Origin of the sequence: Phenylobacterium sp. (assembly GCF_025934275.1) — a bacterium.
GTDB lineage: Bacteria > Pseudomonadota > Alphaproteobacteria > Caulobacterales > Caulobacteraceae > Phenylobacterium.
In genome coordinates this window covers 1-56,250 of record NZ_JAICYI010000010.1, presented here as the reverse complement: position 1 = coordinate 56,250, position 56,250 = coordinate 1, and the positions used below count along the sequence as shown (strand labels likewise).

At 70.6% G+C, this 56,250-nt stretch carries 53 protein-coding genes, 1 other RNA gene and 1 pseudogene (1 of these 55 only partly in view); 45 read left to right on the top strand and 10 right to left on the bottom strand.

Translation table 11 applies throughout. The annotated features are described in order from the left end of the window. Positions 1–138: the beginning of a LysR family transcriptional regulator gene (locus tag Q0W60_RS04405; RefSeq protein ID WP_297692949.1), read on the bottom strand. 753 nt of this gene lie to the left of the window's left edge; only the first 138 of its 891 coding nucleotides appear in the window; it begins with the start codon at positions 136–138; the stop codon falls past the left edge of the window. A 105-nt stretch (positions 139–243) separates the two neighbouring features. On the opposite strand from Q0W60_RS04405, the gene Q0W60_RS04400 reads away from it, so the two are divergent. The 29 genes from Q0W60_RS04400 (at position 244) to Q0W60_RS04260 (ending at position 32,846) form a co-directional block, all read left to right on the top strand. Beyond that, entirely contained in the window at positions 244–1,539 is a 1,296-nt protein-coding gene (locus Q0W60_RS04400; protein WP_297692948.1) for a UDP-N-acetylglucosamine 1-carboxyvinyltransferase, read from the top strand. A 50-nt stretch (positions 1,540–1,589) separates the two neighbouring features. After that, a complete protein-coding gene (locus Q0W60_RS04395) occupies positions 1,590–2,483 on the top strand; it encodes a DMT family transporter (protein ID WP_297692947.1) in 894 nt (297 codons plus the stop codon). After that, on the top strand, positions 2,480–3,199 hold the full coding sequence (locus Q0W60_RS04390; RefSeq protein WP_297692946.1) for an N-acetylmuramoyl-L-alanine amidase: 720 nt from the start codon (positions 2,480–2,482) through the stop codon (positions 3,197–3,199). The genes Q0W60_RS04395 and Q0W60_RS04390 overlap by 4 nt, the downstream gene beginning before the upstream one ends. A 221-nt stretch (positions 3,200–3,420) precedes the next feature. After that, positions 3,421–3,639, top strand: coding sequence for a hypothetical protein (locus tag Q0W60_RS04385; protein WP_297692945.1), 219 nt, complete (start codon positions 3,421–3,423; stop codon positions 3,637–3,639). Positions 3,640–3,720: 81 nt separating this feature from the next. Next, an RNA gene (gene rnpB, locus Q0W60_RS04380) (RNase P RNA component class A) lies at positions 3,721–4,121 on the top strand. Between the two features lie 294 nt (positions 4,122–4,415). After that, a complete protein-coding gene (locus tag Q0W60_RS04375; protein WP_297692944.1) occupies positions 4,416–4,883 on the top strand; it encodes a division/cell wall cluster transcriptional repressor MraZ in 468 nt (155 codons plus the stop codon). Beyond that, positions 4,880–5,815, top strand: a complete 936-nt coding sequence (gene rsmH, locus Q0W60_RS04370) for a 16S rRNA (cytosine(1402)-N(4))-methyltransferase RsmH (RefSeq protein ID WP_297692943.1) — start codon at positions 4,880–4,882, stop codon at positions 5,813–5,815. The genes Q0W60_RS04375 and rsmH overlap by 4 nt, the downstream gene beginning before the upstream one ends. Next, positions 5,812–6,162 (top strand): cell division protein, encoded by a 351-nt coding sequence (locus Q0W60_RS04365; RefSeq protein ID WP_297692942.1) that lies wholly within the window; start codon positions 5,812–5,814, stop codon positions 6,160–6,162. Before rsmH ends, Q0W60_RS04365 begins: the two co-directional genes overlap by 4 nt. Then, the gene (locus Q0W60_RS04360) at positions 6,159–7,910 is read left to right on the top strand and encodes a penicillin-binding protein 2 (protein WP_297692941.1); all 1,752 of its coding nucleotides are present in this window, start codon (positions 6,159–6,161) and stop codon (positions 7,908–7,910) included. The genes Q0W60_RS04365 and Q0W60_RS04360 overlap by 4 nt, the downstream gene beginning before the upstream one ends. Next, positions 7,907–9,373: a UDP-N-acetylmuramoyl-L-alanyl-D-glutamate--2,6-diaminopimelate ligase gene (locus Q0W60_RS04355; RefSeq protein ID WP_297692940.1), complete on the top strand. Its 1,467-nt coding sequence runs from the start codon at positions 7,907–7,909 to the stop codon at positions 9,371–9,373. Before Q0W60_RS04360 ends, Q0W60_RS04355 begins: the two co-directional genes overlap by 4 nt. Further along, entirely contained in the window at positions 9,366–10,757 is a 1,392-nt protein-coding gene (murF, locus tag Q0W60_RS04350; RefSeq protein WP_297692938.1) for a UDP-N-acetylmuramoyl-tripeptide--D-alanyl-D-alanine ligase, read from the top strand. The genes Q0W60_RS04355 and murF overlap by 8 nt, the downstream gene beginning before the upstream one ends. Beyond that, the gene (mraY, locus tag Q0W60_RS04345; protein ID WP_297692936.1) at positions 10,757–11,872 is read left to right on the top strand and encodes a phospho-N-acetylmuramoyl-pentapeptide-transferase; all 1,116 of its coding nucleotides are present in this window, start codon (positions 10,757–10,759) and stop codon (positions 11,870–11,872) included. The genes murF and mraY overlap by 1 nt, the downstream gene beginning before the upstream one ends. Before the next feature lie 17 nt (positions 11,873–11,889). Continuing rightward, complete coding sequence (murD, locus tag Q0W60_RS04340) at positions 11,890–13,299, top strand: UDP-N-acetylmuramoyl-L-alanine--D-glutamate ligase (RefSeq protein ID WP_297692934.1); 1,410 nt, start codon at positions 11,890–11,892, stop codon at positions 13,297–13,299. Continuing rightward, the gene (gene ftsW, locus Q0W60_RS04335; RefSeq protein WP_297692932.1) at positions 13,296–14,471 is read left to right on the top strand and encodes a putative lipid II flippase FtsW; all 1,176 of its coding nucleotides are present in this window, start codon (positions 13,296–13,298) and stop codon (positions 14,469–14,471) included. The genes murD and ftsW overlap by 4 nt, the downstream gene beginning before the upstream one ends. A 13-nt stretch (positions 14,472–14,484) precedes the next feature. Continuing rightward, positions 14,485–15,603, top strand: coding sequence for an undecaprenyldiphospho-muramoylpentapeptide beta-N-acetylglucosaminyltransferase (murG, locus tag Q0W60_RS04330; protein ID WP_297692930.1), 1,119 nt, complete (start codon positions 14,485–14,487; stop codon positions 15,601–15,603). A gap of 41 nt (positions 15,604–15,644) precedes the next feature. Then, complete coding sequence (locus Q0W60_RS04325) at positions 15,645–16,937, top strand: metallophosphoesterase (protein ID WP_297692928.1); 1,293 nt, start codon at positions 15,645–15,647, stop codon at positions 16,935–16,937. Positions 16,938–16,967: 30 nt separating this feature from the next. After that, the gene (gene murC / locus Q0W60_RS04320) at positions 16,968–18,395 is read left to right on the top strand and encodes a UDP-N-acetylmuramate--L-alanine ligase (RefSeq protein WP_297692956.1); all 1,428 of its coding nucleotides are present in this window, start codon (positions 16,968–16,970) and stop codon (positions 18,393–18,395) included. 10 nt (positions 18,396–18,405) lie between these two features. Then, positions 18,406–19,311 carry a UDP-N-acetylmuramate dehydrogenase gene (murB, locus tag Q0W60_RS04315; protein WP_297692926.1) on the top strand — a complete coding sequence of 302 codons (906 nt, stop codon included), beginning with the start codon at positions 18,406–18,408 and terminating at the stop codon, positions 19,309–19,311. Then, positions 19,308–19,859, top strand: a complete 552-nt coding sequence (locus Q0W60_RS04310; protein ID WP_297692924.1) for a histidine phosphatase family protein — start codon at positions 19,308–19,310, stop codon at positions 19,857–19,859. Before murB ends, Q0W60_RS04310 begins: the two co-directional genes overlap by 4 nt. Positions 19,860–19,943: 84 nt before the next feature. After that, positions 19,944–20,891 (top strand): D-alanine--D-alanine ligase, encoded by a 948-nt coding sequence (locus Q0W60_RS04305; protein WP_297692922.1) that lies wholly within the window; start codon positions 19,944–19,946, stop codon positions 20,889–20,891. A 133-nt stretch (positions 20,892–21,024) separates the two neighbouring features. Beyond that, positions 21,025–21,759 carry a cell division protein FtsQ/DivIB gene (locus tag Q0W60_RS04300; protein ID WP_366075068.1) on the top strand — a complete coding sequence of 245 codons (735 nt, stop codon included), beginning with the start codon at positions 21,025–21,027 and terminating at the stop codon, positions 21,757–21,759. A gap of 28 nt (positions 21,760–21,787) precedes the next feature. Further along, the gene (gene ftsA, locus Q0W60_RS04295; RefSeq protein ID WP_297692955.1) at positions 21,788–23,125 is read left to right on the top strand and encodes a cell division protein FtsA; all 1,338 of its coding nucleotides are present in this window, start codon (positions 21,788–21,790) and stop codon (positions 23,123–23,125) included. Between the two features lie 547 nt (positions 23,126–23,672). Beyond that, on the top strand, positions 23,673–25,151 hold the full coding sequence (gene ftsZ / locus Q0W60_RS04290; protein WP_297692917.1) for a cell division protein FtsZ: 1,479 nt from the start codon (positions 23,673–23,675) through the stop codon (positions 25,149–25,151). Between the two features lie 241 nt (positions 25,152–25,392). Further along, positions 25,393–26,286, top strand: a complete 894-nt coding sequence (gene lpxC, locus Q0W60_RS04285; protein ID WP_297692916.1) for a UDP-3-O-acyl-N-acetylglucosamine deacetylase — start codon at positions 25,393–25,395, stop codon at positions 26,284–26,286. A gap of 229 nt (positions 26,287–26,515) precedes the next feature. Further along, positions 26,516–27,523: an outer membrane protein assembly factor BamD gene (locus Q0W60_RS04280; RefSeq protein WP_297692913.1), complete on the top strand. Its 1,008-nt coding sequence runs from the start codon at positions 26,516–26,518 to the stop codon at positions 27,521–27,523. A 107-nt stretch (positions 27,524–27,630) separates the two neighbouring features. After that, positions 27,631–29,328, top strand: coding sequence for a DNA repair protein RecN (gene recN, locus Q0W60_RS04275; protein ID WP_297692911.1), 1,698 nt, complete (start codon positions 27,631–27,633; stop codon positions 29,326–29,328). Between the two features lie 73 nt (positions 29,329–29,401). Then, complete coding sequence (ligA, locus tag Q0W60_RS04270) at positions 29,402–31,492, top strand: NAD-dependent DNA ligase LigA (protein ID WP_297692909.1); 2,091 nt, start codon at positions 29,402–29,404, stop codon at positions 31,490–31,492. Between the two features lie 50 nt (positions 31,493–31,542). Beyond that, positions 31,543–31,845, top strand: coding sequence for a hypothetical protein (locus Q0W60_RS04265; protein ID WP_297692907.1), 303 nt, complete (start codon positions 31,543–31,545; stop codon positions 31,843–31,845). Between the two features lie 26 nt (positions 31,846–31,871). Continuing rightward, positions 31,872–32,846 carry a Gfo/Idh/MocA family oxidoreductase gene (locus Q0W60_RS04260; RefSeq protein WP_297692905.1) on the top strand — a complete coding sequence of 325 codons (975 nt, stop codon included), beginning with the start codon at positions 31,872–31,874 and terminating at the stop codon, positions 32,844–32,846. On the opposite strand, the gene Q0W60_RS04255 is transcribed toward Q0W60_RS04260, so the two are convergent. The 4 genes from Q0W60_RS04255 to Q0W60_RS04240 form a co-directional block, all read right to left on the bottom strand. Beyond that, positions 32,843–34,657, bottom strand: coding sequence for an aminopeptidase P family protein (locus Q0W60_RS04255; RefSeq protein ID WP_297692903.1), 1,815 nt, complete (start codon positions 34,655–34,657; stop codon positions 32,843–32,845). The genes Q0W60_RS04260 and Q0W60_RS04255 overlap by 4 nt on opposite strands. A 66-nt stretch (positions 34,658–34,723) precedes the next feature. Next, positions 34,724–35,149, bottom strand: a complete 426-nt coding sequence (locus tag Q0W60_RS04250; RefSeq protein ID WP_297692901.1) for a hypothetical protein — start codon at positions 35,147–35,149, stop codon at positions 34,724–34,726. A gap of 74 nt (positions 35,150–35,223) precedes the next feature. Beyond that, positions 35,224–36,090 (bottom strand): 50S ribosomal protein L11 methyltransferase, encoded by an 867-nt coding sequence (locus Q0W60_RS04245; protein ID WP_297692900.1) that lies wholly within the window; start codon positions 36,088–36,090, stop codon positions 35,224–35,226. Between the two features lie 39 nt (positions 36,091–36,129). Next, a complete protein-coding gene (locus tag Q0W60_RS04240) occupies positions 36,130–36,618 on the bottom strand; it encodes a hypothetical protein (RefSeq protein WP_297692898.1) in 489 nt (162 codons plus the stop codon). A 53-nt stretch (positions 36,619–36,671) separates the two neighbouring features. On the opposite strand from Q0W60_RS04240, the gene Q0W60_RS04235 reads away from it, so the two are divergent. Then, on the top strand, positions 36,672–37,097 hold the full coding sequence (locus Q0W60_RS04235) for a hypothetical protein (protein WP_297692896.1): 426 nt from the start codon (positions 36,672–36,674) through the stop codon (positions 37,095–37,097). Positions 37,098–37,156: 59 nt separating this feature from the next. Here the strand turns inward: Q0W60_RS04235 and Q0W60_RS04230 are convergent, their stop codons facing one another. Continuing rightward, entirely contained in the window at positions 37,157–39,490 is a 2,334-nt protein-coding gene (locus Q0W60_RS04230) for a UvrD-helicase domain-containing protein (protein WP_297692894.1), read from the bottom strand. Between the two features lie 104 nt (positions 39,491–39,594). Here Q0W60_RS04230 and Q0W60_RS04225 point away from each other — a divergent pair, with 104 nt between their 5' ends. Then, positions 39,595–39,822, top strand: coding sequence for a hypothetical protein (locus Q0W60_RS04225; RefSeq protein WP_297692892.1), 228 nt, complete (start codon positions 39,595–39,597; stop codon positions 39,820–39,822). A gap of 6 nt (positions 39,823–39,828) precedes the next feature. Here Q0W60_RS04225 and Q0W60_RS04220 read toward each other — a convergent pair whose 3' ends face one another. Together Q0W60_RS04220 and Q0W60_RS04215 are read right to left on the bottom strand one after the other, a co-directional pair. Beyond that, complete coding sequence (locus Q0W60_RS04220; RefSeq protein ID WP_297692890.1) at positions 39,829–40,041, bottom strand: ribbon-helix-helix domain-containing protein; 213 nt, start codon at positions 40,039–40,041, stop codon at positions 39,829–39,831. Positions 40,042–40,080: 39 nt separating this feature from the next. Next, a complete protein-coding gene (locus Q0W60_RS04215; RefSeq protein WP_297692888.1) occupies positions 40,081–40,257 on the bottom strand; it encodes a DUF4169 family protein in 177 nt (58 codons plus the stop codon). 61 nt (positions 40,258–40,318) lie between these two features. Here Q0W60_RS04215 and Q0W60_RS04210 point away from each other — a divergent pair, with 61 nt between their 5' ends. Together Q0W60_RS04210 and Q0W60_RS04205 are read left to right on the top strand one after the other, a co-directional pair. After that, positions 40,319–40,555, top strand: coding sequence for a DUF2171 domain-containing protein (locus Q0W60_RS04210; protein WP_297692886.1), 237 nt, complete (start codon positions 40,319–40,321; stop codon positions 40,553–40,555). Positions 40,556–40,645: 90 nt separating this feature from the next. Continuing rightward, entirely contained in the window at positions 40,646–42,019 is a 1,374-nt protein-coding gene (locus Q0W60_RS04205) for a M28 family peptidase (RefSeq protein WP_297692885.1), read from the top strand. A 4-nt stretch (positions 42,020–42,023) separates the two neighbouring features. Here the strand turns inward: Q0W60_RS04205 and Q0W60_RS04200 are convergent, their stop codons facing one another. Further along, positions 42,024–43,223: a pyridoxal phosphate-dependent aminotransferase gene (locus Q0W60_RS04200; RefSeq protein ID WP_297692882.1), complete on the bottom strand. Its 1,200-nt coding sequence runs from the start codon at positions 43,221–43,223 to the stop codon at positions 42,024–42,026. A 78-nt stretch (positions 43,224–43,301) separates the two neighbouring features. Here Q0W60_RS04200 and Q0W60_RS04195 point away from each other — a divergent pair, with 78 nt between their 5' ends. From Q0W60_RS04195 to Q0W60_RS04185, 3 genes are all read left to right on the top strand, one after another. Beyond that, a complete protein-coding gene (locus Q0W60_RS04195) occupies positions 43,302–44,084 on the top strand; it encodes a TVP38/TMEM64 family protein (protein ID WP_297692880.1) in 783 nt (260 codons plus the stop codon). Then, a complete protein-coding gene (locus tag Q0W60_RS04190; RefSeq protein ID WP_297692878.1) occupies positions 44,081–44,698 on the top strand; it encodes a glutathione S-transferase family protein in 618 nt (205 codons plus the stop codon). Before Q0W60_RS04195 ends, Q0W60_RS04190 begins: the two co-directional genes overlap by 4 nt. Positions 44,699–44,903: 205 nt before the next feature. After that, a complete protein-coding gene (locus Q0W60_RS04185) occupies positions 44,904–46,484 on the top strand; it encodes a 2-isopropylmalate synthase (protein WP_297692876.1) in 1,581 nt (526 codons plus the stop codon). A gap of 24 nt (positions 46,485–46,508) precedes the next feature. Here the strand turns inward: Q0W60_RS04185 and Q0W60_RS04180 are convergent, their stop codons facing one another. Continuing rightward, a complete protein-coding gene (locus Q0W60_RS04180) occupies positions 46,509–46,655 on the bottom strand; it encodes a hypothetical protein (protein ID WP_297692874.1) in 147 nt (48 codons plus the stop codon). Between the two features lie 191 nt (positions 46,656–46,846). On the opposite strand from Q0W60_RS04180, the gene modA reads away from it, so the two are divergent. The 9 genes and pseudogenes from modA (at position 46,847) to rodA (ending at position 56,116) form a co-directional block, all read left to right on the top strand. Continuing rightward, the gene (modA, locus tag Q0W60_RS04175) at positions 46,847–47,614 is read left to right on the top strand and encodes a molybdate ABC transporter substrate-binding protein (protein WP_297692872.1); all 768 of its coding nucleotides are present in this window, start codon (positions 46,847–46,849) and stop codon (positions 47,612–47,614) included. Next, positions 47,614–48,279, top strand: a complete 666-nt coding sequence (gene modB, locus Q0W60_RS04170) for a molybdate ABC transporter permease subunit (RefSeq protein ID WP_297692870.1) — start codon at positions 47,614–47,616, stop codon at positions 48,277–48,279. The genes modA and modB overlap by 1 nt, the downstream gene beginning before the upstream one ends. Before the next feature lie 14 nt (positions 48,280–48,293). Beyond that, positions 48,294–49,049, top strand: coding sequence for an ATP-binding cassette domain-containing protein (locus Q0W60_RS04165; protein WP_297692868.1), 756 nt, complete (start codon positions 48,294–48,296; stop codon positions 49,047–49,049). Between the two features lies 1 nt (position 49,050). Beyond that, entirely contained in the window at positions 49,051–49,845 is a 795-nt protein-coding gene (locus Q0W60_RS04160) for a TOBE domain-containing protein (RefSeq protein ID WP_297692866.1), read from the top strand. Positions 49,846–50,104: 259 nt separating this feature from the next. Further along, positions 50,105–51,148: a rod shape-determining protein gene (locus tag Q0W60_RS04155; RefSeq protein ID WP_012522835.1), complete on the top strand. Its 1,044-nt coding sequence runs from the start codon at positions 50,105–50,107 to the stop codon at positions 51,146–51,148. A 69-nt stretch (positions 51,149–51,217) separates the two neighbouring features. Continuing rightward, a pseudogene (gene mreC / locus Q0W60_RS04150) lies at positions 51,218–52,237 on the top strand (rod shape-determining protein MreC); the annotation flags it as partial. A gap of 215 nt (positions 52,238–52,452) precedes the next feature. Continuing rightward, entirely contained in the window at positions 52,453–52,962 is a 510-nt protein-coding gene (locus Q0W60_RS04145; protein WP_297692863.1) for a hypothetical protein, read from the top strand. Positions 52,963–52,973: 11 nt separating this feature from the next. After that, positions 52,974–54,965 carry a penicillin-binding protein 2 gene (gene mrdA / locus Q0W60_RS04140; RefSeq protein WP_297692861.1) on the top strand — a complete coding sequence of 664 codons (1,992 nt, stop codon included), beginning with the start codon at positions 52,974–52,976 and terminating at the stop codon, positions 54,963–54,965. Further along, on the top strand, positions 54,962–56,116 hold the full coding sequence (rodA, locus tag Q0W60_RS04135; RefSeq protein WP_297692859.1) for a rod shape-determining protein RodA: 1,155 nt from the start codon (positions 54,962–54,964) through the stop codon (positions 56,114–56,116). Before mrdA ends, rodA begins: the two co-directional genes overlap by 4 nt. Positions 56,117–56,250: the final 134 nt, after the last annotated feature.

Here is a 56,250-nt window from a genome sequence, read left to right as displayed (position 1 = left end):
CTGCTCGAGCGCCTTGACCTGGTGGCTGACGGCGGCCTGGGTGACATAGAGCTCGACGGCCGCGGCGGTGAACGACAGCCGCCGCGCGGCGGCCTCGAAGGCGCGGAGCGCGTTCAGCGGAAGTTGTGCGCGGAGCAACCCGATTGACCTAGATTTACTAATGCCTCCGCCCAGCTATCATCGTTTGCGCGGTCTGGCCATGGCCGGTCAGCTAGGGCCCGCCGCGCGAAGGAGGGCGGGGGCATGGCGACACTGGTGGTGAACGGTGGGCGGCCCCTCTCCGGTCGCATCTCCCCTTCGCCGAACAAAAATGCAGTCCTGCCGGTGCTCTGCGCCAGCCTGCTTACCGACCAGACGGTGACCCTGCGGCGAGTGCCCGACGTGACCGACGTGCGCAAGCTGCTGGCCTTCTTCGAGGCGCTCGGAAGCGAGGTCGAGGCCGACCTCAATTCAGGTCTGGTCCGCCTGCGGCACGGCCCCGGATTGCGGCCGCAGCGCGCTCGACTGCCCGAGGGCATGCGCTCGGTGGTGATGCTGATCCCGGCGCTCATCCGCCGCTTCGGCCGCGCGGTGCTGGAGGACGAAGCCAAAGGCTGCACGCTCGGCGTCCGCGAGATCGACCCGCACCTGGATGTCTTCCAGGCGTTCGGTGCCGAGGTCGCTTGCGAGGGCGGCGCGATCGTGGTCGCCGCGCCCAAGGCCCTTCGGCCGGTCCGCCACTGGCTCGACTACGCCTCGGTCACCACCACCGAGAACTTCCTGATGTGCGCGGCCATGGCCGGCGGGACCTCGCGCCTCGTCAACGCCGCCTGCGAGCCGCACGTGCAGGAGTTCTGCCGGTTCCTGGCGCGGATGGGCGTGGCGGTCGGGGGCTGCGGGACGTCGACGCTCGAGGTGGAGGGCCGGCCCCAACTCGCGGGCGCCGACTACACTTTCGAGGACGACTTTCACGAAGTCGCCACCTTCCTGGCCCTGGGCGCGATCACCGGCGGGCAGGTGGAGGTGAAGAACTCCGACCCCGAGCAGTTCGCGCTCATCGACCGCACCTTCGGCAAGTTCGGCGTGGAGATCACCCATCTCGGCGGCGCCTCGCGCAACCTGCCTGCGGGCCGCCTCGCCATCCGGGCGCCGTTCACCGGACACCTGCTGCAGAAGGTGGAGGCGGCGCCTTGGCCCTACATCCCGGCCGACCTGCTGCCGATCTTCGTGGCGCTCGGCTCGCAGGCCGACGGCTCGGTCATGTTCTGGAACAAGGTCTACGAGGGCGCGCTGGGCTGGACCTCGGAGCTCGCCAAGTTCGGCGCGCACGCGGTCACCTGTGACCCGCACCGGATCATCACCTTCGGCGGCGGTCGATTGAGCCCCGCCACCGTGGAGAGCCCCTACATCATCCGGGTGGCCATCGCGCTGCTGATGATCGCCGCCTCGATCGAAGGCCAATCGGCGATCCTCAACGCCGATCCGATACGCCGCGCCCATCCACGCTTTGTCGAGAACTTGCGGAGCCTCGGCGCCGACGTCGCGTGGGATGACGAGTGAGGCGGCCTCGCCGTTGCGCGCGCCCGGCGTGACACCCTAAGGCCTCTCCGATGTCCTTCCGCGACTTCGCGCTCCTGGCGCTCGTCTGCCTGATCTGGGCCTCGAACAACATCGTCTCGAAGTTCGTGGTGAGCACGCTGGGCGTGCCGCCGCTGTTCTATGCGAGCGCGCGGTTCCTGGTCGTGGCGGTGGCCGTCTCGCCGTGGCTGTGGCCGCCGCCCCGGCCGCTGTGGCGGCTCATCGTCATCGCGCTCCTCATGGGCGGCGGGAACTTCGCCTTCGTGTTCATGGGCCTGAAGACCGCCACGCCCTCGGCCTCGGCGGTGGTGGGACAGCTCGGCGTGCCGATCACCACGCTCCTCTCAGTGGCGATGCTGGGCGAGCGGATCCGCTGGCGGCGGGGGCTCGGCATCGCGCTCACCTTCGCCGGAGCCATGCTGGTGATGTGGAATCCGCACGGCTTCGCCGTCTCGATCGGCCTGATCTACGTGCTGATCGCCGCGGCGCTGGGATCGCTGGGCGCGGTGATGATGAAGCAGATGCCCGGCGTCCGGCCGCTGCAGTTCCAGGCGTGGGTGGGCTTCGCCTCGCTGTGGCCCCTGATGGCGCTCTCGGGGCTCTTCGAACCGGGCCAGTTGGCGGCGGGGCTGCACGCCGGTTGGCCGTTCGTGGCCGCGGCGCTGTTCTCCGGGCTGGTCGCCTCGGTGATCGGCCACACGCTCTATTACGCGCTGATCCAGCGGTACGAGGCGAACCTGATCTCGCCGTTGACCCTGATGACGCCGCTCGCCACCATCGCGCTTGGCGTCATGATCACCCACGACCCGTTCGATCTGCGGATGGCCACAGGCTCCGCCGTAGCCCTGCTCGGCGTGCTGGTCATCGCGCTGCGCCGCAACCAGGTGGCGCCGCTGCTGCTGGCGCTCAGGACCCGCGGTCAATGAACCTCATCGAGGCGCCGTCGCCCAACTTCGATTTCCGCGTCGCGCCGCCGAAGATGATCGTGCTGCACTACACTGGCATGCAGACCGGCGAGGCGGCGCTCGCCCGGCTTCGGGATCCGGACGCCAAGGTCTCGGCGCACTACATGGTCGAGGAAGACGGCCGGGTGTTCCGACTGGTCCCCGAGGAGCGGCGAGCCTGGCATGCGGGGAAGTCCTTCTGGCGCGGCACGCGCGACGTGAACTCGGCCTCGATCGGCGTCGAGATCGTAAATCCGGGCCACGAGTTCGGGTATCGGGCGTTCCCGGACGCCCAGGTCGCCGCGGTGATCGAACTGCTGGCCGACATCCGCTCGCGCTGGCGGATCGAGGACGTCGACATCGTGGGCCACGCCGACGTGGCGCCCGAGCGCAAGGAGGATCCGGGCGAGCTGTTCCCCTGGAAGCGGCTGGCGGAGTCGGGTCACGGTCTCTGGGTCGAGGCTCCGCCCGCGCCCGGCGAGCCGTTGAAGCCAGGCGATGACGGGACCGGCGTCTTCGCCCTGCAGGCGGGCTTCACCCGGCTCGGCTACGACAGCCCGCCCTCCGGCCAGTTCGACGAGGCGACAGCCGCCATCGTGCGCGCCTTCCAGCGACATTGGCGCCAGTCGCGCGTGGACGGGATCGCCGACGGCGAGTCCCGTGCGCAACTGATCGCGCTGCTGCGGCGGATCGGTTGATGCATCCCGCACCAGCGTTCCGGGAGACGGACGAGGCCAAGCTGCTGCAGGCGCTGTCCGCCATCGCTACGCAGGTCTCGCCGCCGCGGCCGATGGCCGGGTGAGGATCGCCCACGCACCGCTCGTCGTCCGTCGGCTCGCCGCCGGTCTCGCCCCGGACTTCCGCCACCGGCGCCTCGGCCGAGACCCGCTGGGAGCACAACCATCCGCGGCAGGACCAGGTGCTCGACCGCAACCAGCAGCAGCGCGCGGTGATCCGCCACGAGGCGGCGACCGGCCGCATCTCGCACCGCCGGGCCGAGCGGCTGCTCGCCAAGGAGCGGCGCCTGGCGATGACCGAGCACCGGATGGCCCGCCGCAATGGCGGCTATCTCACCGCCGCCCAGCAGCGCCGGCTGAACCACCAGGAGACCCGCCTCGGCCACAAGATCCGCGGGTGAGCGCGCGCGCCGGATCGCAGTCGGCGGTCCGGCGGCCTCCGCATTGACCTCGCGCCCGGGCCGTCCCACCTTCTGCGCGGACCAGACGGCCGGGCGATCGCGCTTCTCTCTCGGGAGGGGTGAGGAAAGTCCGGGCTCCACGACGACATGGCGGCGGGTAACGCCCGCCGGGGGCGACCCCAGGGATAGCGCCACAGAAAGCAAACCGCCTGGCCTCGCGGCCGGGTAAGGGTGAAAGGGTGGGGTAAGAGCCCACCGCGTCCTCGGCAACGAGGGTGGCATGGCAAGCCCCGCCAGGAGCAAGACCGAATAGGGGTCCCGCGCCGGCTGAAGAGAAGTCTTTGGCCGGCAGGGCTGTCGCCGGCCCGAGGGATCCGGGTAGGTCGCGTGAACCGGCCCGCGAGGGTCGGTCCAGAGGAATGATCGCCGCGCCGGGGTCACCCCCGGCGGCACAGAACCCGGCTTACAGGCCGTCTGGTCCATTGCGCCCGATCGCCACGCGCAGGGCTGCGTCCGCAGGCCGCCGCGCAGCCTCACGCCGGGTCAGGAACCCCGGTTCAGTGTATGTTCTGTGGATAACTGCATTCCGTTAACCTTACTTCGCCGAAGAGCTTTGTTTTTCGACACAATAGTCATCTGGAGTCATTGTATCCCAGTTAATCCCATGTTACCCCAGTCACCATTCGCTAACCAAACCGGGCGCGTGGGGGGCCTGTCGGCCCGGCGAGGGGAGCGGGGCGACCGGATGAGCCGGTCGGGTTGTGGGGCTGGGCGAGATGTTCCTCTCGACCTTCGAGAAGCAGCTGGACGCCAAGCGGCGCATCGTCGTGCCGCAGGAGTTCCGCGCGCTTGCCGCCGGGCCCTTTGACGGCGTCTTCTGCTTCCCCTCGATCGAGGCCGACTGCGTCGAAGGCGGCGGCCAGGCCTTCTTCGACCGCTACCTCAGCGTCATCGAGGAGCTGGAGTTCGGCGACCCCTTGCGGACGGCGCTGGAGACCTCCGTGCTCGGCGGGATGGCCAAGCTCTCCTTCGACACCGCCGGCCGCATCACCCTGCCCGAGACCCTCTGCGAGAGCTTCGGCTTGACGGATTGGGTCGTGGTCGTGGGCCTGGGCGACCGGTTCCAGATCTGGTCGAAGGACGCCTTCCGCGCCCATCGCGCCGCCCAGCGCGAGCTGGCCCGCGACGGCCTGGCCTCCCTGCGCGCCCAGCAACGCGCCCACCGCGTCGGAGGGGCCAGTTGAGCGCAGCCGCGCATAAGCCGGTGATGCTGGACGAGGTGGTCGGCGCGCTGGAGCCAGCGCCGGGCAAGACGGTCATCGACGGCACGTTCGGCGCGGGCGGCTATTCGCGCGCCTTCCTGGCGGCCGGCGCCACGGTCATGGCGTTCGATCGCGATCCGAGCGCAAGGCGCTTCGCCGCGGAACTGCCCGCCGATCGCTTCCAGCTCATCGAGGCCCGGTTCTCCGAGATGGCCGAGCGGGCCGGGGCGGCGAGCGTCGACGGCGTAGCGCTCGATCTCGGCGTCTCCTCCATGCAGCTGGACGAAGCCGAACGCGGCTTCTCCTTCCTTCGCGACGGCCCGCTCGACATGCGCATGGGCCGCGAGGGCCCGACCGCCGCCGAGGTCGTGAACACCGCCCCCCCCGACGAACTGGCCCGCATCTTCTTCGTCTATGGCGAGGAGCGGCAGAGCCGGCGCATCGCCGCCGCCATCGCCCGCCGCCGCGCCGAGCAGCCGTTCACCCGCACGCTCGACCTCGCCCAGGTGATGGAAACGGCGCTGGGCGGGCGTCGCGGCGCCAAGGTCCACCCCGCGACTCGCGCGTTCCAGGGCCTGCGGATCGCCGTCAACGAGGAGCTCTCGGAGCTGGAGGCAGGGCTGGCGGCCGCGGAGCGCGCCCTGAAGCCGGATGGGCGGCTCTGCGTCGTCACGTTCCACTCGCTGGAAGACAGAATCGTGAAGACCTTCCTCGCCGTCCGCGCGGGGCGGACGCCCGCCGGCTCGCGGCACGCGCCGCCGAAGCCGGCGCAGGCCCAACCGAGCTTCCGGCTGCTGTGGGGCGGCGCCCGGACGCCATCGGCGGCGGAGCTCTCGTCCAATCCGCGCGCCCGCTCAGCGAAGCTTCGCGCCGCCGTGCGTACGGCCGCGCCGGTCTGGAGGGAGGCGGCATGAGCCTGCTGACGCGCAGGGTCCGGGGCTTCCGGCTGTTCGACCTGGTCGCGCTGGGCGTGCTCGTGCTGCTGATCGTCGGCGTCTATCTCGCCAAGACCATCGCCGGGCGCGAGCGCGCCGAGATCGCCGCCGCCGACCGACAGATCGACGGCGAGAAGCAGCGCATCCGCCTGCTGCAGGCGGAGGTGTCGCACCTCGAGGAGCCCGCCCGCATCGAGCGCCTCTCCGAGACCTACCTCGGGCTCGCCCCCGTGCCGATCAAGCATGAGGCGACGCCGGACGCGCTGCCGGCGATCGCGCTCGATCCCTCGCCGCCGAGCCCCCGACCTGCGGAGCCCGCGCGATGAGCCTCGGACAACAGGCCTTCGGCGGCTCGTCCGCGTCGCGTTGGCTGACCCGCCGGCTGTGGGGCCTTGAGCACGCCTTCGAGCGCGCCCGCGCCTCCGGCAAGCCCGAGGACGACACCCGCATCCGCATCTTCCTGGTGCTGGTCTTGTTTGCGCTCTGCTTCATCGCGCTCGCCTTCGGGGCGACCCGGGCCGCGCTGTTCTCCGGGGTCGGCAAGAGCGATCCGCTGGCCGCCGCGGCGGGCGATGCGCGCGCCGACCTCGTGGACCGCAACGGGCGGCTGCTGGCGGTCGATCTGCTGCACTACGGCCTCTACGTCGACCCCCGCGAAATCTGGGACCTCGGCGAGACGCGCCGCGCCCTGTCGGCCGCTCTGCCGGACCTGCCGCCCGAGCGGCTGGAGCGGGCGCTCAGGGCCAACCGCCGCACCTTCCTGGTGGGGGGGCTCACGCCGGACGTGCGCGGCAAGATCAACGACCTGGGCCTGCCCGGCGTCTCCTTCGAGCCGGAGCAGAAGCGGGTCTACCCGCTGGGCGAGACCGCGGCGCATCTGATCGGCTTCACCGATTCCGGCGGCGAGGGGCTGGCGGGCGCCGAGCTCGCGCTGAACGAGGACATCCGCACCGCGGCAGCTGGCGGCGCGACGGTCCCGCTCTCCATCGACCTGCGCATCCAGGCGGCGCTGGAGGACGAGTTGGCCAAGGCCGCTGCGGTCTATCAGCCGCACGGCGCCGTCGGTCTGGTCACCAACGTCCACACCGGCGAGATTCTCGCGCTGGCCAGCTGGAAGACGTTCGATCCGAACCGGGCGGGCGAGGCCTCGCCCGACGCCCGCCTCAATCGGGCGGCCTCCTCGGTGTTCGAGATGGGTTCAGTGTTCAAGGCCTTCACGATGGCCATTGGCCTCGACGCCGGGGTGGCCACGCCGCAGTCCACGTTCGACGCCACCCAGCCTCTGCACATCGGCTACCGGACCATCACGGACTACCATGCGACGCACAAGATCCTGACGATGGTGGAGGTCTTCCAGCACTCCTCCAACATCGGCACCGCCAAGCTCGCCATGGCGGTCGGCCCGGATCGCATGAGCCGCTACTTCGAGGCGCTGGGGCTGACGCGGCCCGCGAAGGTGGAGCTCTTGGAGTCCGCCCGCCCGCTGACCCCCAAGAAATGGGACGAGGACGCCATCGCCTCGACCTCGTTCGGCCACGGCATCGACGTCTCGCCGCTAGCGCTCGCCCGCGCCTATGGCGCCCTGCTGAACGGCGGATACCTGCTGCCGCTCACCATCAGGAAGCTGGAACCCGGGACCCGCGTCACAGGTCCCAGAATCCTCTCGGACAAGACGAGCCTGGAGGTCCTGCAGCTGATGCGCGCCAACGTCACCGGCGGCTCGGGCAAGTCGGCGGAGGTGCCGGGACTCAACGTCGGCGGCAAGACCGGCACCGGCGAGAAGTACGATCCCGATCTTCGCAGATACAGCCACACCAAGCAGGTCTCGTCGTTCGCCGCCGCCTTTCCGACGGACGGGCCGACGAGCGCGCCCCGCTATTTCGTGTTCATCCTGCTCGACGAGCCGCACGCCGATCAGACGGGGGCCGATCCCACGGGCGGCATCGTGGCGGCGCCGGCGGTGGGCCACGTGATCGAGCGCATCGCGCCATTCCTCGGCGTGCGCCGGCGCGCCGAGCTGATCCCCTTCGAGCCGGGCCCCCCGGCCGCCGAAGAAGTCGGAGAGGAGCAGTGAGCCGCGCCGCGAAGAGATTGTCCGACCTCGTCCGGCGGGCGGTCGCCCCCGACCCGCAGATCGTCGGCGTGACCGCTGACAGCCGCAAGGTGAAGCCGGGGTTCCTGTTCGCCGCCTTGCCCGGAACCCAGATCGACGGCCGCGCCTTCGCAGCGAAAGCGGCTGAGCAGGGGGCCGCCGCGATCCTGGCCGGCGGCGATGTCGAGGACGTTTCCGTGCCGGTGGTCGTCAGCCCCGACCCGCGCCGGGCCTACGCGCTGGCGGCGGCCAACTTCTGGGACGCGCAGCCCGCGACCTGCGTCGCCGTCACCGGCACCAACGGCAAGACCTCGGTCGCCAACTTCTGCCGCCAGATCTTCGCCCGCGGCGGCTTCAGCGCCGCCAGCATGGGCACTCTGGGCCTCACCGTGACGCGCTCGGACGGGACCAGCGAGCAGCTCACGCCGGCCGGGCTCACCACCCCCGACGCCGGCGACGTCGCCGAGCTCCTGGCCCGCATCACGGCGATGGGCGTCAGCCACTTCGCCATGGAGGCTTCCTCGCACGGCGTCGACCAGCGCCGGCTGGATGGCGTCAAGCTGAGGGCCGCGGCCTTCCTCAACCTCACCCAGGACCACCTCGACTACCACGGCACGATGCAGGCCTATCAGGCCGCGAAGCTGCGGCTGTTCGAGACCCTGCTGCCGCGCGGCGGAACCGCGGTGCTGAACGCTGATTCCGACGCCTTCCCGGCGTTTGCGGCCGCCGCGGTCTGCGCCGGCCAAAGCGTCGTCTCGGTGGGAGAGAACGGGCAGGGCATCCGGCTGATGGAGCGCAGCCTTCTGCCCGACGGCCAGCGGCTGAAGCTCGATCTGCATGGGCTGGCGTGCACGGTGAAACTGCCTCTCGCCGGCGCCTTCCAGGCCTCGAACGCCCTGGTGGCCGCCGGCCTCTGCCTGGCCGCCGGCGTGGCGGTCGAAAACGTTCTGGCCGGGCTGGAGGCGCTGGAGGGCGCGGCGGGGCGGCTGCAGCGCATCGGCGCGGGCCGCCACGGCGGCGAGGCCTATGTGGACTACGCCCACACGCCTGACGGCCTGGAGACCGTGCTCGCGGCGCTTCGGCCGCATGTGCGCGGCAAGCTGATCGTGGTGTTCGGGGCCGGCGGCGACCGCGATCGCGGCAAGCGGCCGATGATGGGTGAGATCGCCTCGCGCCTCGCCGACATCGCTATCGTCACCGACGACAATCCCCGCAACGAGGATCCGGCTGCGATCCGCGCCGAGGTGCTGGCCGGCGGCAAAGCCGCCAAGGAGATCGGCGATCGGCGCGAGGCGATCCGCACGGGCGCTGCGCTGCTGAGGGACGGCGACATCCTGGTGGTCGCCGGCAAGGGCCACGAGCAGGGCCAGAAGGTGGGCGACGTCGTCCATCCGTTCGACGACGTGGTCGAGACCCGCGCCGCCCTGGAGCTGGTCCATGGCTGAGCCGCTGTGGACGTCGGAGGAGATCGCGGCGGCGACCGGCGGCAAGCTGGCCGGCAAGCCGTTCGCTGCGAGCGGCGTCTCCATCGACACCCGCACGCTGGCGCCCGGCGACCTGTTCGTGGCGCTGGGCGGGATCCGCGACGGCCATGAATTCGTCCAGGCGGCCTTCGAGAAGGGCGCGGCGGGCGCGCTCGCCTCGCGCCAGGTGTTCGGCCCCGCGGTCATGGTGGACGACACTCTCGCCGCCCTGGAGAAGCTCGGCGCGGCCGCCCGCGATCGCGCGCGCCAGGCGCGGCGCGGCGCCGTCACCGGCTCGGTGGGCAAGACCTCGGTCACCCAGGCGATCGCCGCGGGGCTGAAGCTCGCCGGCCGCTGGCACTCATCGGTGAAGAGCTACAACAACCACATTGGCGTGCCGCTCACGCTCGCCAGGATGCCGCGCGACACGGAGCGGGCGGTGTTCGAGATCGGCATGAACCACGCCGACGAGATCCGGCCGCTCGCGCGCATGGTCCGGCCGCACGCTGTCGTGGTGACGACCGTCGGGCCGGTGCACACCGAGAATTTCGCCGATGGCGAGACCGGCGTCGCGCGCGCCAAGGCCGAGATCTTCGAGGGAATCGAGCCAGGCGGGATCGCCGTGCTCAATGCCGAGAACCGCTGGTTCGATCTTCTGAAAGGCGAGGCCGAGCGGTTCGGCGCCGAAGTGCGCACCTTCGGCCAGCGGGAGGACTGCGACGCCCGCCTGATCGACTTCCAGCCGGCGGAAGGTCACGCGGCCGTCCAGGCCCACTTGCACGGCAGGGCCCTCGACTTCCCGATCCTGCAGACCGGCCACCACTGGGGCCTCAACGCCATGGCCGTGCTGCTGATGCTGGAGGCGTTGGGGGTCGATCTGGAGGACAGCCTGGCCGCGCTCGGCTCGTTCGAACCGCTGGAGGGCCGCGGCGCTGAGACCACCGTCCGGGCGGGCGGCGGCGCCTTCACGCTGATCGACGAGAGCTACAACGCCAACCCGATCTCCATGGCCTCGGCGATCGCCACGCTTGGCGCGCGGCCGAGCGCAGGGCGGCGGATCGTCGCGCTCACGGATATGCTGGAGTTGGGCGCCGAAGGACCCCGCTTCCACGCCGCCCTCGCCGAGCCTCTGCAGGCCGCCGGGATCGATCTGGTGTTCTGCGCCGGGCCGCTCATGAAGTCCCTCTACGACGCGCTTCCGTCGACTCGGCGAGGCGCGTACGCCGAAACGGCGGCGGAGCTGGCGCCGCAGGTCGCCCGGGCCGCAGAGCCCGGCGACGTTGTGATGGTCAAGGGCTCGAACGGATCCAAGGCGGGGCTGATCGCCCGGGCCGTGGCCGCCCGCAGCTCGGGGGAGGGCGGCTGATGTTCTACTGGCTCTATCAGCACGTCGGCGCGTTCGGCCACACCACGGCGTTCCGCCTGCTCCGCTACGAGACCTTCCGTACCTTCCTTGCCCTGCTCACGGCGCTGGTGGTCGTGGTCGCCATGGGCTCACGGTTCATCCGCTGGATGCAGGCCAAGCAGGGCCGGGGACAACCGATCCGCCAGGAAGGCATCGAGCGCCATATCGTCGAGAAGGCGGGCACGCCCACCATGGGCGGGCTGATGATCCTGGCGGGCCTGCTGGTCGGAACCCTGCTCTGGAGCGACCTTTCCAACGTCTATGTCTGGGCCGTGGTGCTGGTCACCGCCGGCTACGGCGTGCTGGGCTTCCTCGACGACTACGCCAAGGTCACCCGGCAAAGCACGGAAGGGGTCTCCGGCCGCCTGCGCCTGCTGCTGGAGGCCCTGGTCGCCGGGGTCGCCGTGCTGCTGATGATCGAGCTGGGCCAGCCGTCGCCGGAGCCCGGTTCGGCGCATCTCGCCACCTCGCTCGCGTTCCCGGTGTTCAAGGAGGCGCTCCTGAACCTCGGCTGGTTCTACCTGGCCTTCGGGGCGTTCGTGATCGTGGGCGGGGCCAATGCGGTGAACTTCACCGACGGCCTCGACGGCCTGGCGACGGTGCCCGTGATGATCGCCGCCGCGGCGTTCGGCTTCATCGCCTATCTCGTCGGCAACTTCGTGTTCGCCAACTACCTGCAACTCCATTTCGTGCCCGGCGTGGGCGAGCTCTCGGTGTTCTGCGGGGCGATCATCGGAGCCGGGTTGGGCTTCCTCTGGTACAACGCCCCGCCCGCGCGGATCTTCATGGGCGACACCGGCTCCCTGTCGCTCGGAGGGGCCCTGGGCGCGGTGGCGGCGGCCACCAAGCACGAGATCGTGCTGGCCATCGTGGGCGGGTTGTTCGTGGCTGAGACGCTCTCGGTCGTGATCCAGGTCGCCTCGTTCAAGATGACCGGCCGGCGAGTGTTCCGCATGGCGCCGGTGCACCACCACTTCGAGCGCCTCGGCTGGTCGGAATCGACCATCGTGATCCGCTTCTGGATCGTCGCGGTGATGCTGGCCCTCGTGGGCCTCGCCACCCTGAAGCTGAGATAGGAGGGGTCGCGCACGCCATGATCCCGGTCCGCGGCTTCGAGGGAACGACGGTCGCCGTTTTCGGCCTGGCCCGCACGGGCCTCGCGGCGGCGCGCGCGCTGATCGCCGGGCGGGCGAAGGTGGCGCTGTGGGACGAGAACCCGGCCGCCCGCGCCGCCGCCGAGGCCGAGGGCCTGTCGCTGGTCGATCTCGCCAACGCCGATTGGAGCGACTTCGCGGCCATCATGCTTTCCCCGGGCGTGCCGCTCACCCACCCCGCGCCGCACTGGACGGTGGAGAAAGCCCGCGCCGAGGGCGTCGAGATCGTGGGCGACATCGAGCTCTTCGCCCGGACCGTCAACGCCGCGCCGGAGCACAAGCGGCCGAAGATCGTCGCCATCACCGGCACCAACGGCAAGTCGACCACCACGGCCCTGATCGGCCATCTTTGCGCCGAGGCGGGCCGCGACGTGCGCATCGGCGGCAATATCGGCTATGGCGTGCTCGGCCTCGAGGACATGCACGGCGGCGCCGTCTACGTCCTCGAGCTATCGTCCTACCAGCTCGACCTGACCTCCAGCCTGCGTTCCGACGTGGCGGTGCTGCTCAACATCTCGCCCGACCACCTCGAGCGGCATGGCGGCATGGAGGGCTATGTCGCCGCCAAGCGCCGCATCCTGCTGAACCAGGGCAAGGGCGACACCGCGGTGATCGGCGTGGACGATCCCTGGGGCCAGCAGATCTGCACCGAGATCACGGCCGCCAATCGGCGAACCATCGTGCCGATCTCGGCCTCGAAGGCGATGAGCCGCGGGGTCTATGCGCTGGACGGGCTGCTCTACGACGCCACCGGCGAGCGCGCCGCCGAGGTGGCGGACCTGAAGCGCGCCCGCTCACTCCCCGGCCGGCACAACTGGCAGAACGCGGCCGCGGCCTACGCGGCGGCCAAGGGCCTCGGCATCGACGCGGCGGAGGCCGCCGCGCATCTGATGACCTTCCCCGGGCTCGCCCACCGCATGGAGACGGTCGGCATGCTGGGCCGGGTCCGCTTCGTCAACGACAGCAAGGCGACCAACGCCGATGCTGCGCGCCAGGCGCTGTCGAGCTATCCGAAGGTCTACTGGATCGCGGGCGGCCAGCCGAAGGCGGGCGGCATCGACAGCCTCTCCGACCTGTTCGGCCGCATCTCGAAGGCCTACCTCGTGGGAGAGGCCGCGCCGACATTCGCCGAGGTGCTGAAAGGCAAGGCGCCGGCCGTGGTCTCCGGCACGATCGAGCAGGCGACCGCCCAGGCCTACGCCGACGCGGCCGCCTCCGGCCAGGACGCCATCGTGCTGCTCTCGCCCGCCTGCGCCTCCTTCGATCAGTTCGCCGATTTCGAGGAACGCGGGGAGGCCTTCCGCGCCGCCGTCCAGCGCCTGGCCAACACCCAGAGAGGCGCGGCTTGACGCCCGCGTCGCAGGCCCACGCCTTTCCGCGCTCGGACCGTTCCGCGCTGGGAGTCTGGTGGTGGACGGTGGACCGCTGGATGCTCGGCGTGATCGCGATCCTGATCGGCGCCGGCGTGGTGCTGGCCTTCGCCGCAAGTCCCGCCGCGGCCGCGCGGATGAACGTCGGCGATCCCTTCCATTTCGCGGTCCGTCAGTGCGTCTTCGCGGCCGGGGCGGCGATCATCCTCGCCTCGACCTCCATGCTCGACGTGAAGGGCGTCCGGCGGGCGGCCTTCTTCGTCTGGGTGGCCGCCATCGCGGTGATGGTCGCCCTGCCGTTTCTCGGCCACAACGCCAAGGGCGCGACGCGCTGGCTGGAGTTCGGCGGCTTCTCGCTGCAGCCCTCGGAGTTCATGAAGCCGGCGCTGATGATCCTGGTGGCCTGGATGTTCTCCGAAGGCCAGAAGGGCGCGGGCGTGCCCGGGGTCTCGATCGCCTTCGGCCTCTACGTCGTCTCCATCGGCCTCCTATTGATCCAGCCCGATGTCGGCCAGACGGTGCTGATCACGATCGCCTTCGGCGCCGCCTTCTGGATGGCCGGCGTGCCGCTCTCCTGGGTGATGCTCTTGGGCGGCATGGCGGTCGCGGGGCTGTCGTCGACCTACTTCCTGCTGCCGCACGTCCACGCCCGCGTCGACAAGTTCATCTCCCCCGACACCGCCGACACCCATCAGGTGGACGCCGCGGCCATGGCCCAGGCGGCGGGCGGCCTGTTCGGCCGCGGCCCCGGCGAGGGGATCATGAAGCGCCACGTGCCCGACCTGCACACCGACTTCATCTACTCCGTGGGCGCGGAGGAGTACGGCCTGGTCTTCTCGCTGATCCTGATCACCCTGTTCGCCTTCGTGGTGATCCGCGGCCTCTACCGCTCGCTCAAGCTCTCCGATCCGTTCGAGCAGGTGGCCGCAGCCGGACTTTTCGTGCTGGTCGGCCAACAGACCATCATCAACGTGGCGGTGAACCTCGACATGATCCCGACCAAAGGCATGACGCTGCCCTTCATCTCCTACGGCGGCTCCTCGATGCTGGCCATGGGCCTGACGCTCGGCATGGCGCTCGCGCTCACGCGCCGCCGGCCCGGCGCCTACGGGCCCGCGGAAGGCCTCGCCAAGGCCGGCGCGTTCGCCTAAAGCGGCTCGGGTCATGCGTAAGGTCGCCGTCGTCGCCGCCGGGGGCACAGGAGGGCACCTGTTCCCCGCCCAGGCCCTCGCCGAGGCCCTGATCGCCCGCGGCTGGAGCATCGTGCTGGCCTCCGACGAGCGCGTGGCGGGGCTGACGTCCGACTTCCCGGCCGAGCGGCGCATCGGGCTCTCGGCCGGCACCTACAAGCCCGGCGATCCGATCGGCATGGCGCGCGCGGGCTTCGCGGTCTTCCGCGGGGCGATGCAGGCGCGCCGCGCCTTCCGCGAGATCGGCCCGAACGTGGTGGTGGGCTTCGGCGGCTACCCATCCGCGCCGGCCCTAATCGCCGCGATCCTCGACAGGCGGCCGACCGTCATCCACGAGCAGAACGCGGTGATGGGTCGCGCCAACCGCCGGCTCGCGCCGCACGTCACCACCGTCGCCTGCGCATTCCCGACCCTGACCAAGGCCCCGGCGCAGGTCGCCGGCCGGGCCGTGGTCGTGGGCAATCCCGTGCGGCCGCCGATCCGGGCGCTGGCCAAGCATCCCTACACCCCGCCCGAGCCGGACGGTCCGGCCCGCGTGCTGGTCACCGGCGGCAGCCAGGGCGCGCGGCTCCTCTCCGAGCTCGTGCCCGAAGCTGTCGCCGCCCTGCCGGAAAGCCTCAAGCGGCGACTGGTCATCCAGCAGCAGACGCGGCCGGAGTCCATGGATACCGCCCGGCGGACGTACCGCAACGCCATGATCGACGCCGAGGTCGCGCCGTTCTTCCGCGATATCGCCAGCCGCCTGCGCGACGCCCACCTGGTGATCGGTCGCTCGGGCGCGGGCTCGGTCTGCGAGTTTGCGGTGGCCGGCAAGCCCTCGATCCTGGTGCCGCTCGCCATCGCCATCGACGACGACCAGGGCCAGAACGCGCGCTTGTTGGCCGACGCCGGCGCCGCCGAGGTCGCGCGCGAGCACCAGCTGACGGTGGAATCCCTGTCCGGGGCCATGGCGAAGCTGCTCAACAATCCGAAGCGTCTCGCCCGCATGTCGGCCGCCGCGCGTTCGGTGGCCATTCCCGACGCGGCCGAGCGCCTGGCCGACGTGGTCGAGGAGACCGCCCACGGCCGCGCGGTGGTGGCGGAGCGCAGCTGAGCTCGGCTATGAGTGGCCCCGTCGGAAGCGGGGGGCGTGCGATGCTGAAGTGGATGGCGGTCCTGGTCGGCCTCGCGGTCGCAGCGCCCGCCGCTGCAGCGCCCGCCGCCGCGGCTCCTGTCGCCTGGGTGGAGTTGACGCCGCAGGGCGCCGAGGCTCGCGCCATCGTCGACGGCGCAGGCTGCCCGACGCTGCGCGCCGACGGCAAGGCGATCGCGATGCGGACCCGGGCGGCTCCCGGCGAAGCCTTCCCGAACCGGGTCTGCGCCGCGCGTCTGCCGAGGCGCGCCCGACGCCTCGTCGTGGCCGGATCGGCGCTTCGCGCGCCCATCGCCCGGCCAAACCGGCTGGTGATCTTCGGCGACAGCGGCTGCCGGATCGTCAAGGGCCTGGTCCAGAACTGCAATGATCCGGTCGCCGGCTGGCCGTTCGCCCAGGTTGCGCGGCTGGCGGCGGCCCAGCATCCCGACCTGGTGATCCACCTGGGCGACTACTACTACCGCGAAGCGCCGTGCCCGCCGGCCACCGAGGCCTGCGCCGGCAGCCCCTACGGCGACCGCTGGGCCACCTGGAAGGCCGAGCTGTTCGATCCCGCCCGGCCGCTGCTGGCGGCCGCGCCGTGGGTCTTCGTGCGCGGCAACCACGAGGATTGCGCCCGCGGCGGCGCCGGCTGGTTCCGGCTCGTCGATCCCCTGCCGCCGCTGATCAAGGGCACGGCCTGCGCGACGTCCGAGGAGACCTGGTTCGCGCCGATCGGCGGCATCCGGCTGGCGATCTTCGATGACGCCGAGGCCGACGACAACAAGTCCGATCCCGGGGCTGAAGCCTCGGCGAGCAAGGGCATCCTGCCGGTGCTCGACAGCCGCGAGCCCACCACCTGGCTGGTCACGCACCGGCCGCTCTGGGCGCTGTCGCACAAGGGCCTGTCGATCGGCGGCGACTGGGGCAATGTCAATGTGCGAGAGGCGGTGAAGGCTTGGTTCGCCACGCCGGGCGTCGACGTCTCCTGGAGCCACGTCTCGCTGATGCTCGCCGGGCACGTGCACAACTTCACCAGCCTCGACTTCGCCGGCGCCCGGCCGCCGGAGCTGATCGTCGGCACCGGCGGCGACGTCCAGGATCCGCGCGACCCGCATCGTCCGTTGCAGCTCTCGCTGCCCGTCGACGGCGTGACGGCGAACGCCATCACCACCGGCGAGTTCGGCTATTTCGTCTTCGACCGGATCGGGGCCGACTGGGTGGGCGCGTTCCACGACCTCGATGACCAGGTCACGATCCGCTGCCGCCTCCACGCGGCCAGGCTCGCCTGCGTCCCCGTGGCGCCCAAAAGCTAGAGTGAATTCGGAACGCGCTTGCGCTAGCACCTGTGCATGACGCGCCGCCCCGTGCCCTTCGAGATCGGCCCCGTGCACTTCATCGGCATCGGCGGCATCGGCATGAGCGGCATCGCCGAGATCATGCTGCGGATCGGCTACCAGGTGCAGGGCTCCGACGCCAGGGCCTCGGCCAACACCGAGCGGCTGGCGAAGCTCGGGGCCAAGATCTCCATCGGCCATGACGCCGCCCACGTGGAGGGCGCCTACGCCGTCGTCTATTCGACGGCTGTCAAGGCCGACAACCCGGAGCTGGCGGAGGCCCGCGCACGCCGCATCCCGCTGGTTCGCCGGGCGGAGATGCTGGCCGAGCTGATGCGCCTGCAATTCTCGATCGCGGTCGGCGGCACCCATGGCAAGACCACCACCACATCGATGATCGCGGCCCTGCTCGACGCCGGCGGCCTGGATCCCACCGTGGTCAACGGCGGCATCATCAACGCCTACGGCGCGAACGCCAAGGTGGGCGAGGGCGACTGGATCGTCGTCGAGGCCGACGAGAGCGACGGCACGTTCCTGAAGCTGCGCTCGACCGTGGCGGTGGTCACCAACATCGATCCCGAGCACCTCGACCACTACGGCGACTTCGAGGCTGTGAAGAAGGCGTTCCGCGACTTCGTGGAGAACATACCGTTCTACGGCTTCGCGGCCGTCTGCACGGATCACCCCGAGGTGCAGGCCATGGCCGCCCGGGTGGAGAACCGCCGGCTGGTCACCTACGGCGTCAACCCGCAGGCCGAGGTGCGTGCCGAAAAGGTGGCGATGGGCCCCGAAGGCGCCCGGTTCGATGCGGTCATCGCGCCGCACGAGGACGGCGCCGTCCGGATCGAGGACCTGCACCTGCCGATGGCGGGCCACCACAACGTGCTCAATGCGCTCGCCGCGATCGCCGTCGCCCGCGAGCTCGGCGTCGGGGCCGAGGCCATCCGCGCCGGCCTGGCGGGGTTTGAAGGGGTCAAGCGCCGCTTCACCACCACCGGAGTCGCCGATGGCGTCCGCATCGTCGACGACTACGGCCACCATCCGGTGGAGATCGCCTCGGTGCTGCGGGCCGCCCGCGCGGTCACCAACGGCCGCGTGATCGCGGTGGTCCAGCCGCACCGCTTCACGCGCCTGCGCGATCTGTTCGACGATTTCTGCCATGGCTTCAACGACGCCGACGTCGTCATCGTGGCCGATGTCTACGCGGCCGGCGAAGCGCCGATCCCGGGGATCGACCGCGACGCGCTGGTCGATGGCCTGCGCCGCTACGGCCACCGTCACGCGATCGCGCTGGAGAGCCCCAGCGAGCTGCCGCGGCTGATCCGCGAGGAAGCCCGCGCCGGCGACGTGGTGGTCTGCCTGGGCGCCGGCGACATCACCGGCTGGGCCAATGCGTTGCCCGACCAGCTGCAGGCGCTGGGCAAGGCGGCCGAATGAGCCGGCGCAGATGAGCTGGAAGGAAAGCCTGCCCGCCGCCCGCGGCAAGCTCCTGCGGGACGAGCCGCTCGGGCCGTTCACCTGGTTCCGGGTCGGCGGTCCCGCCGAGGTGCTGTTCCTGCCGGAGGACGAAGCGGATCTCGCGCAGTTCCTGAGGGCCCTGGATGAGGCGGTCCCGGTCACCGTGCTGGGCGTCGGCTCCAACACCCTGGTCCGCGACGGCGGCGTCGAGGGCGTGGTCGTGCGCCTGGGCCGTGGCTTCGGGCGCGTGGAGGCCCGCGAGGGGGCCCAGATCTACGCCGGCGCGGCCGTGCTTGACGCGACGCTGGCGCGCGAGGCGGCCAAGGCCGGGATCGCGGGGCTGGAGTTCTACCGCGGCGTGCCGGGCTCGGTCGGCGGCGCCTGCGTGATGAACGCCGGCTGTTACGGCGCCGAGACCAAGGACGTGCTCGTCGAGGCCTATGCGGTGACCCGATCCGGCGGGAGAGTGAAGCTCTCCAACCGCGACATGGCGTTCGGCTACCGCAGGTCCGCGCGCGCGGCGGAAGAGCCGCTGATCTTCACCGGCGCCCTGTTCCGGGGTCGCGCGGACGGCCCCGCCGCCATCGAGGCGCGCATGAACGAGATCACCGAGCGGCGCGAGGCGACCCAGCCGATCCGCGAGAAGACCGGCGGCTCGACCTTCAAGAATCCGCCTGGCCATTCGTCATGGGCGCTGGTGGATGAGGCGGGCTGGCGCGGAAAGCCGTTCGGCGGGGCGATGTTCTCGCCGCTGCACGCCAACTTCCTGATCAACACCGGCGAAGCCACCGCCGCCGACCTCGAGGGCCTGGGCGAAGCGGTGCGCGCCGACGTGAAGTCGAAGTTCGGCGTCGAACTCGAATGGGAGATCAAGCGGATCGGCCGTCCCGCATGACGGCGGCGGCGCTGGTTCTCGTGCGCCACGCCGCCCCGCAGCAACGCGCCGATGTCCCGCCGCAGCTCTGGCGTCTCTCGGACGCTGGCCGCGAGGCCGCCGCGGCGCTGGCCGGCCGCCTGCGGGAGATCGCCCCCACATCGGTCTGCGCCAGCTCCGAGCCGAAGGCGATCGAGACCGCCGAAGCCATCGGCCATCGCTTTCGGCTGTCCGTCGAAGTCGATGCGGCGTTCGACGAGCACCGGCGCGAGGCGTGGCCCTACGAGCCGGATCCGAACGCCGTGCGGACGCGCGTGCTGCGGACGCTCCGCGATCCGGAGCTGAGCGTAGACGGCGCCGAGACCGGGGCCGCGGCGGCGCTGCGGTTTGCGGCCGGGCTGGCGCGCCATCCTGAGCGGCCGCTGGTCGTGGTGAGCCACGGCACGGTGCTCAGCCTATGGCTCGCCCACCGGCTGGGCCTGGACGCCGCCGATCTCTGGTCGAGCCTTCGGCTGCCCGAGGCGTTCCTGCTCTCGCGCGATGGCGGCCTGATCGGGCGTATCGCTTAGATGGCGTGCGTCGCCTGCGGCGCTTGACCGCGCGCCCGCGCTCCGTCACCGCGAGACCTTCAGCAATCGGACCCGAGTCGTCCCATGGCAGGCCCCCTCTCCGGACACCACGTCGCCGTCCTCCTGGGCGGGCTCTCCTCGGAGCGGGAGGTGAGCCTGGTCTCGGGCCGCGAGTGCGCCGCGGCGCTGGAGCGGCTGGGCGCGAAGGTCTCCCGGGTGGACGCCGGCCGCGACCTCGCCCAGGTGCTCGCGAAGCTGAAGCCCGGCGTGTGCTTCAATGCGCTGCACGGCGCCTGGGGCGAGGACGGCTGCGTGCAGGGTGTGCTGGAAACCCTGGCGATCCCCTACACCCACTGCGGGGTGCTGGCCTCGGCGCTGGCGATGGACAAGGCCAAGTCCAAGGCGGTGATGGCGGCGGCGGGCGTGGCGGTGCCGGGCGGCGGCCTGTTCGAGCGCCACGCGGCGGCCCGCGCCCACGTCATGGAGCCGCCCTATGTGGTCAAGCCGAACGCCGAGGGCTCCTCGGTGGGGGTGTTCGTCGTGCCGAAGGGCGCAAATGCCCCGCCGCAGGAGATCGCGGCAGCCTCCTGGAGCTTCGGCGAGGAGGTGATGATCGAGCCCTATGTGGCCGGCAAGGAGCTTGCCGTCGGGGTCATGGACGGCAAGGCGATGACGGTTACGGAGATCGTCCCGCGCGCCGGATTTTATGACTACGAAGCCAAGTACGGGGAGGGCGGCTCGCGCCACATCGTACCCGCCACGGTTCCGCCGCATGCCTTTGAAAAGGCGATGAGAATGGCCGAGCGGGCGCACGCCGCCCTGGGTTGCCGCGGGGTCACGCGCTCGGACCTCCGTTATGACGACGTTAACGACATTCTGGTCCTCCTTGAGGTGAACACGCAGCCCGGCATGACGCCCACTTCGCTCGTCCCCGAGCAGGCGGCGACACTGGGCGTGAACTTCGATCGGCTGGTGCTGTGGATCACGGAGGACGCCTATGCCCGCGGCGGTGCGGGGGGGACCGCGAGTTGAGGCGAAACCTCGGGCCAAGGCGCCCCTGAAATTCGCCGGCCGCAGCCGCGGCAAAGCCTCCCGCGCGGGCGCGCGCACGCCCCGCGGAGGCCACGGGCCTTCTCCCAAGCTCATCGCCGCCGGAACCGCCGCAGTGCTGGCGCTTGCGCTCGGCGTCGTGCTGGCGACCGGCCATCGGGCCGAACGCCTCTCGGTCGCCGGCCGCCAGGCCCTGGACGGCCGGTTCGCCGCGGCGGGCTTCCGCCTGCGCGCCGTGCGCATCGAGGGCGCCTCGCCCGCCGCCACCGCGGACATTGTCAAGGTCGCCGGCCTCTACAAGGACGAACCGCTGCTCGGCCTCGATCTCGACAGGCTCAAGCAGAAGGTCGAGACGGTCGGCTGGGTGAAGCAGGCGCGGGTGGTCCGGCTGCTGCCCGACACCCTGGTGATCTCGGTCGTGCAACGCCGGCAGCTCGCCGTCTGGCAGCATGACGGCAAGACGCTGGTGATCGATGATCACGGCCAGCCTATCCTCGAGGCCGATCCCGCCAGCTTCGCCAGCCTGCCGCTGGTCGTCGGCTATGGCGCAGCCCAAGCCGCGCCGCAGATCCTGCCGATGCTCGCCCAGAGGCCGCGGCTGATGGCGCGCGTGGACGCGCTGGTGCGCGTCGATGACCGGCGTTGGGACCTGCGGCTGAAGGACGGCGCGCTCATCCAGCTGCCGGCCGTGGGCCAGGAGGACGCGCTCATGCAGCTCGAGCAGCTGGAGGATCGCTCGCGGGTGCTCGAGCTCGGTTTCGAGCGGATCGACCTGCGCAATCCGGATCTGGTGGCCGTGCGGCCGCGCGAGCCCGCTCCGCCCGGCCGCCCCGAGCCGGCCGGGGCCTGATCGCATTGAGGGACGTGTGACGAGAGAGATGGTGAAGCTGGCCAGTCGGTCCGAGTCCGGGAGAGACGCCCGCGAGGGGCTGAAGGCCGCGCTCGTGCGCCCCCCCGTGGTCGCCGCCGTCGACCTCGGCGCGTCCAAGGTCGCCTGCTTCATCATGAAGCCCGACGGCGTCCGCCGCGCCGACCGGACGCTCACCACCGCCGGCGTCGGCTACGTGCAGTCGCGCGGCGTGAAGGGCGGCGCGATCGTCAACCTCGACGAGGCGTCCGAGGCGATCGCCCAGGCGGTCGAGCGCGCCGAGACGGTGGCCGGCGTCTCCGTCCAGGGCGTCACGGTCGCCACCGCCGGCGGGCAGCTCACTTCCGCCCGGGTCGCGGGCCGCGTCTCCATCGGGGCCCGGCCGATCGGCGACAACGACCTGGTCCGCGCGATCCAGCACGCGCTCTCGCAGATCAAGCTGCCCGGCCGCCGCGCCGCGCACATCCTGCCGGTCGCCTGGTCGGTGGACGGCCAGGGCGGCGTACGCGATCCGCGCGCGATGTTCGGCCGCATCCTGGGCGTCGAGCTGCTCGTCGTTTCGGTCTCGGAGGCCGTGTTCCACACGCTCGGCGCCTGCATCGAGCGCGCCCACCTGCAGCTGGAAGGCGTCGTCGCGGCTCCGTTCGTCTCGGCGCTGGCCGCGCTCGAGGAAGACGAGATGGATCTGGGAAGCATCTGCATCGACATGGGGGGCGGCTCGACGTCGGCGGCGGTGTTCAACCAGGGCAGCCTGGTGCACGTCGAGACCGTGCCGGTGGGCGGCCACCACGTGACCCACGACATCGCCCGCGGGCTTTCCACCTCGGTCGCCGGCGCCGAGCGGATCAAGACCCTGCACGGTTCGGCGACCGCCTCGGCCAACGAGGACCGCGAGATGATCGAGGCCCCGCCGAGGGGCGATGATCCCGGCGCGGGCCCGGTGATCGCCCCGCGCTCGCTCCTGAAGGGGATCATCGCGCCGCGCGTCGAGGAGACGCTGGAGCTGCTGCGCGACCGGCTGAAGGCCTCGGGCGCGCCGATCGAGCCGGGCGCGGGCCTGGTGCTGACCGGCGGCGCCTCGCAGCTCGCCGGCGTCCGCGAGGTGGCGGTGCGCGTCTTCGACCGGCCGGTGCGCCTCGGCCGGCCCCGCCGGGTGCCGCATCTGGCCGACGCCGCGTCCGGGCCCGCCTTCACCGCGGCCGCTGGCCTGCTGCATCGCGCCGCCTTCGGTCCGCGCGAGGCGGTGTCCTCGAAGGCTTTGGCGTCCGCCAAGCTCAAGCGCGAGCCGCTCGATCCGCGCGCCAATCCCGTCGCCAAGGCCGCCGCCTGGCTCAGGGAGAACCTCTGAGACACGGCTTGGCGCCCGCACCCATGGTCCCCCGTTGGTGATCACGAATCTCGGCCCGCGCTTTCGCGGCCTCTAGAGTCCGCAGGTGTCGAGCGAGAGGCCGGCCGGCTCCGCTGGAGCCTCCAAGCGTCACAGGGGCGTCACGAACCGGTCCACCATGTAGGGCGACCGGTCCGACGGGTGGGGTCGCCCATTGATCGAGGCGCGTGAAGCCGAGCCGCAGGTAGATGCCGCCGATGTGCGGTTGGCAGTCGAGCTTCAGCGCGCGGCCAACCGATCGCGCATTCGCCCGCTCCCGAGCTCGGCCCTGCGGCAATCTATCAGCCGGAAAGGGCGCCTTCGCGCTTGCCGACCCGATTCGCGCTTCTCCTTGTGGAACAAGGGCTTTTTTGCCTTCCGGCCGACTGGCCGGAGCGCCGACTCAGGCTAAGGGCTTAACCCTCGATTAAGGATGTCGGTCGCCTAGTAAACCCATCCTTAAGGAGCTGGCGATTCGGCGCGCGGGCCGGCTCGCCGGGGCGGAAACGGCAGGACGGCAGGGGTTTCCATGACCATTTCACTCACAGCGCCACGTGCGACGGAATTGAAGCCCCGCATCGTGGTGTTCGGCGTCGGCGGCGCCGGCGGCAACGCGGTCAACAACATGATCGAGGCCGGCCTCGAAGGCGTGGAGTTCGTGGTCGCCAACACCGACGCCCAGCAGCTGCAGTTCGCCAGGACCGAGCGGCGCATCCAGCTGGGGGTCACGGTGACGCAGGGCCTGGGCGCCGGCGCCCATCCGGAAGTCGGCATGAGCGCGGCCGAGGAGAGCATTCCGGAGATCGGCGAGCACCTGGACGGCGCGCACATGATCTTCATCACGGCCGGAATGGGCGGCGGCACCGGCACCGGGGCGGCGCCGATCATCGCCAAGTGCGCCCGCGAGCGCGGCGTCCTGACGGTCGGGGTGGTCACCAAGCCCTTCCACTTCGAAGGTCGCCACCGGATGCGGCTGGCCGACGCCGGCATCAACGAGCTGCAGCGCTACGTCGACACCCTCATCGTCATCCCCAACCAGAACCTGTTCCGCGTGGCCAACGAGCGGACCACCTTCGCCGAGGCGTTCGGCATGGCCGATCAGGTGCTGCACTCCGGGGTGCGCTCGATCACCGACCTGATGGTGCTGCCCGGCCTGATCAACCTCGACTTCGCCGACGTCCGCACGGTAATGACCGAGATGGGCAAGGCGATGATGGGGACCGGCGAGTCGAGCGGCGACGACCGCGCGCTGATGGCCGCCCAGAACGCCATCCAGAACCCGCTGCTGGACGAGGTTTCCCTCAAGGGCGCGAAAGCCGTGCTGGTCAACGTCACCGGCGGCCTCGACATGACGCTGCTGGAGGTTGACGAGGCGGCCAACGCGATCTCCGAGCAGGTCGACCCGGAAGCCAACATCATCTTCGGCGCCGCCTTCGATCCGTCGCTCGACGGCATGATCCGCGTGTCGGTGGTCGCCACCGGCATGGACGGCGCCTCGATCGCCGCCATCGAGCCGAAGCCGCAGCGCCGCATCACCGCCCCGCCGCTGCTGGCCGCGGAGCCGGAAGCCCTGGAGACGCCTGAGCCGGCGGTGGCCTCGCCCCTGGAAGCCGCGCCGGAGCCTGCGGCCGAGCCGGCTCTCGCCGCCCTCGAGGAGGAGCAGCCGGATCTCTATGGGGCCGGGCAGCCTCTGGAGGGCGCGCCGGCCGAGCCCAAGATCACCGCCCCCGTCGCCCGCATCGTCGATCCCTCGGTGGCCGACGAGGAGGAGGCGGCGCTGGACGACGAGCCGCTGTTCGCCGAGCCGGCCTACGAGCCGCGCAAGCCGCGCGGCGGCTTCCTCAGCTTGTTCGGCGGGCGCCCGCGCTATGACGCGCCGCAGCCGGGGCCCGTGCCGCGCGCCATTTCAAGCCGCGGCGGCGCACTGCCGGCGGAAGCGCCCGAGGCCCAGCCGGACGCTGGCGAGGACCTGGAGATCCCCTCCTTCCTGCGGCGCCTAGCCAACTAGATTGCAAGTTTCGTTGGGGACCTGCGGGCGGGCGTCCTTCGGGGCGCCCGCCCAATGCTTTGGGCCCGACACAATCAGTTGCTATTGGTGATTAACCAGGAAGGTCCGGTTAACCCTTCCCCAAGCGAAACATTGCGAAACAGCAAGTGTTTTGCTGCTCCTGCGCAATCACCTTAGCAGGCAAGCGGGGACGTATCTCGGTCTTCAGTGGCCGGCAGACCAACTGGGAAGGTCCGACAGCGTGGCCGCAGAGGCGTTTCAGCATACGGTTCGGGCGCCTGCGTTGTTCGCGGGCATAGGCGTGCACACCGGCGTCTACACGCGCGTGGCGGTGCGGCCGGCCGGTCCCGACACGGGGATCGTCTTCGTCCGCACCGATGCGATTGGGACCGACAACCGCGTCCTCGTCGGGCCCGACACTGTCTGCAAGACCCAGCTCGGCACGGTGATCGGCAATCAGGCCGGCGTCACCGTCGCCACCATCGAGCACCTGATGTGCGCGCTGGTCATGCTGGGGATCGACAACGCCCTGGTCGAGCTCGACGGGCCGGAGATGCCGATCATGGACGGCTCGGCCCTGCCGTTCGTGCAGGTCCTCGACCGCGCCGGCCGGCGGATGCAGGACGCGCCCCGCCGCTATATCGAGATGCTCGGAACCGTCGAGGTCGTCGACGGCGACAAGCGCGCGGCGCTGAAACCTGCCGCCAGCTTCGAGGTGGCCTTCGAGATCCGCTTCCCGACCGCGGTGATCGGCCGCCAGTTCGTCGACATGGCGATGGACGAGCACGCCTTCCGCGCCGAGCTCGCCGATTGCCGGACGTTCGGCTTCCTGCACGAGGTGGAGGTGCTGCGCAGTCTGGGCCTGGCGCGCGGCGGCAGCCTGGAGAACGTCGTGGTGATCGAGGGCGACCGGATCCTGAACCCGGAGGGCCTGCGCCGCCCCGACGAGTTCGTGCGCCACAAGGCCCTGGATGCGATCGGCGACCTTTTCGTGCTCGGCGCGCCGATCATCGGCCGCTTCGAGGGCGAGCTCGCCGGCCATGCGATCAACAACCAGCTGGTCCGCGCGGTCGCCGCCGATGCCGACGCCTGGCGCTGGCGCACCCTGGTCGAGGACCTCGCCGAGGCGGTGTGACCTTCCCTGCCTCATGGGGAGGGACAGCTCGGAGCAGCCGAGCAGGTGGGGAATGCAGGTTCAAGCTCAGTGTCCGGTCGCGGGCCCCCCCTCCCGCCTGGCGCTGCACGCGAGCCACCCTCGCCATTAAGGGAGGGACCTGCGACCCCTGATCCGTTTGCTGCCATATTCGGATGCTGTAGAAGCGACTCCTCGCGTGGGGGCGCGCGCTCTATCCGTTGAGGTGAAGGTGCTCTTCGTTCGGAAATCGTGGGTCCGCCCGACGCTGATCGCCGTCTGTTGCGCGCTGGCCGTCGGAGGCTGCTCCACGCTTCGCCGCAAGCCCAAGCCCAAGCTCGCCTACGAGGAGCGGCCGGTGGAGCTGCTCTATTCCACGGGCGCCAACTACATGGACCGCCACCTCTGGAACCAGGCGGTGGACTACTTCCAGGAAGTGGAGCGCCAGCACCCCTATTCGGAGTGGGCCCGCCGATCGATCCTGATGCAGGCCTTCGCCCACTACGAGGCGAACAACTATGAAGAGGCGATCGCGGATTCCGACCGCTTCATCCAGCTCTATCCAGGCAACCCCGAGGCTGCCTATGCGCATTACCTGAAGGCCATCTGCTACTTCGAGCAGATTGTCGATGTCGGCCGCGATCAGGCCGCCAGCATTCAGGCGCTGGACAACCTGCGCGAGGTCACCCAGCGCTACCCCAACACCGAATACGCCCGCGACGCGCGCGTGAAGATCGACATGGTCAACGACCAGCTGGCCGGCAAGGAGATGAACATCGGCCGCTGGTACCTGCGCCAGGGCGACACGCTCGCCGCCATCGGCCGCTTCAAGACGGTGGTCGACAAGTACCAGACCACCACCCACACGCCCGAAGCGCTGTATCGCCTCGTCGAGGCCTACCTGACCCTCGGGCTCTTGGAGGAGGCCAAGCGCAACGGTGCGGTGCTGGGCTACAACTATCCCGGCGACCGCTGGTATGCCGACGCCTACAAGCTGCTCACCTCGAGCGGTCTGCGTCCGGCCGTCGTGCCGAACGCCAGTGGCCGGCGCGGTCTGTTCCACATTCCCTTCCGGCATGACAAGTCGCAGACCGTGCGGCCGCCGGCGGCGGTCCCGGCAACCGGCCAGACCACCGCGGATGCGACGCCCGCCGCCAAGGCGGAGACCGACGCCAGCGCGACCTCGGCGGCGACGCCCGCGCCCGCCAAGAAGAAGCGCAGCATCTTCCATCCGTTCTGACGCGGATATCGGAAGTGGACAGGGCATCTGGCGGAATCGGAACAAATCAGGTACATACGCGGGGGCGGCCCTTCCGGCGGAGGGCGAATCCGGGCGATCCTCATCCCATGCTGATCGGACTGTGGATCCGGGACGTGGTGCTGATCGAGGCGCTCGACCTCTCGATCGGCCCGGGGCTCACGGTGCTGACCGGCGAGACCGGCGCCGGCAAGTCGATCCTCCTGGACGCGCTGGGCCTGGCGACGGGGGCGCGGGCCGAGGCGGGGCTCGTGCGTCACGGCGCTCCCCACGCGGCCGCCTCCGCCGTCTTCGCGCCCGCGCCCGACCATCCGGTCTGGGCCATCCTCGACGCGAAGGGCCTCATCTACGCGCGCGACGAAGATCTGGTGCTGCGCCGCACGCTCGCGGCCGACGGCCGTTCCAGGGCCTTCGTCAACGACCAGGCGACCGGCGTGGGCGTGCTTAGGGAAATCGGCGAGGCGCTCCTCGAGGTGCACGGCCAGCACGACACCGTCGGCCTCCTCGATGCCCGCACCCATCGGCCGCTGCTCGACGCTTTCGGCGACCTGGACGCGCCAGCCGCCGCGGTGCGCGAGGCGTGGGGGGTCTGGTCCGCCGCCGAGGCCCGCACGGATGAGCTTCGCCGCCTGGTCGGCCAGGCCGCCGCCGAGCGCGAGGAGCTGACGCTCAGGCTCTCGGAGATCGAGCGGCTCGATCCGCGCGAGGGAGAAGAGGCGCAGCTCGCCGAGGAACGCGCCCTCCTGGGCGCCGCCGAAAAGGCGCTGGGCGAGATCGGCGCCGCGCGCGCGGCCCTGGAGGGCCTCTCCGGCCGTCTCGCCGGCGCCGTGCGCTCCCTCGACCGCGCCCGCGAGCGTGCGCTCTCGGCCGGGGCCGCCGAGGGGACCTCGGCGGTCCGGCGGCTCGCCGCGGCCTCAGGGGCTTTCGACCGGGTGCTGATCGAAGCGCAGGAAGCCGAAGCCGCCGTCGACGCCGCCGCCGAGGCGTTCGAGTTCGAGCCCCATCGGCTGGACAAGGCCGAGGAACGGCTGTTCGACCTGCGCGGTCTCGCCCGCAAGCTGGGCGTGGCCGTCGAAGCGCTTCCCGGCCTGCGCGAGCGCTTCGCCGAGCGCTTGCGCGCCGTCGAAACGTCGCAAGACGCGCTGCAGACCGCCGAGGCCGAGCTCGGCGCAGCGAAGGCCGCCTACCTCGCCGCGGCGCACGCGCTCACCACCGCTCGCCGCGCCGCCGGCGACCGGCTGGCGGGCGCCGTCGCCGCCGAGTTCGCCCCGCTCAAGCTGCAGCAGGCCCGTTTCCGCGTCGCCGTCGAGGCGCTCGCCGAAGACCGCGCCGGGCCGGGCGGCCTCGACCGCGTCGCCTTCGAGATCGCCACCACGCCTGGCGCGCCATTCGGAGACCTGGGCGCCATCGCCTCCGGCGGCGAGCTTGCGCGCTTCGCGCTCGCCCTGAAGGCCGCGCTCGCCGGCCGCGGCTCGGGGCCCCACCCGTTGATGATCTTCGACGAGGTGGACCAGGGCGTGGGCGGGGCGGTCGCCGACGCCGTGGGGCTGCGGCTCAAGCGCCTGGCGGCGGAGGCCCAGGTGCTGGTGGTCACCCACTCGCCGCAGGTCGCCGCCCGCGCCGACGCCCACTGGCTGATCGCCAAGGCCGGCGACGGCGAGCGCCTGCGCACCATCGTCCAGCCGCTCGCCGCGCCCGGCCGCCAGGAGGAGATCGCCCGCATGCTCGCCGGCGCCGAGGTGACCGACGCCGCGCGCGCCGCCGCCGGCGCGCTGATGCGGGCGTAAACTGTCGCTTCCGCCTCGCTGCTGCCTCCTTCCTCTCCCGCTTCGCGGGAAAGGAAGTTAGAGCTTTCGCTCTATGTCCTCGACCACGCCCGTCGCCGACCTGACTGAAGCCGAAGCGGCGAACGAGCTGACGCGGCTGGCCGACGAGATCGCGCGCAACGACATCGCCTATTTTCGGGAGGATGCGCCGGTCGTCTCCGACGCCGAATACGACGCGCTCAAGCGCCGCAACGGCGAGATCGAGGCCCGCTTTCCGCACCTGGTCCGCGAGAACTCGCCGTCGCTGAAGGTGGGCGCGGCGCGCTCCGAGCAGTTCGCGCCGGTCGAGCATGGCGTCCCCATGCTCTCGCTCGACAACGCCTTCTCCGACGAGGACACCGCCGAGTTCGACGCCCGCATCCGCCGCTTCCTGCGGCTCCCCGACGCGCCGGTCGGCTACACGGCTGAGCCGAAGATCGACGGGCTCTCCTGTTCGATCCGCTACGAGCGGGGGGAGCTCACCCGCGCCGCCACGCGCGGCGACGGCCGCGTGGGCGAGGACGTCACCGCCAACGTCCGCACCATCGGCGAGATCCCCGGACGCCTGGCCGGGTCCGGCTGGCCAGAGCTCATCGAGGTGCGCGGCGAGATCTACCTAGGCCACGCAGAGTTCGCAGCCCTGAACGAGGCCGCCGCCGCCGCCGGACAGCGCACCTACGCCAATCCCCGCAACGCCGCCGCGGGCTCGCTGCGGCAGATCGATCCGAAGATCACCGCGGGCCGGCCGCTGCGCTTCTTCGCCTACGCCTGGGGCGTGATCAGCGCGCCGTTCGCCGAGACCCAGTGGGCCGCGCTGGAGGCGCTGCGTGCCTGGGGATTCCAGACCACGCCGCAGTCGCGCTGCGTCCACGGTCTGGAGGGCCTGCTCGCGGCGTACCGCGAGATGGAGGCGCTTCGCCCCCACCTCGGCTTCGACATCGACGGCGTGGTCTACAAGGTCGACCGGCTCGATTGGCAGCAGCGTCTGGGCTTCGTCTCGCGCGCGCCGCGCTGGGGCATTGCGCGGAAGTTCCCGGCCGAGCAGGCCCGCACCGTGCTCGAGGCCATCGACATCCAGGTGGGGCGCACCGGCGCGCTCACGCCCGTCGCCCGCCTGACCCCGGTCACTGTCGGCGGCGTGGTCGTCACGAACGCCACCTTGCACAACGCCGACGAGATCGCCCGCCTCGACGCTCGCCTCGGCGACACCGTCATCGTGCAGCGCGCCGGCGACGTGATCCCCCAGATCGTCAGCGTCGTGGTCTCCGATCGGCCGAAGGGCGCGCGCGCCTACAAATTCCCGCACGTCTGTCCCTGCCCGCTGAAGACCGAGGTCGTGCGCGAGACCACCGCCTCGGGCGCCGAAACCGTGGTGCGCCGCTGCTCGGGCGAGTTCGCCTGCCCGTTCCAGAAGCTCGCCCACCTGCGCCACTTCGTCTCCCGCCGCGCCTTCGATATCGAGGGACTTGGGGAGAAGCAGCTGGTGGCCTTCTCCGAGCGCGGCTGGCTCAACTCCCCGGCCGACATCTTCCGCCTGCGCGATCATCGCGACGAGCTCCTGGCCACCGAAGGGTATGGCGAGGTCTCGGTTCGAAACCTGCTGGAGAACATCGAGGCGCGCCGGCGTATCTCGCTCGACCGCTTCATCTATGGCCTGGGCGTGCGCCACATCGGCGAGACCACCGCCACGGTGATGGCCCGCGGCTATGGCTCGGTCGCCGCCTTCCTGGCGGCCATGGATCGCGTGGCCGAGCGCGATCCCGACGCGATCGCCGAACTCGACGCTCTCGATCAGATCGGCGAGGCGGTGATCGAGGCCGCCGCGGCCTACTTCGCCGAGGACCACAACCGCGGCATGGTCGAGGATCTGAAGGCCCAGCTGGAGGTGCAGGACGCCGAGCAGCCGAAGGCCGACACCGCCGTCGCCGGCAAGACCGTTGTGTTCACCGGCGCCTTGGAGCGGATGACCCGCGACGAGGCCAAGGCGCAGGCCGAGCGGCTGGGCGCGAAGGTTGCCGGCTCGGTCTCGAAGAAGACCGACCTGGTGGTCGCGGGTCCCGGCGCCGGGTCGAAGCTGAAGACCGCCGCCGAGCTCGGCGTCAAGGTCCTGACCGAGGACGAATGGCTGGCCCTGGTGGGCGCTTGAACCGCGATCAGGGCTTGACGGCGAGGCCGATCTATGTTCCTGTTTCGTTCATGAAAATCCAGCGACAGTTCGAGCAGCTGCGCAAGCTGCGGGAGCTTCAGAGGCTCGGCATGACCGTGGCGGAGGATCTCCACGCCCGCGCCAAGGTGGAGAAGGACCCGACGAAGCTGGTCGAGCTCACCGACGCCTTCCTGCTGGTGGGCGAGGAGATTCGCGAGGCGATCGCGCTCGAGGCCAAGCTCGCCCGCGACCTGGATGCGGCGCTTCCCGATCCGGGCTCGCGGCCGTGTCGTCGTCGCCGTGGCCCCGTCCCGCGCCTCGTGGCCGGTCCGCCCAACCCGACGCGGCACTGAGCCCGGGTCGGTCCGGAGAAGGAGCGATGACGATCCGCATCGGCCTTCTCGGCGCCGGCGCGATGGGCGCGGAGCACGCCTGGTGTTACGGCCAAATGGATGGCGTTGAGCTGGCGGGCGTCTACAGCCGCGACCCCGAAAAGGCGGCCGCGATCGCTCAGCCCTCCGGCGCGAGGGTCTGCGCGGCCGCCCGCGACCTGATCGACGATCCGGCCGTGGACGCCATCGACGTCTGCCTGACGACGGCGGTCCACGCCGACCACGTCGTCGCCGCGCTGCAGGCCGGCAAGCACGTTTTCTGCGAGACGCCGCTGGCCACCGAGATGGCCGAAGCCGCGCGCATGCGAGACGCCGCGCGCGGCTCTGGGAAGCTGCTGCAGGTCGGCCTGCTGATGCGCTCCGTCGCCGCCTGTCAATGGGTCCGCGCCGCCGTGGAGGACGGCCGTTACGGCCGGCTCGTGAGCCTCACCGCCCATCGGCTCGGCTCCTATCTCCGCGCGGACTCGCCCGACCACAAGCCGCACTACTCCGATCCCACCACGGAGCTCATGACCTTCGACCTGGACTTCGTCGGCTGGGTGATGGGCGCCCCCGCCGAGGTCGTGGCCCGCGCAGCGGCCTGGGGAGATGGGATCGGCGAGGCGACGGCCATGCTCCGCTATGACGACGGCCGGCTTGCGAGCGTCCTGGCGAGCGGCATCCTGCCGAGCGGCGCGGCGTTCGCCACCGGCTTTCGCGCGGTGTTCGAGCAGGCGCTCGCCGAAGCCGAGACGCTGATCGATGCGGGCGGGATCGCCAGCCGTTGCCGGCTCTACGCCGAAGGCGGCGCCACGGAGCCCAAGCTTCCGCAGCACAATCCTTACCAGCTCGAGCTCGAACGCTTCCGCGACTGCATCTTGGGCGCGGCCGATCCCGGGCTGCTCGACGTCGAGCGGGCGATCGAGGCTCTCTCGCTGTCGCTCGCGGTGCAGGCCTCGCTGGAGCGGTCGCCCTCCGCCTAGAGCGGCGCGGTCACCTCGGCGAGCCAGTTGCGCGCCGCCGCGGGCAGCTGCGGACCGATCACCGCGCGCACGCGGGCGTGGTAGGCGTCGAACTGGGCGCGCTCCTCATCGGTCAGCATCGCCTTGACCACCAGGCGCCGGTCGATGGGCGCCAGCGTCAGCGTCTCGAACGCCATCATCGGCCGCTCGCCGCCCTTGATCTCCTGCGGCTCGGTGACGACCTGCAGGTTCTCGATGCGGATGCCGTAGGCGCCTTCCTTGTAGTAGCCGGGCTCGTTGGAGACGATCATCCCGGGCCGGAGCGCCACCGAATTGGGCGCCTTGGCGATCCGCTGCGGCCCTTCGTGCACGCCGAGGTAGGAGCCGACGCCGTGGCCGGTGCCATGGTCATAATCGAGGCCGTTCGCCCACAGCGCCTGGCGCGCCAGGACGTCGAGCGCCGATCCGGTGGTGCCCGCGGGGAACCGCACGCGCGCCAGCGCCAGATGACCCTTCAGCACCAGGGTGAAGCGCGACTTCATCTCCTCGGTGGGCTCGCCGATCGCCACCGTGCGGGTGACGTCGGTCGTGCCGTCCAGGTACTGCGCGCCGGAATCCACCAGCATCAGCGTGCCCGCCTCGACGCGGCGGTTGAGGCGCTTGGTCGGCCGGTAGTGGACGATGGCGCCGTTCGGGCCGGCGCCGGCGATGGTGTCGAACGAGAGGTCCTTCAGCGCCCCGGTGGCCTCGCGGAAGGCTTCCAGCCTGGCGACCGCGGTGAGCTCGTCCGGCGGATCGGCCTGCGCCTCGGTCCCCAGCCAGTGCAGGAACTGGGTGAGCGCCGCCCCGTCGCGGGCATGCGCTTTGCGGGCCCCCTCGATCTCCGTCGGGTTCTTGCAGGCGCGCGGCAGCGCGCAGGGATCCTCGCCGCGCAGCACCTTCGCGCCGGCCCCCGCCAGCGCCTCGAAGTACCAGGCCGAGGACTGCGCCGGATCCACCACCACCCGCTTGCCGCTGAGCTCGGCCAGCGCCTCGGGCAGCTCCGACGGCGTCTCCAGCCGCACCTCGTTGCCGAGCCACGGCCGAAGCTCCGGCGTCACCTTCTGCGGATCGAGGAACAGCCGGGCCGAGCCATCGGCGTAGAGCACCGCCTGGCCGAGCGGCAGGGGCGAGCGGATGACGTCGCCGCCGCGCACGTTGAACAGCCAGGCTATGGACGCGGGCGCGGTGATCACCGCGGCCTCCGCGCCGCGCTTTATGAGCTCCTCGCCGAGCCGATGGCGTTTCGAGCCCGACTCCTCGCCGGCGTATTCCAGCGGATGCGGCACGACAGGCGCCACCGGCTGCGGCGGCCGCGCCTGGCCCCAGGCCTGGTCGATCGGATTGGGGCTGACCGGGGTCAGTTCGGCCCCGGCCTTGGCGACGGCGGCCTTCAGCCGCTCGAGCGCATCAGGACTGTGCAGCCGCGGATCGTAGCCGATCCGCTGACCTCGCCCGGGCGCGCTCTCCAGGTAGGCCGGGACGCCGCCGTCCACCAGGTCGCGGATCTCGAACAGCGTGGGGTCCACCTGGTCGCGGACCTGCAGGGTGTAGCGGCCGTCCACGAAGACCGCGGCCCTGTCCTTCAGGATCACCGCGGCGCCGGCCGATCCGGTGAAGCCTGTCGCCCAGGCCAACCGGTCGTTCGCGGCCGGCAGGTACTCGTTCTGGTGCTCGTCCTCGTGCGGCACGAGCACGCCGTCCAGGCCCTGCTCGGCCATGGCGCGGCGGATCAGCGGGACGTGCTTCGATCCGAAGGATCGGTCGGTGGTCTCATCGAAGGACTGGCGCATCCCAGGCGATGTAACCCCTTCGCCGCGCGCGGCAAAGGGCGAGCGCCGGGCTGGTCGGACCTCGAGCTACTGCGGCGGCGGCGGCGCTGCGTCCGTGTCGCTCGCATCGCGGCCGGCGTCGGCGGCGCTGGGCGCGGTCGGGACGGCCTGGGCGGCGCTGCGGGCGCCCGACTGGGCCGCATCCTCAGTGACCCGCGCGGCGTGCTCTCCGGCCTGCTGCGCCGAGAGGCTGGCCTGGGCGGCCGCGCTTTGGGCGCTCGTCGCGGCATTGTCCAGCGCGGCCTGGGTGGTCGCCTGCTGCTGCTGCGCCGCTTGCGTCTGCGCGGCGTTGTTCTGGTTCATGAAGAACAGCACCGCCACGATCGCCACGACGGCGACGATGCCGGCCACCCACCAGCCGGCCGCTCCGCCGCCTGTACGCACCTCCCGGACCGTGGTCGACCCGTCCGTGGTCGTGGTGGTGCGCTCGACATGATCATCGCCGTTTGACATGGCGGGAAGTCCCTATCTGGGCGGCCCAGCTTGGCCGTCCGGGCAACAACCCCCTCCCGCTGCGAGAGGTTCCGTCAGCCTCGCCGCAGCACCAGCGTCGCCCAGGCGTCGCGATGGAGGCGCCGCTCGAGATGGAACCCCCGCGAGACATAGGCCGCCAGCACCCGCCGCTGCTGGCTCCGGAGCAGTCCCGAGAGGATCGCGATCCCGCCGGGCGCGAGGGCGCCGCGGATGTCCTGCGCCAGGGCCACCAGCGGCGGCGCGAGGATGTTGGCGAACACCAGATCATACGGGCGGCTCGCCCGCACGGCCGCAGCTGCAAGCCCGCGGGCGTGCACGAAGCGGACGCGAGCGGCGTTCAGCTTTGCGTTCTCGCCGGCGATCCGCACCGAGACCGGATCGATATCCGTGCCGAGGGTCAGCCTGCTTCCGGTCCGCGCCGCGGCGATCGCCAGCACGCCGGTGCCGCATCCCACGTCGAGCACCCGCCGGAACCGGCGCAGCTTGAGCAGCCGGTCGAAGGCGGTCAGGCAGCCCACGGTGGTCCCGTGATGGCCGGTTCCGAAGGCCGCGCCCGCTTCGATGCGCAGGTTCACCGTATTCGGCGTCGCGAGCCCGCGGTCGTGCGCCCCATACACGAAGAAGCGTCCCGCCCGCACCGGCGGCAGCCCTGAAAGCGACAGCGCGAGCCAGTCCGCGTCGGCCAGCACCTCGGTCGCGACCTGCAGGGCGGGAAAGCGGCGGAGCACCGCCTCGGTCGCGGCCCGCTCATCGGCCCCGGCGGGGAAGACGTCGATCCGCCAGAGCCGCTTGGCCTCGTCCTCCTCCAGGATCGAGTAGGTGAGAGCCTCAGTCGCGGAATCGGCGTCCAGCGCCGCCGACGCCGCTTCCGCCGCGGCGCGCGGCCCGCGGGCGACGATCTGGACGGCCGCATCGGTCATCGGGCCCATCTAGCGGCCGGCCGGCCGAAAGGCGAGGGCTCAGCCCTGGTCCGGAGCGGCCGATGGGTCCGCACTGATCGCCGCGCCGCCGTCGATGGACGGATAGCTGACGCGCGGCGTCGGCCCGTCTTCATCATCGGCGCGGGTGGGTTCGACGCCCGCCTCGTCATCGAGGCTGGCCAGAGGCGGCTCGGGGGCAGGGCGGGGCGCCGAGGCCACCATGAACCGGGCCGCCGCCTGTTTCGCGTCGGAGCCGGTCACGTAGTCGGGGACCCGACCCTTGTAGGCGGCGAAGCTCACTGCGGCGTCGTCGTCGAAGGGGCCGCTCGCTCGCGCGCCGTCGGTCCCGGCGACGATCTGCGGGCCGGCCGGCCGGTCGTCCCAGCCGAAGTCGGGCTTCATGGCCGCACCCATGAGGAGGCCGGCGGCGAGCGCCATGCTCGCCCCGGCGTAGAAGGCCTTCGCCTCGCGCGATATCCGTTCCATCGGGCCCAACAGCGCGCATTCGCCGGATTGGTTCAGGGCCAAGCTGGCGCCGTCACGGCGGATCGGGCGTTCTGGTCGGCGGGAGACCTTGGCTCATGAGCAAATACCAGCCGTTGTCGGAGCGCCTCTCAGGTCACTCCGAGCCCGAATGGCGCGCCAGCTTCGCGGAGGTCGAGGACGTTCTGGGCTTCGCCTTGCCGAAGTCGGCGCGCGGCGGCGCCGGCTGGTGGGCCAACAGCGGCGAGCGGCCGCACGTGCGCGCCTGGACCGGCGTCGGCTGGGAAGTCGCCGAGGTCGATCCCGAGCGCGAGGCCGTGGTGTTCCGCAAGCCGGTCTCCGAGGCCGCCCTGCAGAATCCGCTCGCCGCCGACGAGGCGGTCGGCCCGGAGGTCCCTCAGCGCGCGGGCGCCAACCGATGGGGCCTCGCCGCCGCCATCGCCGCCGGCGCCGCGGTCACGGCGGGGGTGGGAGCCGTCCTCGTGCGCGCGATGATGAAGCGCCACAAGACGCCGAATTCATAAATTCCCGATCGTCATGGCCCGGACAAGCCCGGCCATGACGGGTAGGCGAACCAAGGCCCTCATCCCTTCTCCACGAACGAGTCGATCACCTTCTTCTCGCCGGCCTTGTCGAAGGCGACGGTGAGCTTGTTGCCTTCGATGCCGGTGACGACGCCATAGCCGAACTTCAGGTGGAAGACACGGTCACCGCGGGCGTAGTCGCTCTGGTGCGAAGGCTCGGAGACCGCGACCAGCCGGCCTTCGCCCTCGATGACCTGCTGGCGGCCCGGATGGCTTCCGCGGTAGCCCGCCGCCTGCGCCCTTCGCCAGCCGGGCGAGGAATAGCCGGCCCCGAAGTTCGGCGCCTCGTCCCAGCGGCTGCCATGCTGCTGCATGCCCGGGCCGCCGCCGTAGTAGCCGGTCTCGCTGGTCGCCTCGACGTTGGCGAGCGGCAACTCGTCGACGAAGCGGGAGGGGAGCTGGCTCGTCCAGCGGCCATAGACTTGTCGGTTGGCGGCGAAGGAGATGCGCGCCTCCTGCCGTGCGCGCGTCAGGCCGACGTAGGCCAGCCGGCGCTCCTCCTCGAGCCCCTTCTCGCCTTTCTCGTCGAGGCTGCGCTGCGAGGGGAAGACGCCTTCCTCCCAGCCGGGCAGGAAGACGATCGGGAATTCCAGGCCCTTGGCGGAGTGCAGGGTCATGATCTGCACCGCGTCGGCCGCCGGCCCGCGGTCGAGATCCATCACCAGCGCGACATGCTCCAGGTAGGCTTCCAGCGTCTCGAAGGCGCCCATGGACTGGACGAGCTCCTTCAGGTTCTCCAGCCGCGTCTGGGCGGTGGGCGTCTTGTCGAGCCTAAGGGCGTCGGTGTAGCCGCTCTCCTCCAGCACCATCTCCATGAGCCGGGGATGGGCGATCCGTCCCGCCTCCGCCCGCCAGCGGTCGAGGTCGCGCAGGAAGTTGGCGAGCGAGGTGCGCGTGCGGGCCGGCAGTTCGTCGGTGAGCACGATCTGGCGCGCCGCTCGGCTCGCCGGCGCCCCGCTCAGCCGCGCGATCTGCAGCAGCTTCTGCACCGTCGTGTCGCCGATGCCGCGCTTGGGGGTGTTGACGATCCGCTCGAAGGCCAGGTCGTCGTCCTCGGAGTGGATCAGCCGCAGGTAGGCGTGGGCGTCGCGGATCTCCGCGCGCTCGAAGAACCTCGGGCCGCCGATCACGGTGTAGGGGATCTGCAGCAGCACGAAGCGCTCCTCGAACGCCCGCATCTGGAACGAGGCGCGGACCAGGATCGCCATCTCGCGATAGCGCCGCCCCTTCTTCTTCGCCTGCTCGACCTCGTCGGCGATCAGCCGGCTCTCGGCCTCGCCGTCCCAGACGCCGCGCACCACGACCTTCTCGCCGCCCTCGGCCTCGGTCCACAGCGTCTTGCCGAGCCGGCCCTTGTTGGCGCTGATCAGTCCCGATGCGGCGGCCAGGATGTGGCTGGTCGAGCGGTAGTTGCGCTCCAGGCGGATCACCTGGGCGCCGGGAAAGTCACGCTCGAAGCGCAGGATGTTGTCGACCTCGGCGCCGCGCCAGCCGTAGATCGACTGGTCATCGTCGCCCACGCAGCAGAGGTTCTGGCTCTTCTGAGCGAGCAGCCTCAGCCACAGGTACTGGGCGACGTTGGTGTCCTGGTATTCGTCCACCAGGATATAGCGGAACCGGCCGTGGTAGTCGGCCAGCACGTCCGGGTGCGTCGTGAAGATCGTCAGGTTGTGCAGCAGCAGGTCGCCGAAGTCGCAGGCGTTCAGCACCCGAAGCCGCTCCTGATAGAGCCGGTAGAGCCGCTCGCCCTTGCCGTTCGCGAAATGGGCGCCCTCCTGGGCCGGAAGCTTCTCCGGCGTCCAGCCGCGGTTCTTCCAGTGGTCGATCAGGCCCGCCATCGCCTTGGGCGTCCAGCGCTTGGCGTCGATGTTCTCGGCCTCGAGCACCTGCTTGATCAGCCGCTCCTGATCGTCATCGTCGAGGATGGTGTAGTTCGACTTCAGCCCCACCAGCTCGGCGTGCCGCCTGAGAATCTGGGCGGCGATCGAGTGGAAGGTGCCCAGCCACCGCAGCCCCTCGGCCTGCGGGCCGATGATGGCGGTGATCCGCTCGCGCATCTCGCGGGCGGCCTTGTTGGTGAAGGTGACGGTGAGCAGCTCCCAGGGCCGCGCCCGCCCGGTCGCCAGCAGGTGCGCGAGACGGACGGTGAGCACGCGGGTCTTGCCGGTGCCCGCCCCGGCCAGCACCAGCACCGGGCCTTCCGTCGCCTCGACGGCTTTCCGCTGCTCCGGGTTCAGGCCGTCCAGGTAGTCGCCAGCCGGCCCGCGCGGCCGGGCCAGGTCGCTGACGCGGGGCGCCGGCGGCTCAAAGGCGGGGTCTGAGGACTCGGACATCGGAACATATGTAGCACGTCACTCCGCGCGCTTAACCCTTGCGGCGGAACTTCGTAGAGGGCGTTATGTTGGGTTGCCGACGCGTGATCGGAGCTGGAATATCCATGGCTGACTCCGACCCGCGCAGGACCCGTCCGCTGGCCGTGGCGCTCGCGGTGGTCCTGATCGGCCTGCTGATCCTGATCGTGGGCGTCGTCTGGGTGCGGCGAGGCGCAAGCCGGCTGAGCCTGCCGCTCCCGCGGCCGCCCGCGCCCGTGCGGCCACACCTGCCCAATGTCCCGCCGTTGCCGCAACGGCCGCACGTTCCGACGCCCATCCCGCGCCCCCGGTAGCGTGACTCAGCGCGCCTTGGCGTAGGCGAGGGCGGCGATGCGGCACGCCGAGGCGAGGCCGCGGCCGGCGCGCGCCGCGTCGATCCCGGCGATCAGCCCTGCGAGGCTCACCTTCCGCGCGCGAGCCATCTCCTCCAGCACCGCCCAGAACTCCGGCTCCAGCGCGATCGACGTCGCATGCCCGGCGAGCAGCACAGAGCGCTTGCGCAACCCCGGCATCAGGCGCGGCCACGACAGGTCAGCGACTGCAGGACGACGTCAGTCCTCACGCTTCTTCGCCTCGTGGGCGCGGTCTGCGCGGGCCGCTTCGAGCTTGGAAAGCTCCTTTTCGGCCTTCGTCCGGCCGAAGCGAATGCGGTTCTCCGCGGCGCGCGTCTTGGCCTCGGATCTGGCGCGGGCTTTGCGCGCCTTGTTCAGGTTCATCGGCTCGACCACTCGAAACTCCTCGGCCGCCAGGATCGTTCTCTGTCATCCCCGAGCATGATGAGGAACGAGCATGATCCAACCATCTGAAATCCGCGAGCACATGGAAGTGGTGGGCTCCGACGGCGGTCACGTCGGGCGCGTGGACCACGTCATGGGCGAGGAGATCGAACTGGCCAAGATGGACGCGGCCGCCGGCCTCAAGCACCACATGATCCCGCTGAGCTGGGTGGACCACGTCGAGGAAGACAAGGTCTGCCTGAACATGACCAAAGACGCGGCCAAGGACGCCTGGCGCGACAAGCACTAGCCCGCGACGCCGGGCGGGCTTCCGGTCCGCAGCCGGCCATGGCAGGCTCCCGGACGTCCGGCCGCAAGCCGGCGTCCGGGGAGCTGTTGAGTGAAGCCGGTTCCAGCCGCGCTGGCGGCCATCAGCCTGCTGGCGTCAGCATCGAGCTCGGGGGCGATGAACGCCCCGGCGCCGGTCTGCACGACGTGCGTGAAAGCGAACCTCGAACACCTGGCCGGTGATGCGTTGCACGGCCGCAAGTGCGGCTCAGAGGACGAGCATGCGGCGGCCAGCTACCTCGTCAGCCAGCTGAAGCGGTCAGGCATCAGGGGCGCCTTCGAGAGGGGCGGATACCTGCAGCCGGTGCAGTTGCTCAGACGGCGATTCGCAGTTCCGCCGACGGTGGAGCTTTCGAGCGGCGGCCGTACCGTCAAGCTGGCCGAAGGCGACGACATGGTGGTGAGCGACATGCCGGCCACGCTCGAGGCGCCGCTGACCCGCCTCGCAGCCGGCGGGCCGCTCGCCGACGTCCCCGGCAAGGTCGTCATCTATGACTTCGCGCCCGGTGCGGCTCCGCCGGCCGCAGTGCTCAGAGCGGGCGCCGCGGCGGTCATCGTCCGGGCCGGCGGCGTGGCGCTCCGCCGCTGGGACGAGCTGCTGCAGCGAGCGCCGGGCGGCACCGAGGTGGTCGCCGGTCCGCCGCACGAGGCGCCAACGGGCGGGGCGACCATCGTGCTCAAGCCCGAGGTGTTCGCGAGCCTGGCCGACATCGGCGACGGAGCGGCGAAGCTCACGGCGGCCCAGGGCGAGCCCGAGGCGCGCACCACCTACAACGTCATCGGCGTGATCCACGGCCGCGAACGCGATGCGGACCGGCATGCCATCCTGCTCTCGGCGCACTACGACCACCTGGGCGTCCGCAACGGGGTGATCTTTCATGGCGCCGACGACGACGCCTCTGGAACCGCCGCCGTGCTGGAGTTCGCCCGCATCCTCGGCTCAGGGCCCAGGCCAAGGCGCACCGTCTATTTCGGACTGTTCGGATGCGAAGAGGAGGGGGAGCTCGGCTCCGAGTACTTCCAGTCTCATCCCCCGGAGCCCACCTCCGACTTCGCGGCGAACCTGGAGTTCGAGATGATCGCCGTCGACGATCCCAAGAACCCCGGCGCGCTGATGCTCACCGGCTGGGAACGCTCCAATCTCGGACCGGCGCTGAAGGCGCACGGCGCGCTGATCGAGCCGGATCCCTATCCGCAGCAGCGCTTCTTCCAGCGCTCGGACAACTACCAGCTCGCGCTCTCCGGCGTGGTCGCCCAGGCGGTGACCGCCTGGCCGCTGACGCCCACATATCACAGCCCGACCGACGATCTGGCTCACGTCGACCTCGCCTTCATGGATCGGGTGATCGCCTCGTTCGTCCCGCCGATCCAATGGCTGGTGAACAGCGACTTCCAGCCGCAGTGGAATCCGGGCGGCCGTCCCTGAGGGCTCAGCCGAGCGAGGCGCAGAACCGCTGGATCCGCGAGCAGGCCTCTTCCAGGTTGGCGTTTGAGGTCGCATACGAGATCCGGAAGAACGGAGAGAGGCCGAACGCCGCGCCGAATACGACCGAGACCCCTTCCGCCTCCAGCAGCTCGACGGCGAAATCCTCATCGCTCCGGATCGTCTTGCCGGACGGCGCCCTCCTGCCGACGAGGCCCTCGACCGAGGGATAGACGTAGAAGGCGCCTTCGGGCGTCGGGCAGCGGATGCCCTTGTCCTGGTTCAGCATCGAGACCACCAGGTCGCGCCGTTCCTCGAACTTGCGCGCGTTCGGCCTGATGAAGTCCTGCGGCCCGGTCAGCGCCTCCACCGCCGCCCACTGCGAAATCGAGCAGGGGTTGGAGGTGGTCTGGCTTTCCACCTTGGCCATCGCCTTGATCAGCGGCTCCGGACCGCCGGCGTAGCCGATCCGCCAGCCGGTCATCGCGTAGGCCTTGGAGACGCCGTTCATGGTCAGCGTCCGCTCGTAGAGCGCCGGCTCGACCTGGGCGATGGTGAAGAACTGGAAGTCGCCGAACACCAGGTGCTCGTACATGTCGTCGGTGAGGATCCAGACCTGCGGATGCTTCAGGAGGACGTCTGCGAGGCCGCGCAGCTCGGCCTTGGTGTAGGCCGCGCCGGACGGGTTCGACGGCGAGTTCAGGATCAGCCAGCGGGTCTTTGGCGTGATCGCCGCCTCGAGCTGCTCGGGACGCACCTTGAAGGAGGGCGCCTCGGTCATGATCGCCTTCGGCGTCCCCCCGGCCAGCGCCACCATGTCCGGATAGCTCACCCAGTAGGGCGCCGGGATCACCACCTCGTCAGCGGGGTTCAAGGTGGCGATCATGGCGTTCCAGATCACCGGCTTGCCGCCCGGCGAGACGTTGATCTGGCTGGGCTTGTAGGCAAGGCCGTTCTCGCGCGCGAACTTGGCGCAGATGGCTTCCTTCAGCTCCGGGATGCCGTCGACGTTGGTGTACTTGGTCTTGCCGTCGCGGATCGCCTTGATGGCGGCGTCCTTGATGTTCTCCGGCGTGTCGAAGTCGGGCTCGCCCGCGGCCAGCGAGATGATGTCGCGGCCCTGCGCCTTCAGTTCGCGCGCTTTCGCGTCGGCCGCCATGGTGGCGGACGGCTTCACGCGGGCGAGCGCAGCGGATTCGAGCGACATGGCGGGCAAGGCTCCCGAAATCTGGGTTGTTCGAATGCGCGTGCCTTTAGCCTAAGCCGCTCTTGCGGGGAACCGGGCATGTTGCACCGCACCTTGACCCTCGGCGTCGAACAGGCGACCTCAGCGCCCCAGATGCGCCGCCTGTTCGCCTTCCTGACCAACATGGACGCCAAGGCCTGGCGGGCGATTGTCGTCTCCTTCGTGCTGTTCGGTGGGGTGGGGCTGGTGTTCCTGTTCGGGGCCCAGGCGCTTGGCTTCGGCGGCGAGGCGACGGTCGAGCGATGGCTGGGCGCAGCGAGCGGCCCCTGGGCGCTGCCGGTTGCGGTCGCGGCATTCGCGGTGCTGGCGTTCCTCGGCGTGCCGCAGTTCATGCTGATCGCCGCCTGCGTGGTGGCGTTCGGGCCGTGGACGGGCTTCGCCTATAGCTGGGTCGGCACCATGGCTTCATCGCTGGTCGGCTTCTACCTCGGCCGGCTCGCCGGAGCGCGGACACTCTCCAGCCTCTCCGGCGACGGCGTGAAGGCGTTCATGGCGCTGGTTGGCCGCAACGGCTTCGCGGCGAGCTTCATCGTGCGCCTGGTGCCGTCGGCGCCGTTCATCGTGGTCAACATGGCCGCCGGCGTCACGCCGATGCGCGCGCTCGACTTCGCCGCCGGCACGGGCCTGGGGATCATTCCGAAGATCGCGCTCACCGCCTTCGCCGGGAATTCCGTCGCGCGGGTCATGAAAGGGCAGGGCGGCGCCGGCCACATCCTGATGCTGGTCGCCGTCGTGGCGCTTTGGCTCGGCATCGGCTGGTATGCGCGCAAGTGGCTGAAGGCCCGCGAGGCGGCCGTCGCCAAGGGAGGCGAGAGCGGATGATGAAGCTGTTCCATGCCTGGGGCTCCTGCTCGCTCGCTTCGCTCATCGCGCTGGAGGAGGCCGGCGCGGACTACGAGCTGGTCATCATGAGCACCAAGACGGGCGACCAGCGGCGCCCGGAATACCTTGCCGTGAACCCCAAGGGCCGGGTGCCGGCGCTGATCACGCCGCAGGGCGTGCTGACCGAGACCCCCGCGATCTTGTCGTGGATCGCCGAGACGTACTCCGCGGCGCAGCTGCTTCCGGTCGATGCCTGGGAGCGCGCCCAGGCGCACGCGTTCAACAGCTATCTCTGCTCGACCGTGCACGTGGCGCACGCCCACAAGCACCGTGGCTACCGTTGGGCGGACGACGAGGCGTCCTTCGCCGACATGACGCACAAGGTGGCGCAGAACGAGACGGACTGCTTCCGCCTTATCGAGGACGAGATGTTCAAGGGCCCGTGGGCGATGGGCGACCAGTACACGGTCTGCGACGGCTACCTCTTTACGTTGTTCGGCTGGCTGGACGGCGACGGCGTCGATCCGCGCCAGTTCCGCCGGCTGGTCGAGCATTCGCGGCGCGTCGCCGACCGCCCGGCCGTGCGCAAGGTTCTTGCGCGGCAGGCGGCCTGAGTCCGCGACTGCGCAACAAGCTTGCCGTAAGTGACGCGTTTCGGTACATGCGAGGCATGCGCACGCGGCTGGACAGCCTGCTTCTTCTGTCGCTGGGGCTTAGCAGCCCCTGGGCGACCGACTAGGCTGCGCGTCTTCGCGGCCGGGCGCTCAGGGGCTTTCCCAATCCGCCCGATCCGACAACCTTCCGCGAAGAGATCCTCTCATGCCCGTATCCGATACGCCCGCTCCCGCCGACGAGCGCGCCCATGTCATCGTCTTCGACACCACCATGCGCGACGGCGAGCAGTCGCCCGGCGCCTCCATGTCGCTGGAGGAGAAGCTGGAGCTCGCCAAGATCCTGGAGGAGATGAAGGTCGACGTCATCGAAGCCGGCTTCCCGATCGCCTCGAACGGCGACTTCGAGGCGGTCCGGCAGATCGCCGAGATCGTCACGGAATCCACCATCTGCGGCCTGGCCCGCGCCGGCATGGCCGACATCGACCGCTGCGCCGAGGCGATCAGGAAGGCGAAGCGCGGCCGGATCCACACCTTCATCTCCACCAGCCCCGTCCACATGAAATGGAAGCTGCAGATGGAGCCGGACGAGGTGCTGGAGATGGTCACCAAGTCGGTGAGCCACGCCCGCAACCTCTGCGACGACGTCGAGTGGTCGGCGGAGGACGCCACCCGCACCGAGCGCGACTACCTGCTGCGCTGCGTCGAGGCGGCGATCCGGGCCGGAGCGTCGACAATCAACCTGCCGGACACGGTGGGCTACTCCTACCCCTCCGAATACGCCGAGATGTTCCGCGACGTGATCGAGTCCGTGCCGGGCGCGGACAAGGTCGTGTTCTCCGCCCATTGCCATAACGACCTGGGGCTGGCGGTCGCCAACTCCATCGCCGCCGTGCAGGGCGGGGCGCGGCAGATCGAGTGCGCGGTCAACGGCATCGGCGAACGGGCCGGCAACGCGGCGCTCGAAGAGATCGTGATGGCCCTGAAGGTCCGCGGCGACAAGCTGCCGTTCGCGACCGGCGTCGAGACCCAGCACATCACCCGCGCCAGCCGCTATGTCTCGGCGATCACCGGCTTTCCCGTGCAGTTCAACAAGGCGATCGTCGGCAAGAACGCCTTCGCCCACGAGGCCGGCATCCACCAGGACGGGATGCTGAAGAACGCCGAGACTTACGAGATCATGAAGCCGGAGGACGTGGGCCAGGTGGAATCCAACCTGGTGATGGGCAAACACTCCGGCCGCCACGCCTTCCGCGAGAAGCTGAAGGCGCTGGGCTACGAGCTCGGCCAGAACGCCCTCAACGAGGCCTTCCAGCGCTTCAAGGACCTGACCGACAAGAAGAAGCACGTCTTCGACGACGACATCGTGGCCCTGGTGGACGATGCGCTGGCCTCGGGCGCAGACCGCATCCAGGTGAAGCACCTGCGGGTGATCGCGGGCACAGAGGGGCCGCAGGAGGCCTTCCTGACCGTCACCATCGAAGGCGAGGAGCGCAAGGCCAACGCCACCGGCGATGGTCCGGTCGACGCGGTGTTCAACGCCATCCACGCCGCGGTGCCGCACGATGCGACGCTTCGGCTGTTCCAGGTGCACGCGGTGACCGAAGGAACCGACGCCCAGGCCCAGGTCTCGGTCCGGCTGGAGGAGGACGGCCGGATCGCGACCGGCCAGGCGGCCGACACCGACACCCTCACCGCCTCCGCGAAGGCCTACGTCAATGCGCTCAACAACCTCATGGCCCGCAAGGAGAAGTCCGCGCCCGGCGGCAAGGTGGCGAGCGGGTTTTAGCGGCGGCGGCGGTCGGACCCGGCGCTAGAAGCTGAAGTCCAGCTCGGCATAGGCGTAGCGGGAATCGCCATTCTTGGGCGCGTTCGGGGCGTCCGTCAGGAAGCGGCCCTTGTCGAGCCAGGCGGCGCCGGCCTCGAACCGAGCGAACTTCGGCACGAGCCAGTGTCGCACGCGGCCTTCCACCTGCTCGCCTGCGAAGCGGCCCGACCGCCTGAGTTTTCTGCGCAATCCCCCTCCTTGGCCGTGCGGCCGCGCCATGAGCTGGGCCGCATCCCCATCGTTATGTAGAGTGATTACATAACGACCAGGATGGCCTAATGAAAGAGAGCCCCGGGTCCTCGGATGAGGGAGGAGAGCGCCGAATGACCGCCCTGCGACCCAAGCGTCGGCTGACGTGTCTCTGGGCGTTGGCGGCCCTACTGGCCTGCGGGTTGGCGGGCCCCGCGGTGGCGGCAGATGTGCAGGTCGCTGTGGCGGCCAATTTCACCGCCCCCGGCAAGGAGATCGCCGCCGCCTTCGAGCAGACGACCGGCGACCATGTGAGCCTGAGCTTCGGGTCCTCGGGCGCCTTCTATGCGCAGATCGCACATGGCGCCCCGTTCGAGGTGTTCCTCTCCGCCGACGCCGCGCGGCCGCAAAAGGCCGAGCAGGCGGGCTTCGGCGTCGCCGGGACGCGGTTCACCTATGCGGTCGGGCGGCTGGCGCTCTATTCCCGCACGCCCGGCCTGGTCGACGGACGCGGCGCGGTGCTGAAGGGCGGCAAATTCGCCAAGCTCGCCATCGCCGACCCGAAGACCGCCCCTTACGGCCAGGCCGCCATCGAGACGCTGCGGCATCTGGGGCTTTGGCCCGCGGTCGAGCCGAAGATCGTGCGTGGCTCCGACATCACCCAGGCCTACCAGTTCACCGCCACGGGCGCGGCGGACCTGGGCTTCGTGGCCCTGTCCCAGGTCCTGAGCTCAAGGGGCTCCCGCTGGATCGTGCCTGAGACCCTGCATGCGCCCATCGCCCAGCAGGCGATCCTGCTCGGCCCCGGCAAGGGCGATGCGGCCGCACGCGCCTTCCTGGCCTTCCTGAAGGGGCCCCAGGCCAAGGCGATCATCCGCCGCTATGGCTATGGCGCGCCCTGATGGCCGAGGCGGTCTGGACAACGCTTGCGCTGGCGAGCCTGACGACCCTCATCCTGCTCGTCCTGGCCGCCCCGCTTGGCTGGTGGCTGGCGCACGGCAGGTCCTGGCGGCGCGAGGCCGTGGCGGCGCTCGTCTTGCTGCCGATCGTCCTGCCGCCGACCGTGCTCGGCTTCTACGTGCTGATCGCGCTCGGACCCGCCAGCCCGCTGATGGTGCTGCTGCATCCGTTCGGGGTCCGCACGCTCGCGTTCACCTTCTGGGGCCTCCTGATCGGCTCGGTCATCTACTCCCTGCCGTTCGCCGTGCAGCCGATCCGCAGCGCCTTCCAGGCGATCGGCCCACGTCCGCTCGAAGTCGCCGCCACCTTGCGCGCCTCGCCGGCGGACGCCTTCTTCTCAGTGGCCGTTCCGCTCGCCCGCCGCGGCTTCGCGACCGCCGCCGTCCTGGTGTTCGCCCATACCGTCGGCGAGTTCGGCGTGGTGCTGATGATCGGCGGCGCCATTCCGGGCAAGACCGAAGTCCTCTCGATCCGCATCTACCAGCTGGTCGAGGCGCTGCAGTTCGGCGAGGCGCACAAGCTCGCGGCGGCGCTGGTCGTCTTCGCCTTCCTCGTGCTCTTCGCGCTGCTGGTGATCGACCGGCGCGCCGGCGCTCCGCGACCATGAGCGGGGCGCGCACCTTGACCTTTCGGCTGAACGGCCGGTTCGGCGAGTTCGTCCTGGACTGTGCGGCCGAGATTCCCGGCCTGGGCGTCACGGCGCTGGTGGGGCCCAGCGGCTCGGGCAAGACGACGCTGCTCAGGTGTCTGGCTGGGCTCGTCCGCGCCGAGGGCCGGGTCTCGGTCGGCGAGACCGTCTGGCAGGACGAGCGCCGCTTCCTCGCGCCGCACCGCCGCGGCGTCGGATATGTGTTCCAGGAGCCCAGTCTGCTGCCGCACCTGTCGGTCCGCCAGAATCTGGCCTTCGCGAGTCGCCGCGCCGCCCCCGGCGAGGGGCCCAGCTTGACCGAGGTGGCCGAGATGCTGGGCCTCGCGGCCCTGCTCGAGCGCGGGCCGGAGCGGCTCTCCGGCGGCGAGCGGCAGCGGGTCGCCATCGCCCGCGCGCTGCTGAGCCGTCCCGTGGTCCTGCTGATGGACGAACCGCTCTCGAGCCTCGATTTGGCGAGCAAGGCCGAGGTGATGCCCTACCTGGAAGACCTGCATCGCCGTCTGCGGCTGCCGGTGATCTACGTCAGCCACGACGCGGCCGAGGTCGCCAGGCTGGCCGACCGGGTGGTCCGGATGCGCCATGGCCGCCTGGGTCCGATGGTCGAGGTGCGACCGGAGCGGCGCGCCGCGAAGGGTCCTCTGACGCTGATGACCCCTGGGCAGGTCGAGGCGCTGGCGCGGGCGGCGCTCGCCGCGGGCATTGAGCCCGCCGCGGCGGAGGAGGCGTGAGATGGCCGGCGACAAGGCCCTGAGCGTCAGCGTCGCCCTGCGGCGGGGGCTCTCGCCTCGCATCAGCTTGCAGCGCGTGGCCCTCATCGAGGCGGTCGACGATCTCGGCTCGATCGCCGCCGCCGCCAAGCGCGTGGGCCTCAGCTACAAGGGCGCGTGGGATGTGGTCCAGGCGCTGAACAACCTCTTCGAGACGCCGCTGATCGAGGCCGCCGCCGGCGGGCGGAGCGGCGGGGCGGCGCGGGCCACGCCGCGCGGACGCCAGGTCGTCATCGCCTTCCACCGCGTCCAGAGCGAGATCGACGCGGCGCTCGCCAAGCTGGAGGCCGGCCTGGCGGGCGAGACGGCGAGGGACCTCTTCTGGAGCTTGGGCATGCGGACGTCGGCGCGGAACGCCCTGCGAGGCGAGATCAGCCACATCGCCGAGAGCGCGGTTTCGAGCGAGGTGGTCTTGCGGATCGCCGACGGCGTGGAGATCGTCGCGATCCTCACCCGCCGCAGCGTCGAGGATCTGGCCCTTCGGGTTGGCGCGCCGGCGGTCGCCCTGATCAAGTCGAGCTTCGTCCTGCTGGCCAAGGGCGAGAACCTGAAGACTTCCGCCCGCAACCAGATCAGCGGGCGCGTCGCCGCCCGCGAGGACGGGGCGGTCAACAGCGAAGTGGTCGTCGATATCGGCGGCGGCAAGACGCTCGTCGCCACCATCACCGTCGAGAGCGCTCAGGCTCTGGAGATCGAGTGCGGCGACCCGATCACGGCGCTGATCAAGGCGCCCCACGTGATCCTCGCGGTGGAATAAGATGGCCTCGCCGTGCGCGCGGCAGTCCGCGACCCCGAGCCGCACCCTCAGGCGCGAACCTTGGCCGCGTAAAATTCGCGCGCGACGGGAGAGCGCACACTGCTCTTTAAGCCTTGAATTCGACTATGGGGCAGGGCACACGAGGCGAAGAAGCCTACCGGAAATCGTAGCGACTCGACGCACAATCAGGGGCGTCGGATGCCGCTGCGGAGGCCGCGGCGGAACCGGACCCTCCAGCCCCCAGTCGTCAGGGCCCTAGATGATCTCATCCCTCTTCGGCGCGATCTCCAACGACATCGCCATCGATCTCGGCACCGCCAACACCCTCATCTACATGAAGGGCAAGGGCATCGTCCTCAACGAGCCCTCGGTGGTCGCTCTCCGCAACGTGGGCGGCCGCAAGGTGGTCCACGCGGTCGGCATCGAGGCCAAGCAGATGCTCGGCCGGACGCCCGGCCACATGGAGGCGATCCGCCCGATGCGCGACGGCGTCATCGCCGACTTCGAAGTCGCCGAGGAGATGATCAAGTACTTCATCCGCAAGGTTCACAACCGCAAGGGCTTCGTGAATCCGAAGGTGATCGTCTGCGTGCCGTCCGGCGCGACCGCGGTGGAGCGCCGGGCGATCAACGATTCCTGCCTCAACGCCGGCGGCCGGCGGGTCGGGCTGATCGACGAGCCGATGGCCGCGGCGATCGGCGCAGGCCTGCCGATCCACGAACCGACGGGCTCGATGGTGGTCGATATCGGCGGCGGCACCACCGAGGTGGCCGTGCTGTCGCTCTCCGGCATCGTCTATTCGCGCTCCGTCCGCGTCGGCGGCGACAAGATGGACGAGGCGATCATCTCCTACATGCGCCGCAACCATAACCTGCTGATCGGCGAGACAACCGCCGAGCGGATCAAGAAGGAGATCGGCACCGCTCGCGCACCGGCCGACGGCGAGGGCCTCTCCATCGAGGTCAAGGGCCGCGACCTGATGCAGGGCGTGCCGCGCGAAGTGCGCATCTCCGAGAAGCAGGCCTCCGACGCGCTCTCAGAGCCGGTCGGCCAGATCGTCGATGCGGTGAAGATGGCGCTGGAGGCGACCCCGCCGGAGCTCGCCTCCGACATCGCCGACAAGGGCATCATGCTGACCGGCGGCGGCGCGCTGCTGCGCGGCCTCGACGCCGAGATCCGCGACCACACCGGCCTGCCGGTGACGGTGGCCGACGATCCCCTGTCCTGCGTGGCGCTCGGCTGCGGCAAGGTGCTCGAACATCCGAAATGGATGAAGGGCGTGCTCGAATCCACGCTAGCCTAGGGCCTCGCGACTCACGCGCATTGGGCGACGGGGGGCTGTCGCGAACGCCGTTGAAGACGAGGATCCCAGGTGTCCCTTCGGGAGAGTCCGTTCGGTGAGCTGAAGGTCCCGCTGACCTGGACGGCCGGCGTGGCCGTGGCGGTGGCGATCGTCGCCGCGATCGCGCTCCTGGTCTCCGACCGCCGCGACAGCTTCCGCGCCGAGGCCTATGGCGCGACCCGCGGCGTGGCCGACCAGGTGCTGGCGCCGGCGGGCGATGCGCTCTCGGCGCCCGGCCGCTGGACCGGCGCCGGCATCGACACTATCAAGGGCTACTTCTTCGCCGTCTCCGAGAACCGCCGGCTGAAGGCCGACCTGAAGGAGATGAGCCAGTGGCGCGACGTGGCCCTGGCGCTGCGCAACGAGAACGCGCGCTATCGCACGCTCTTGGGTCTCAAGACCGATCCGCCGATCCCGATGGTCGCCGCCCGCGTGGTCACCGACGCCAGGGGCCCCTTCGCCAACACCCGGCTGGCCAACGCCGGGCGCGAGAAGGGCGTCAAGGTCGGCAATCCGGTGATGAGCGAGAACGGCCTGGTCGGCCGCATCATAGGCGTCACCGAAGGCGCGAGCCGCGTCCTGCTGCTCACCGACACCGCCTCGAAGGTGCCGGTGATGATCGATCGCACCAATGCGCGGGCCATCCTGACCGGCGACGGCGGTCCCAATCCCAAGCTCGAGTACCTGCGCGGCGAGAGCCCTGTGAAGGAAGGCGACCGGGTGATCACCTCCGGCGACGGCGGGGTGATTCCGCGCGGCTTGCCGGTGGGCACGGCGGTAAGGGGCCTCGACGGCCGTTGGCGGGTGGTGCTCGCCTCCGACAAGTCGCCGATCGATTTCGTGCGCGTGCTGCTGTTCCAGGACTTCACCCAGCTGGTCAACCAGCGCGAGCTCGCCGAGCGAGAAGTCCCGCCGCCGACCGCCGGCGCGCTGACCATCGCCCCGCAGCCCGCCGTTCCGCCGGCGATCGGCGCGAAGCCTGCCGCCCCGCCGGCGGTGAAACCCGCCGACGCCGCATCGAAGCCTGCCGCGGCGTCGGCTCCGAGGCCGGTTTCGGGCGCCGAGAAGGCCGCGCGCCCGGGCGAGAAGCCGTCCACCGTCAAGCCGTCCACCGTCAAGCCGGCCGCCGCCAAGCTCCCGGCCAAGCCACCGCCCTCCAAGGCAGTCAGCGCCAAGGCGCCGGTCGGCGCCAAGTCGCCGGCAGGACCGAAGCCGGCGGCCAGGGCCGAGCCGAATGCGCCCTCCGATGCGGAGGAGCCGCCCACGTGAGCGCCGTCCGCTCGCTCGAACCCTGGCGCTGGATCGGCGTCCCGATGCTCCAGGTGCTGGGCGTGACGATCCTGTTCGGCATCCCCTTGCGCATCTGGGGCCTGCAGCTTCCGGAGCCGGTCTTCCCCATGGCCGCCGTGTTTGCCTGGGGGGTGATCCGCCCCTCGGTGATCGCCCCGGCGGCCATCGTGCTCATGGGCCTGTTGCTCGACGTCTTCTGGGGCGGGCCGTTCGGGCTCTGGGCGCTCTGCCTGCTGGTCGCCTACGGCGTGGTGCTGGCCAGCCGCAGCATGATCTCCGGCCAGGGCCGCGCCGCGCTGTGGGGCTTCTACGCCGTGGTGACCGCCCTCGCGTTCGGGGTCGGAGTGATAGTGGCCGGCGTCAAGGACAAGAACCTGCCGGGCCTCATCCCGCTGGCTTGGCAATACCTCGCCACAATCGTCCTCTATCCATTTGCAAACCGGCTGATCGAGATGTTCGAAGACGCCGACGTGCGGTTCCGTTAGGGGCGACGGCGATGGCCGAACCCGCCATCTTCTTCGAGGAGGTGAACGAGCGGCAGGGCGTGTTCCACCGCCGCGCCTTCCTGCTGGGCGGCTTCGCGGGCGTCGGCCTGCTGGCGCTCGGCGGCCGGCTGGCCCAGCTGCAGCTCCTAGAGACCCAGCGTTACGAGAAGCTCTCGGCTTCGAACCAATTCAACTTCAAGCTGGTGCCGCCGCCGCGCGGCCTGATCGTCGACCGCGGCGGGGTGATCCTCGCCTCGAACCGACCGAACTTCCGGTTGATGGTGGCGCGCGACAAGGGCGTCGACGTGCCGGCGACGCTGGCGATCCTCGCCGACTTCGTGCCGCTCGACGACAAGCGCCAGGCCCGCCTCGTCAAGGACATCGCCAACTCGCCCAAGCGCACTCCCGTCGAGGTGATGGAGGACATGAGCTGGGAGCAGTTCAGCGCGATCAACTTGCGTGCGCCCGAGCTGCCCGGCGTCACCGCCGACATGGGCGAGGTGCGCGTCTATCCGCACGGCGGCGCCTTCGCCCACGTCGTGGGCTACGTGGCCAAGGTCAACAAGGACGACATCACCGACACCGGCCCGAATTCCGAGCCGATCATGTACAACCCGGGCTTCCGGATCGGCAAACAGGGGGTCGAGAAGGCCTACGACCTCGACCTGCGCGGCCAGCCCGGCGCGCAGAAGGTGGAGGTCGACTCCAATGGCCGCGAGGTGCGCCACGACCCGAACGGCGACATTCCGGCCGTCCCCGGCAAGGAGATCAGGCTCACGCTCGACGCCGACGTCCAGCTCCGCGCGGAGCAGGTGTTCGGCGAGGAGAGCGGGGCGGCGGTGATGATGGACTGCCGCTCGGGCGACATCCTGTGCATGTTCTCCGGGCCGAGCTTCGATGCGAACCGGTTCGTGCGCGGCCTCACCGCCGCGGAGTACCAGGCGCTGGCCCAATACGAGCGCAAGCCGCTGTTCAACAAGGCGCTGACCGCCACCTATCCGCCCGGCTCGACCTTCAAGACCATGGTCGCGCTGGCGGCGCTGGACGCCGGCTACGATCCCCGGACGGTCCACGTCTGCAACAAGGTCTGGTTCTGGGGCGGGCGCCCCTGGCACTGCGACGAGGCGCATGGCGCGCAGGACCTGAAGGGCGCGATCGCCACCTCCTGCGACATCTATTTCTACCAGTGCGCGCTTTGGGTCGGGCCCGACCGGATCGCGCAGATGGCGCGCAAGTTCGGCCTCGGCCAGATCTTCGACATCGGCATTCCGGGACAGAAGGCGGGCCTGGTGCCCGACACCGCCTACAAGCGCCGCACCTTCAAGAAGGACCCTGTCTGGCATCCGGGCGAGACGCCCTCGATGGGCATCGGCCAGGGCTACACGCACCTCAATCCGCTGCAGCTCTGCGTTCAGGCGTCACGCATCGCCAACGGCCAGAAGGCCCTGCATCCGAGGCTGGTGCGCTCGATCGGCGGGGTCGAGCAGAAGTCCGGCGCCGCCTGGGGCGAGCTGGAGGTCGACAAGGCGCACCTGCAGTTCGTGCGCGACGCCATGGCCGCGGTGACCACCGGCCACGGCACGGCGGCGGCGGTGGCCGACCTGGGCCTCGGTCCCGATATCAAGATGGCCGGCAAGACAGGCACGGCGCAGGCGGTCGAGTACCACGGCGGCCACGGCGCCCACGGCGCGGTCGGCGAGTGGAAGCTGCGCGACCATGCCTGGTTCATCTGCTTCGCCCCGATCGGCGAGCCGCGGTACGCCATGAGCGTGCTTGTCGAGCACGGCGGCTTCGGCGCCCAGGCCGCGGCCCCCCGGGCGCGGGAGATCATGCGCGTGGCCCTGCTGAAGGACCCTGAGCTCAGGGCGAAGATCGAGAAGCCGCTGCCGCTGCCCGAGGCGCCCTCCGGACCGGCCAGCGGCGACGTGGTGCCCGACCTGCCGCCGACGCCGCTCGATCCCAATTCGCAACCCGGCCTGCCATCAGGAACGCCCGCCGCATGACCGTCTCGGCCCTGACCCGTCCCGGCGAACGCGACCGGCTCATCGTCAAGCTTTCGGAGATCGACTGGATCTTCTGCCTGGCGCTGACGCTTATCGCGGTCGCCGGGATCATGATGCAGTTCTCGATCGCAGGCTCGTCCTGGATGCCCTGGGCGCTGCCGACGCTCGCCCGCTACGTCTTCTTCTTCGGAATCATGATCGCGCTCTCGCTGATCGACCTGCGCGTCTGGTTCGCGCTCGCCTATCCGATCTACGGGCTGGGGCTGCTGTTGCTGATGGCGGTGCTGGTGGTCGGCCACCATGCGCTGGGCGCCACGCGCTGGATCCAGCTCGGCCCCGTCCAGATCCAGCCGTCGGAGATCATGAAGATCGGCCTGGTGCTGGCCCTGGCGCGCTTCTACCACAGCGCCTCCAGCCGGACCGCGACCTTCTCCTGGTGGCTGCTCTGGCCCGCCCTGCTCATCCTCGTGCCGGTCGCGCTGGTCGCCAAGCAGCCGGACCTCGGCACGGCGCTGCTGATCCTGCTGACCGGCGTGCTGGTGGTGATCCTGGCCGGGCTCTCTTGGCGGGTGATCGCCGCCGGCGGACTGGGCGCGGCGGTGCTTGCGCCGCTCGTCTACTTCTTCGCCATGCACGACTACCAGCGCCAGCGGATCCTCACCTTCCTCAATCCGGAGGAGGACCCGTCCGGCGCGGGTTACCACACGCTGCAGTCGTCGATCGCCATCGGCTCCGGCGGTCTCTTGGGCAAGGGCTATGGCCTGGGTTCGCAGAGCCAGCTCAACTTCCTGCCCGAGAAGCAGACCGACTTCATCTTCGCCACGCTCGCCGAGGAGTTCGGGTTCGTGGGCTGCGCTTTCCTGCTCGCCCTCTACGCGGCGGTGATCTTCATGGCGCTCCGAACCGCCTACATTTCCCACAGCCATTTCGGGCGGCTCGCCGCAGCGGGCGTCACGGTGACCTTCGCCCTCTATGTGCTGATCAATGGCTCGATGGTGATGGGCCTGGCGCCCGTCGTGGGCGTGCCGATGCCGTTGCTCTCCTACGGCGGCACGGTGATGCTGACGGTGATGGTCGGCTTCGGCCTCGTCCAGGCCGTGCGCGTGCACCGCTACTCCGAAGTCACCAGCGGCAAGGGCGCGCTGCTCTAGCCGCAGGGCCGCCGCGCGATCTCGTCCGCGAGCGCATCGATCCGCGCCATCAGCCGCGCGTGGCGCGTCCCGATCCGCCGCAAGGCCCCGCTTCAGAAGGGCTCGAAGCAGTCGTAGTTGCGCTGGCGGCGGAT

Excerpts from the sequence above, each read along its gene's own strand:
- Q0W60_RS04400 (WP_297692948.1), top strand. The coding sequence starts at position 244 with ATGGCGACACTGGTGGTGAACGGTGGGCGGCCCCTCTCCGGTCGCATC.
- Q0W60_RS04395 (WP_297692947.1), top strand. The coding sequence starts at position 1,590 with ATGTCCTTCCGCGACTTCGCGCTCCTGGCGCTCGTCTGCCTGATCTGG.
- Q0W60_RS04390 (WP_297692946.1), top strand. The coding sequence starts at position 2,480 with ATGAACCTCATCGAGGCGCCGTCGCCCAACTTCGATTTCCGCGTCGCG.
- Q0W60_RS04375 (WP_297692944.1), top strand. The coding sequence starts at position 4,416 with ATGTTCCTCTCGACCTTCGAGAAGCAGCTGGACGCCAAGCGGCGCATC.
- Q0W60_RS04365 (WP_297692942.1), top strand. The coding sequence starts at position 5,812 with ATGAGCCTGCTGACGCGCAGGGTCCGGGGCTTCCGGCTGTTCGACCTG.
- Q0W60_RS04360 (WP_297692941.1), top strand. The coding sequence starts at position 6,159 with ATGAGCCTCGGACAACAGGCCTTCGGCGGCTCGTCCGCGTCGCGTTGG.
- murF (WP_297692938.1), top strand. The coding sequence starts at position 9,366 with ATGGCTGAGCCGCTGTGGACGTCGGAGGAGATCGCGGCGGCGACCGGC.
- mraY (WP_297692936.1), top strand. The coding sequence starts at position 10,757 with ATGTTCTACTGGCTCTATCAGCACGTCGGCGCGTTCGGCCACACCACG.
- murD (WP_297692934.1), top strand. The coding sequence starts at position 11,890 with ATGATCCCGGTCCGCGGCTTCGAGGGAACGACGGTCGCCGTTTTCGGC.
- murG (WP_297692930.1), top strand. The coding sequence starts at position 14,485 with ATGCGTAAGGTCGCCGTCGTCGCCGCCGGGGGCACAGGAGGGCACCTG.
- Q0W60_RS04325 (WP_297692928.1), top strand. The coding sequence starts at position 15,645 with ATGCTGAAGTGGATGGCGGTCCTGGTCGGCCTCGCGGTCGCAGCGCCC.
- murB (WP_297692926.1), top strand. The coding sequence starts at position 18,406 with ATGAGCTGGAAGGAAAGCCTGCCCGCCGCCCGCGGCAAGCTCCTGCGG.
- Q0W60_RS04310 (WP_297692924.1), top strand. The coding sequence starts at position 19,308 with ATGACGGCGGCGGCGCTGGTTCTCGTGCGCCACGCCGCCCCGCAGCAA.
- Q0W60_RS04305 (WP_297692922.1), top strand. The coding sequence starts at position 19,944 with ATGGCAGGCCCCCTCTCCGGACACCACGTCGCCGTCCTCCTGGGCGGG.
- ftsA (WP_297692955.1), top strand. The coding sequence starts at position 21,788 with ATGGTGAAGCTGGCCAGTCGGTCCGAGTCCGGGAGAGACGCCCGCGAG.
- ftsZ (WP_297692917.1), top strand. The coding sequence starts at position 23,673 with ATGACCATTTCACTCACAGCGCCACGTGCGACGGAATTGAAGCCCCGC.
- recN (WP_297692911.1), top strand. The coding sequence starts at position 27,631 with ATGCTGATCGGACTGTGGATCCGGGACGTGGTGCTGATCGAGGCGCTC.
- ligA (WP_297692909.1), top strand. The coding sequence starts at position 29,402 with ATGTCCTCGACCACGCCCGTCGCCGACCTGACTGAAGCCGAAGCGGCG.
- Q0W60_RS04265 (WP_297692907.1), top strand. The coding sequence starts at position 31,543 with ATGAAAATCCAGCGACAGTTCGAGCAGCTGCGCAAGCTGCGGGAGCTT.
- Q0W60_RS04260 (WP_297692905.1), top strand. The coding sequence starts at position 31,872 with ATGACGATCCGCATCGGCCTTCTCGGCGCCGGCGCGATGGGCGCGGAG.
- Q0W60_RS04255 (WP_297692903.1), bottom strand. The coding sequence starts at position 34,657 with ATGCGCCAGTCCTTCGATGAGACCACCGACCGATCCTTCGGATCGAAG.
- Q0W60_RS04250 (WP_297692901.1), bottom strand. The coding sequence starts at position 35,149 with ATGTCAAACGGCGATGATCATGTCGAGCGCACCACCACGACCACGGAC.
- Q0W60_RS04245 (WP_297692900.1), bottom strand. The coding sequence starts at position 36,090 with ATGACCGATGCGGCCGTCCAGATCGTCGCCCGCGGGCCGCGCGCCGCG.
- Q0W60_RS04235 (WP_297692896.1), top strand. The coding sequence starts at position 36,672 with ATGAGCAAATACCAGCCGTTGTCGGAGCGCCTCTCAGGTCACTCCGAG.
- Q0W60_RS04230 (WP_297692894.1), bottom strand. The coding sequence starts at position 39,490 with ATGTCCGAGTCCTCAGACCCCGCCTTTGAGCCGCCGGCGCCCCGCGTC.
- Q0W60_RS04225 (WP_297692892.1), top strand. The coding sequence starts at position 39,595 with ATGGCTGACTCCGACCCGCGCAGGACCCGTCCGCTGGCCGTGGCGCTC.
- Q0W60_RS04220 (WP_297692890.1), bottom strand. The coding sequence starts at position 40,041 with ATGCCGGGGTTGCGCAAGCGCTCTGTGCTGCTCGCCGGGCATGCGACG.
- Q0W60_RS04210 (WP_297692886.1), top strand. The coding sequence starts at position 40,319 with ATGATCCAACCATCTGAAATCCGCGAGCACATGGAAGTGGTGGGCTCC.
- Q0W60_RS04200 (WP_297692882.1), bottom strand. The coding sequence starts at position 43,223 with ATGTCGCTCGAATCCGCTGCGCTCGCCCGCGTGAAGCCGTCCGCCACC.
- Q0W60_RS04195 (WP_297692880.1), top strand. The coding sequence starts at position 43,302 with ATGTTGCACCGCACCTTGACCCTCGGCGTCGAACAGGCGACCTCAGCG.
- Q0W60_RS04190 (WP_297692878.1), top strand. The coding sequence starts at position 44,081 with ATGATGAAGCTGTTCCATGCCTGGGGCTCCTGCTCGCTCGCTTCGCTC.
- Q0W60_RS04185 (WP_297692876.1), top strand. The coding sequence starts at position 44,904 with ATGCCCGTATCCGATACGCCCGCTCCCGCCGACGAGCGCGCCCATGTC.
- modA (WP_297692872.1), top strand. The coding sequence starts at position 46,847 with ATGACCGCCCTGCGACCCAAGCGTCGGCTGACGTGTCTCTGGGCGTTG.
- modB (WP_297692870.1), top strand. The coding sequence starts at position 47,614 with ATGGCCGAGGCGGTCTGGACAACGCTTGCGCTGGCGAGCCTGACGACC.
- Q0W60_RS04160 (WP_297692866.1), top strand. The coding sequence starts at position 49,051 with ATGGCCGGCGACAAGGCCCTGAGCGTCAGCGTCGCCCTGCGGCGGGGG.
- Q0W60_RS04155 (WP_012522835.1), top strand. The coding sequence starts at position 50,105 with ATGATCTCATCCCTCTTCGGCGCGATCTCCAACGACATCGCCATCGAT.
- mrdA (WP_297692861.1), top strand. The coding sequence starts at position 52,974 with ATGGCCGAACCCGCCATCTTCTTCGAGGAGGTGAACGAGCGGCAGGGC.
- rodA (WP_297692859.1), top strand. The coding sequence starts at position 54,962 with ATGACCGTCTCGGCCCTGACCCGTCCCGGCGAACGCGACCGGCTCATC.